Source organism: Methanohalophilus levihalophilus (assembly GCF_017874375.1).
Classification (GTDB): domain Archaea; phylum Halobacteriota; class Methanosarcinia; order Methanosarcinales; family Methanosarcinaceae; genus Methanohalophilus; species Methanohalophilus levihalophilus.
The window spans coordinates 515,287-572,957 of the sequence record NZ_JAGGLK010000001.1; the positions used below are offsets into that span (position 1 = coordinate 515,287).

The 57,671-nt window shown below is 40.6% G+C and carries 55 protein-coding genes and 1 tRNA gene (2 of these 56 only partly in view); 27 read left to right on the forward strand and 29 right to left on the reverse strand.

The window, feature by feature from the left end; all coding sequences use genetic code 11:
• A protein-coding gene (locus tag J2755_RS02680) for a formylmethanofuran dehydrogenase subunit B (protein ID WP_209679297.1) crosses the window boundary here: on the forward strand, positions 1-319 show its end. 926 nt of this gene lie to the left of the window's left edge; the window shows 319 of its 1,245 coding nt (coding positions 927-1,245); its start codon lies off the left edge, out of view; it ends in the stop codon at positions 317-319.
• Positions 319-723 carry a molybdopterin dinucleotide binding domain-containing protein gene (locus J2755_RS02685; protein WP_209679299.1) on the forward strand — a complete coding sequence of 135 codons (405 nt, stop codon included), beginning with the start codon at positions 319-321 and terminating at the stop codon, positions 721-723. The genes J2755_RS02680 and J2755_RS02685 overlap by 1 nt, the downstream gene beginning before the upstream one ends.
• Positions 724-804: 81 nt before the next feature.
• Here J2755_RS02685 and J2755_RS02690 read toward each other — a convergent pair whose 3' ends face one another.
• From J2755_RS02690 to J2755_RS02700, 3 genes are all read right to left on the reverse strand, one after another.
• Positions 805-1,008 carry a hypothetical protein gene (locus tag J2755_RS02690; RefSeq protein WP_245312619.1) on the reverse strand — a complete coding sequence of 68 codons (204 nt, stop codon included), beginning with the start codon at positions 1,006-1,008 and terminating at the stop codon, positions 805-807.
• Between the two features lie 308 nt (positions 1,009-1,316).
• Complete coding sequence (locus J2755_RS02695; protein ID WP_209679302.1) at positions 1,317-2,165, reverse strand: methanogenesis marker 8 protein; 849 nt, start codon at positions 2,163-2,165, stop codon at positions 1,317-1,319.
• 11 nt (positions 2,166-2,176) lie between these two features.
• On the reverse strand, positions 2,177-3,478 hold the full coding sequence (locus J2755_RS02700) for a phenylacetate--CoA ligase family protein (protein WP_209679305.1): 1,302 nt from the start codon (positions 3,476-3,478) through the stop codon (positions 2,177-2,179).
• 181 nt (positions 3,479-3,659) lie between these two features.
• On the opposite strand from J2755_RS02700, the gene J2755_RS02705 reads away from it, so the two are divergent.
• The 3 genes from J2755_RS02705 to J2755_RS02715 are packed head-to-tail and all read left to right on the forward strand — an operon-like array spanning position 3,660 to position 6,226.
• On the forward strand, positions 3,660-4,595 hold the full coding sequence (locus J2755_RS02705; protein ID WP_209679307.1) for a UbiA family prenyltransferase: 936 nt from the start codon (positions 3,660-3,662) through the stop codon (positions 4,593-4,595).
• 55 nt (positions 4,596-4,650) lie between these two features.
• Positions 4,651-5,844, forward strand: a complete 1,194-nt coding sequence (locus J2755_RS02710; RefSeq protein ID WP_209679310.1) for an MFS transporter — start codon at positions 4,651-4,653, stop codon at positions 5,842-5,844.
• A 43-nt stretch (positions 5,845-5,887) separates the two neighbouring features.
• Complete coding sequence (locus J2755_RS02715) at positions 5,888-6,226, forward strand: hypothetical protein (protein WP_209679313.1); 339 nt, start codon at positions 5,888-5,890, stop codon at positions 6,224-6,226.
• Here the strand turns inward: J2755_RS02715 and J2755_RS02720 are convergent.
• The 4 genes from J2755_RS02720 to J2755_RS02735 form a co-directional block, all read right to left on the reverse strand.
• Positions 6,213-7,196: a hypothetical protein gene (locus J2755_RS02720; RefSeq protein ID WP_209679316.1), complete on the reverse strand. Its 984-nt coding sequence runs from the start codon at positions 7,194-7,196 to the stop codon at positions 6,213-6,215. The two genes, J2755_RS02715 and J2755_RS02720, sit on opposite strands and share 14 nt — an antisense overlap.
• 87 nt (positions 7,197-7,283) lie before the next feature.
• A complete protein-coding gene (locus tag J2755_RS02725; RefSeq protein ID WP_209679319.1) occupies positions 7,284-8,708 on the reverse strand; it encodes a ribulose-bisphosphate carboxylase in 1,425 nt (474 codons plus the stop codon).
• 27 nt (positions 8,709-8,735) lie between these two features.
• Positions 8,736-10,247, reverse strand: a complete 1,512-nt coding sequence (locus J2755_RS02730; RefSeq protein ID WP_209679322.1) for a hypothetical protein — start codon at positions 10,245-10,247, stop codon at positions 8,736-8,738.
• Between the two features lie 838 nt (positions 10,248-11,085).
• Complete coding sequence (locus J2755_RS02735; protein ID WP_209679325.1) at positions 11,086-11,835, reverse strand: SIMPL domain-containing protein; 750 nt, start codon at positions 11,833-11,835, stop codon at positions 11,086-11,088.
• A gap of 241 nt (positions 11,836-12,076) precedes the next feature.
• Between J2755_RS02735 and J2755_RS02740 the strand changes: the two genes are divergently transcribed.
• Complete coding sequence (locus tag J2755_RS02740) at positions 12,077-12,574, forward strand: flavodoxin family protein (protein WP_209679328.1); 498 nt, start codon at positions 12,077-12,079, stop codon at positions 12,572-12,574.
• A 61-nt stretch (positions 12,575-12,635) separates the two neighbouring features.
• Complete coding sequence (locus J2755_RS02745; RefSeq protein WP_209679331.1) at positions 12,636-12,827, forward strand: hypothetical protein; 192 nt, start codon at positions 12,636-12,638, stop codon at positions 12,825-12,827.
• A 57-nt stretch (positions 12,828-12,884) separates the two neighbouring features.
• Here J2755_RS02745 and J2755_RS02750 read toward each other — a convergent pair whose 3' ends face one another.
• The 5 genes from J2755_RS02750 to J2755_RS02770 all read right to left on the reverse strand — a co-directional run bounded on the left by J2755_RS02750 (position 12,885) and on the right by J2755_RS02770 (position 17,309).
• Complete coding sequence (locus tag J2755_RS02750; RefSeq protein ID WP_209679334.1) at positions 12,885-13,466, reverse strand: DNA-3-methyladenine glycosylase I; 582 nt, start codon at positions 13,464-13,466, stop codon at positions 12,885-12,887.
• 77 nt (positions 13,467-13,543) lie between these two features.
• Positions 13,544-13,795: a hypothetical protein gene (locus J2755_RS02755; RefSeq protein ID WP_209679337.1), complete on the reverse strand. Its 252-nt coding sequence runs from the start codon at positions 13,793-13,795 to the stop codon at positions 13,544-13,546.
• Positions 13,796-13,871: 76 nt separating this feature from the next.
• Positions 13,872-15,758 carry an MASE3 domain-containing protein gene (locus tag J2755_RS11415; RefSeq protein WP_209679340.1) on the reverse strand — a complete coding sequence of 629 codons (1,887 nt, stop codon included), beginning with the start codon at positions 15,756-15,758 and terminating at the stop codon, positions 13,872-13,874.
• Positions 15,759-16,063: 305 nt separating this feature from the next.
• Positions 16,064-16,216, reverse strand: coding sequence for a hypothetical protein (locus tag J2755_RS02765; RefSeq protein ID WP_209679343.1), 153 nt, complete (start codon positions 16,214-16,216; stop codon positions 16,064-16,066).
• 109 nt (positions 16,217-16,325) lie between these two features.
• Positions 16,326-17,309 (reverse strand): DUF7507 domain-containing protein, encoded by a 984-nt coding sequence (locus J2755_RS02770; protein ID WP_209679346.1) that lies wholly within the window; start codon positions 17,307-17,309, stop codon positions 16,326-16,328.
• A gap of 236 nt (positions 17,310-17,545) precedes the next feature.
• Between J2755_RS02770 and J2755_RS02775 the strand changes: the two genes are divergently transcribed.
• Positions 17,546-18,265: an aspartate/glutamate racemase family protein gene (locus J2755_RS02775; RefSeq protein ID WP_209679349.1), complete on the forward strand. Its 720-nt coding sequence runs from the start codon at positions 17,546-17,548 to the stop codon at positions 18,263-18,265.
• A gap of 40 nt (positions 18,266-18,305) precedes the next feature.
• On the opposite strand, the gene J2755_RS02780 is transcribed toward J2755_RS02775, so the two are convergent.
• Positions 18,306-18,959, reverse strand: coding sequence for a flavodoxin family protein (locus J2755_RS02780; RefSeq protein WP_209679352.1), 654 nt, complete (start codon positions 18,957-18,959; stop codon positions 18,306-18,308).
• A gap of 31 nt (positions 18,960-18,990) precedes the next feature.
• Positions 18,991-19,230 (reverse strand): MTH865 family protein, encoded by a 240-nt coding sequence (locus J2755_RS02785; RefSeq protein WP_209679355.1) that lies wholly within the window; start codon positions 19,228-19,230, stop codon positions 18,991-18,993.
• 188 nt (positions 19,231-19,418) lie between these two features.
• Between J2755_RS02785 and J2755_RS02790 the strand changes: the two genes are divergently transcribed.
• The gene (locus J2755_RS02790) at positions 19,419-20,168 is read left to right on the forward strand and encodes a winged helix-turn-helix domain-containing protein (protein ID WP_209679357.1); all 750 of its coding nucleotides are present in this window, start codon (positions 19,419-19,421) and stop codon (positions 20,166-20,168) included.
• 41 nt (positions 20,169-20,209) lie between these two features.
• Here the strand turns inward: J2755_RS02790 and J2755_RS02795 are convergent, their stop codons facing one another.
• Positions 20,210-21,520: a sensor histidine kinase gene (locus J2755_RS02795; RefSeq protein WP_209679359.1), complete on the reverse strand. Its 1,311-nt coding sequence runs from the start codon at positions 21,518-21,520 to the stop codon at positions 20,210-20,212.
• Positions 21,521-21,734: 214 nt separating this feature from the next.
• Entirely contained in the window at positions 21,735-23,171 is a 1,437-nt protein-coding gene (locus J2755_RS02800) for a TrkH family potassium uptake protein (RefSeq protein ID WP_209679361.1), read from the reverse strand.
• A gap of 311 nt (positions 23,172-23,482) precedes the next feature.
• Here J2755_RS02800 and rsgA point away from each other — a divergent pair, with 311 nt between their 5' ends.
• The 3 genes from rsgA (at position 23,483) to J2755_RS02815 (ending at position 26,211) form a co-directional block, all read left to right on the forward strand.
• The gene (gene rsgA / locus J2755_RS02805; protein WP_209679363.1) at positions 23,483-24,577 is read left to right on the forward strand and encodes a ribosome small subunit-dependent GTPase A; all 1,095 of its coding nucleotides are present in this window, start codon (positions 23,483-23,485) and stop codon (positions 24,575-24,577) included.
• A gap of 101 nt (positions 24,578-24,678) precedes the next feature.
• Entirely contained in the window at positions 24,679-24,897 is a 219-nt protein-coding gene (locus J2755_RS11515) for a PAS domain-containing protein (RefSeq protein ID WP_209679365.1), read from the forward strand.
• A 39-nt stretch (positions 24,898-24,936) separates the two neighbouring features.
• Positions 24,937-26,211, forward strand: coding sequence for a PAS domain-containing sensor histidine kinase (locus J2755_RS02815; RefSeq protein ID WP_209679367.1), 1,275 nt, complete (start codon positions 24,937-24,939; stop codon positions 26,209-26,211).
• A gap of 62 nt (positions 26,212-26,273) precedes the next feature.
• Here the strand turns inward: J2755_RS02815 and J2755_RS02820 are convergent, their stop codons facing one another.
• The gene (locus J2755_RS02820; protein WP_209679369.1) at positions 26,274-27,398 is read right to left on the reverse strand and encodes a cytochrome c biogenesis CcdA family protein; all 1,125 of its coding nucleotides are present in this window, start codon (positions 27,396-27,398) and stop codon (positions 26,274-26,276) included.
• Entirely contained in the window at positions 27,361-27,810 is a 450-nt protein-coding gene (locus tag J2755_RS02825) for a hypothetical protein (protein WP_209679371.1), read from the reverse strand. The genes J2755_RS02820 and J2755_RS02825 overlap by 38 nt, the downstream gene beginning before the upstream one ends.
• A 150-nt stretch (positions 27,811-27,960) precedes the next feature.
• Between J2755_RS02825 and larB the strand changes: the two genes are divergently transcribed.
• Together larB and larC are read left to right on the forward strand one after the other, a co-directional pair.
• Positions 27,961-28,749: a nickel pincer cofactor biosynthesis protein LarB gene (gene larB, locus J2755_RS02830; protein WP_209679388.1), complete on the forward strand. Its 789-nt coding sequence runs from the start codon at positions 27,961-27,963 to the stop codon at positions 28,747-28,749.
• Entirely contained in the window at positions 28,746-29,948 is a 1,203-nt protein-coding gene (larC, locus tag J2755_RS02835) for a nickel pincer cofactor biosynthesis protein LarC (protein WP_209679391.1), read from the forward strand. The genes larB and larC overlap by 4 nt, the downstream gene beginning before the upstream one ends.
• A 30-nt stretch (positions 29,949-29,978) precedes the next feature.
• Here larC and J2755_RS02840 read toward each other — a convergent pair whose 3' ends face one another.
• The 4 genes from J2755_RS02840 to J2755_RS02855 all read right to left on the reverse strand — a co-directional run bounded on the left by J2755_RS02840 (position 29,979) and on the right by J2755_RS02855 (position 38,402).
• Positions 29,979-31,634, reverse strand: a complete 1,656-nt coding sequence (locus J2755_RS02840; RefSeq protein WP_209679394.1) for a PAS domain S-box protein — start codon at positions 31,632-31,634, stop codon at positions 29,979-29,981.
• A 669-nt stretch (positions 31,635-32,303) separates the two neighbouring features.
• A complete protein-coding gene (locus J2755_RS02845) occupies positions 32,304-34,946 on the reverse strand; it encodes a PAS domain S-box protein (protein ID WP_209679397.1) in 2,643 nt (880 codons plus the stop codon).
• A 234-nt stretch (positions 34,947-35,180) separates the two neighbouring features.
• On the reverse strand, positions 35,181-38,021 hold the full coding sequence (locus J2755_RS02850) for a PAS domain-containing sensor histidine kinase (RefSeq protein WP_209679400.1): 2,841 nt from the start codon (positions 38,019-38,021) through the stop codon (positions 35,181-35,183).
• A 307-nt stretch (positions 38,022-38,328) separates the two neighbouring features.
• A tRNA-Val gene (locus J2755_RS02855) sits at positions 38,329-38,402 on the reverse strand.
• Positions 38,403-38,561: 159 nt separating this feature from the next.
• Between J2755_RS02855 and J2755_RS02860 the strand changes: the two genes are divergently transcribed.
• The 4 genes from J2755_RS02860 to J2755_RS02875 are packed head-to-tail and all read left to right on the forward strand — an operon-like array spanning position 38,562 to position 42,973.
• Positions 38,562-38,942: a hypothetical protein gene (locus J2755_RS02860; RefSeq protein ID WP_209679403.1), complete on the forward strand. Its 381-nt coding sequence runs from the start codon at positions 38,562-38,564 to the stop codon at positions 38,940-38,942.
• Positions 38,942-39,808, forward strand: coding sequence for a metallophosphoesterase (locus J2755_RS02865; RefSeq protein ID WP_209679406.1), 867 nt, complete (start codon positions 38,942-38,944; stop codon positions 39,806-39,808). The genes J2755_RS02860 and J2755_RS02865 overlap by 1 nt, the downstream gene beginning before the upstream one ends.
• Positions 39,801-42,629: a DEAD/DEAH box helicase gene (locus J2755_RS02870; protein WP_209679908.1), complete on the forward strand. Its 2,829-nt coding sequence runs from the start codon at positions 39,801-39,803 to the stop codon at positions 42,627-42,629. The genes J2755_RS02865 and J2755_RS02870 overlap by 8 nt, the downstream gene beginning before the upstream one ends.
• 53 nt (positions 42,630-42,682) lie before the next feature.
• Positions 42,683-42,973: a hypothetical protein gene (locus tag J2755_RS02875; protein ID WP_209679408.1), complete on the forward strand. Its 291-nt coding sequence runs from the start codon at positions 42,683-42,685 to the stop codon at positions 42,971-42,973.
• 106 nt (positions 42,974-43,079) lie between these two features.
• Here J2755_RS02875 and J2755_RS02880 read toward each other — a convergent pair whose 3' ends face one another.
• The 4 genes from J2755_RS02880 to mpgP all read right to left on the reverse strand — a co-directional run bounded on the left by J2755_RS02880 (position 43,080) and on the right by mpgP (position 46,172).
• Complete coding sequence (locus tag J2755_RS02880; protein ID WP_209679409.1) at positions 43,080-43,502, reverse strand: hypothetical protein; 423 nt, start codon at positions 43,500-43,502, stop codon at positions 43,080-43,082.
• A gap of 70 nt (positions 43,503-43,572) precedes the next feature.
• A complete protein-coding gene (locus tag J2755_RS02885) occupies positions 43,573-44,796 on the reverse strand; it encodes a glucoamylase (protein ID WP_209679411.1) in 1,224 nt (407 codons plus the stop codon).
• A 6-nt stretch (positions 44,797-44,802) separates the two neighbouring features.
• Positions 44,803-45,336 carry a hypothetical protein gene (locus tag J2755_RS02890; protein ID WP_209679413.1) on the reverse strand — a complete coding sequence of 178 codons (534 nt, stop codon included), beginning with the start codon at positions 45,334-45,336 and terminating at the stop codon, positions 44,803-44,805.
• A gap of 29 nt (positions 45,337-45,365) precedes the next feature.
• Positions 45,366-46,172, reverse strand: coding sequence for a mannosyl-3-phosphoglycerate phosphatase (gene mpgP / locus J2755_RS02895; protein ID WP_209679414.1), 807 nt, complete (start codon positions 46,170-46,172; stop codon positions 45,366-45,368).
• Positions 46,173-46,324: 152 nt separating this feature from the next.
• On the opposite strand from mpgP, the gene gpgS reads away from it, so the two are divergent.
• Together gpgS and J2755_RS02905 are read left to right on the forward strand one after the other, a co-directional pair.
• Positions 46,325-47,545 carry a glucosyl-3-phosphoglycerate synthase gene (gene gpgS, locus J2755_RS02900; RefSeq protein ID WP_209679416.1) on the forward strand — a complete coding sequence of 407 codons (1,221 nt, stop codon included), beginning with the start codon at positions 46,325-46,327 and terminating at the stop codon, positions 47,543-47,545.
• Between the two features lie 51 nt (positions 47,546-47,596).
• Positions 47,597-48,739, forward strand: coding sequence for a pyridoxal phosphate-dependent aminotransferase (locus J2755_RS02905; RefSeq protein WP_209679418.1), 1,143 nt, complete (start codon positions 47,597-47,599; stop codon positions 48,737-48,739).
• Here J2755_RS02905 and J2755_RS02910 read toward each other — a convergent pair.
• Positions 48,729-51,401: a cation-translocating P-type ATPase gene (locus J2755_RS02910; protein WP_209679421.1), complete on the reverse strand. Its 2,673-nt coding sequence runs from the start codon at positions 51,399-51,401 to the stop codon at positions 48,729-48,731. The two genes, J2755_RS02905 and J2755_RS02910, sit on opposite strands and share 11 nt — an antisense overlap.
• Before the next feature lie 85 nt (positions 51,402-51,486).
• Here J2755_RS02910 and J2755_RS02915 point away from each other — a divergent pair, with 85 nt between their 5' ends.
• The 5 genes from J2755_RS02915 (at position 51,487) to J2755_RS02935 (ending at position 54,404) form a co-directional block, all read left to right on the forward strand.
• Positions 51,487-51,876, forward strand: coding sequence for a thioredoxin family protein (locus J2755_RS02915; protein ID WP_209679424.1), 390 nt, complete (start codon positions 51,487-51,489; stop codon positions 51,874-51,876).
• 103 nt (positions 51,877-51,979) lie between these two features.
• Entirely contained in the window at positions 51,980-52,420 is a 441-nt protein-coding gene (locus tag J2755_RS02920; protein ID WP_209679427.1) for a hypothetical protein, read from the forward strand.
• 23 nt (positions 52,421-52,443) lie between these two features.
• Positions 52,444-53,601, forward strand: coding sequence for a tRNA (guanine(10)-N(2))-dimethyltransferase (locus J2755_RS02925; RefSeq protein ID WP_209679430.1), 1,158 nt, complete (start codon positions 52,444-52,446; stop codon positions 53,599-53,601).
• Positions 53,602-53,751: 150 nt separating this feature from the next.
• Positions 53,752-54,021, forward strand: a complete 270-nt coding sequence (locus J2755_RS02930; protein ID WP_209679432.1) for a DUF1699 family protein — start codon at positions 53,752-53,754, stop codon at positions 54,019-54,021.
• 203 nt (positions 54,022-54,224) lie between these two features.
• Positions 54,225-54,404 carry a CxxC-x17-CxxC domain-containing protein gene (locus tag J2755_RS02935; RefSeq protein ID WP_209679434.1) on the forward strand — a complete coding sequence of 60 codons (180 nt, stop codon included), beginning with the start codon at positions 54,225-54,227 and terminating at the stop codon, positions 54,402-54,404.
• Between the two features lie 112 nt (positions 54,405-54,516).
• Here the strand turns inward: J2755_RS02935 and J2755_RS02940 are convergent, their stop codons facing one another.
• Positions 54,517-55,812 (reverse strand): DEAD/DEAH box helicase, encoded by a 1,296-nt coding sequence (locus J2755_RS02940; protein WP_209679437.1) that lies wholly within the window; start codon positions 55,810-55,812, stop codon positions 54,517-54,519.
• Between the two features lie 337 nt (positions 55,813-56,149).
• Here J2755_RS02940 and J2755_RS02945 point away from each other — a divergent pair, with 337 nt between their 5' ends.
• Entirely contained in the window at positions 56,150-56,731 is a 582-nt protein-coding gene (locus J2755_RS02945; RefSeq protein WP_209679440.1) for a MarR family transcriptional regulator, read from the forward strand.
• Between the two features lie 13 nt (positions 56,732-56,744).
• Positions 56,745-57,428: a DUF2110 family protein gene (locus tag J2755_RS02950; protein WP_209679443.1), complete on the forward strand. Its 684-nt coding sequence runs from the start codon at positions 56,745-56,747 to the stop codon at positions 57,426-57,428.
• A gap of 1 nt (position 57,429) precedes the next feature.
• Here J2755_RS02950 and J2755_RS02955 read toward each other — a convergent pair whose 3' ends face one another.
• A protein-coding gene (locus J2755_RS02955) for a V4R domain-containing protein (protein ID WP_209679445.1) crosses the window boundary here: on the reverse strand, positions 57,430-57,671 show its 3' portion. The gene runs 493 nt beyond the window's last position; only the last 242 of its 735 coding nucleotides appear in the window; its start codon lies beyond the right edge, outside the window; its stop codon occupies positions 57,430-57,432.

The window sequence follows — 57,671 nt, forward strand, 5'->3', positions numbered from 1 at the left end:
TGGACCACATTGCTCTGTCATGGAAGTCCTGAATTCCGATAAAGCAGATGCAGCCTTAGTAATTGGATCAGACCCATTGGGATCTTTCCCGAAAAGCATCGCTGAAAAACTGGAGACTATCCCGACAATATTGATTGATCCTGCCAGAAACTTTACTTCAACAGTTGCAGATGTGACCATTCCTTCAGCCTACAGTGGAACGGAAACAGGTGGAACAGCTATCCGAATGGATGGGGAAAGAATTGAACTAACACCTTTCTTTGATTCCGAATACCTGTCAGATGAGGAAATCCTTACGCGTATTCTGGAGGCTTTATAATGGGATTTGGACAGTTTATTTCAAAACCGGAAGTTGATATCCTGATTGTTACCCACAGGAATATATTCCAGAATTCGGCTCTTGAATCCTCAAGATTTTCCGTGGAATATGCAGAACAATCAGCAGTAATTATGCTAACGGCTTCTGATATGAAAAAATTGCAGGTTGAGAACAATGGCTCTGTACTCCTGCAAAATAAATGGGGTAAAGTTGTTGTCAGAGCCAGACAGTCCGAAGAAGAGAAAGAACACAATGGAGTTGGCTATATGGTCAACAGCCCGTGGTCCAATATGCTTGTCTCACCCGAAACAAACGGTACAGGTGTTCCTGACTTCAAAAAAATAAAGGTGACTGCTTCTTCAACTGAAGATGAGGATGTGACAGTGATTCCTGCTGCTAAGTGATGAAATCAAACTGATTTTTAGAAATGAATTGTGAAAAAAAGAAAGGCATGGAGCTGCATAATTTTACAGCTCATGTTTCGTTTACATCTTAAGGGCAATCAGTGAAACGCCGAGTTCATCTTCAAGAGCTTTCACTTCTTTCATAGCGGCATCATCAAGATCTGCAAAAGTTGTGTCATCGTTGGAGAATGCAACTAAAGCAATACCCAGTTTCTTTTCCAGATCAGTTACAGCTTTGACATTATCTGTGCTTAATTTTGAGAAAATCCACATTTCACTCACCATTTATAATTTAGACTCTCAAAAGCAATAAATCAACCCTAAAACCTGAGACTAATATATGTTAGTTATTTGGGTAATACGACAAAATGAAAAAAAAATCAAACAGATAATTTCAACCAGATAAAAAAAATGGAAACAAATGGAATGATGGTAAGCCCCGGAATTAGCTGTTAAATGAGAACGAAAGGAGATTGCAGGGCTTACCAGTAAAACACTCCCCAATTCAAAACAAATATTGTTGTATAAAAACAAATCTATTTGTTTTCTTTGTATTAGCTTTGAAGCTAACAATGAAATACCAACACCCAAAATTAAACCAGATCCTTTGGCTGCTTGTGCTCGGGTAATGCAGGCAGAGGCATGGTATTGATGAGTATTGGAGAAGTAACTTCCTTGGCTCTCTCAAGCAGAAGTTCTTTTCCTTTTTGAGTTAAAGCAAACAGTGGAACTGCTGTCCCTACCTGTGCAAGGGGTTGTGCTAACTCCCTGACCCATTTTGAGCCACAACAGGTAATGATATCCAGATAACCTAGTAACTCCTGTGTTTCTTCTTTGCTAAGACCGGTGACATGCGCACCTACAACAACGAGATCAAGACTGTGTTCTTTTTCAATCTCACGTAATTTGGATGCAACAACAGGGTCGATAGTAGTTGCTAAAATGCTCCTGAAACCCAGTTCCTTAGCCTTCAGCACTCCGGCAATAATATCTAATTTTGCGTTTTCCGGATCAAGTACAACGCCACCACGCTCGGTAATTCCCTTAATGACCTCAGGAATCGGCTCGGTTTCTACAAGACCTGAAATCCTTGCACCCATTCCCTGAACAAGGGTAGGATTGGAAGTAATGACTGTTCCGGCGCCGTCACAGACGGTTACCGTAGCATCCAGCATTCCCCGGTTAAATGCGGTCATTGTGACTTCAGAAACACCAAAACCTACAAAGACATCCATTTCAAGCTGTCTTTCAGGGGTAAAAAGACCGAAATTCCTGATACGGTATTCCATGTTCCATTTGACAGATTCGGGAGTTATCTCCTGGATATCATGGACTTTGGCAAAAATTGGACACCACTTAACCTGCGGTTCCCCTACTTCGATTACTTTTCCGTCTTTTACAACTACACGGGTTTTCCCGAGCATTTCCATTATATGAGGCATCCAAAATCTCCTCAAATAGCTTCACGACGATCAATAACTCTCTGGGCTTTTCCGGTTGTCCTCGGGATTGTGCCTTTTTCCACAAGCTCTACATTGGTACGGATGTTAAGAACACTCTTGAGCTCGTTTTCAACCTTCTTCTTGGTTGTAGCAAGATCCTTCAATTCACCGGTAAATGCAATGTCTGCGAGCTCTACACGAACGGTAATTTCATCCATCCTGCGCTGGTTGCGGTCAAGTACAATCTGGAACTGGTCTGTGATTCCGTTAATTCCCACAAGCACGTCTTCAATCTGCGAAGGGAAAACATTGATTCCACGGACAATTAGCATGTCATCTGCCCTTCCAAGAATACGTGAAATACGGGTAGTAGTCCTGCCACAGCCACATTCCGGTTCAAGAAGACGGGTTATGTCGCCTGTACGATAGCGGATTACAGGGAATGCTTCCTTTGTAAGGGAAGTCAGGACAAGTTCACCCTTTTCTCCTTCAGCAACCGGTTCCCCTTCCGGATCAAGTACTTCGATGAGGAAATGATCATCCCATATGTGGAGTCCGTCCTGCTCCTCACATTCGAAAGCAACACCCGGACCAATCAATTCGGAAAGACCATAGGAATCATAGGCTTTTATTCCTAAAGCGTTCTCAAGCTCTTTCCTTGTACTGGAAGACCAGGGTTCTCCTCCAAATGTACCGATGCGAAGGGAAAGCTTATCTGTGACATCAAGTTCTTCTGCAGTTTCTGCCAGGTACAATGCATAGGAAGGAGTACAATTAAGCACAGTCACGCCGAAATCCTGCATCATTTCAAGCTGACGAGCTGTGTTTCCGGTAGCCGCGGGAATAGCCATTGCGCCAAGTCTTTCAATACCATTGTGGAAACCCATTCCGCCTGTGAATAAACCGTAATTAAGAGAATTCTGAAACACATCCTCGGAACCCACGCCAACCATTGCAAGGTCACGGGCCATCATGTCCGCCCACATATCAATGTCATTTGCTGTGTATCCTACAACTGTAGGTTTGCCACTTGTACCGGATGAGGCGTGAATCCTGACTACATCTTTATTTGGGACAGCAAATAGTCCGAAAGGATAATTTGCACGAAGATCAGGTTTTCGGGTAAAAGGTAGTTTGGAAGCATCTTCCAGAGACTTTAAATCATCTGGTTTGACTCCAGCTTCAGAAAATTTCTGCTGGTAGAAAGCAACATTATTATAGACAGCGGCAGCCGTTTTTTTGAGACGTTTTAATTGCAATTCCTTTAAACTGTCACGATCCATTGTTTCATATTCAGGCTGCCAGTAACTCATAAAAAAATCACCTTTTGCTCTTGATATAGACCTTATAGTTATAACTCTTTACCTTAACAACCCCACTGTAAACAAAAAAAGGTATGTACACATAAATTCGGCAGTTATCGCCATTTTATGTACATATTATCTTTTTTTAACCTCATACCATTTACATGCATGTCCATAAAAAGTAGGGAATATGGGCCCTGGAAGCGATACACATCTTACTGCATGGAACAACACAGGTCTACCTGACCTCTTTATCTTCCAGCAGAAATTCCAAAAGGAATTCATGTATGGAGGACACCTGTTCGCACTGGGTGCAATCTGTGTAGTATACATGTGCGCTGTACTTTCCTCAATACCAATTACATGGGACTTCATGGCCCTTGTCTATTTGATTTTCTATTGCATATACCTGTATGATTATTCAAGCGGAGCAGAGGAAGATCTGATCAATAATATAGATAGGAGTGAATACCTTCAGGAAGAAAAAAACAGCAAAAAAATTGCTTTCACTTTGTATGCTTCCATATTGACAGTTGCAGCCATCTATGTTGTTAAAAGCGACATTGTAAACATGCTCGTAGGATTCTCTGTCCTGACGCTGGGTGTTCTTTATCACCCATATTTCAAACACCTGACAAAGGTAATCCCGGCATTTAAAAACATATTTGTTTCAGCAGTCTGGTCTTTGCTCGCTATTTTCCTGTTTATGTACTATTCCTACCCGATTACCCCCACTGCACTGGTACTTGCAGCATTCGTGTTTCTCAGGATGCTGACTATCCAGATTGTATTCGATATGCGTGATGTTGAAGGAGATAAGAAAAACGGCCTTCTTACAGTTCCTCTCCTGTTCAAGGAAAACGATAGCATAATCCTCAATCTCCTGAACATCATGACAATCGGAGTTCTCATTTATGGGATTTACATGGGAATTGTACCTGCAACTTCCATTATGATGCTGTTTGTCTTTTTCTATGCATACAGCTACATCAAAAATGTACACCTTGGACGCTCTGAAAAAACCAATTACTTTAACGCGGCAGCAGAACCCATCGTTTGGGCACTTCTCATACAGTCCGGACATCTGTGTATTGATGTACTCCAGACATCCGCACAATTCCTTTAATCGAAATCCTTTACGCAAGCTGTTTTAATATCTTGCATACAAATTATGCTAACAGATGCAAAATACTGAAACGGAAGTCCTGATTAACCGGCAGCTCTACATCCTGTCAATTTCAAAGATCTTCAAGGATGTAGCAACCGGAATGCTGGTTTTGATTATCCCTCTCTATGTTGCAAATGTGGATACACTACTGCTAAACGACATACCTGCAGTGCTCAAAGCCGGTCTTGCAGCCGCCCTTTTCGGGCTTGCAAATTCCATATCCCAGCCCTTTATGGGAAAATTGAGTGAAAGGCTGGATCGCAGGAAACTCTTCCTGACAATTGGATATTCAATTTTTGCAATTCTTTGTATATTGTATGCAAGATCAGAATATTTGGAATCAATTCTTTTCTTAAGGATTATTCAGGGAATTGCAATCGGTGCAACAATTCCTGCCATTATTGCGATGGTGACTCACCTTTCCGAATCCACTGTAAGGGGACAAGCAATCGGTATTTACTCCAGCCTGCGAGGGTTTGCATTTGGCATAGGATCTGTCCTCGGGGGAGCAGTCGTAACCTATTACGGCTATGTTTCCGGGTTCTACATCAGTGCTGCACTTGTTCTGTTGAGTCTGGTTCTCATATCTTTTTTTGTAAAAGAAACACACATTCCGCAGACAAAACCCATACAGGATACTGCCGATGAGAAATCATCCATCATCAATGTTCTTGCGGTGGCTATGTTTATGATGATGGTAGGAATAATGCTTATCCTTTCCCTGCTACCGGCTTACCAGAGCAGGCTTATTGCCACTGAGTTTGCCCTTTCAATCGCATTTTCGGCTTATGTAATTACAAGAATCGTTTTCCAGGTTCCAATGGGAATAATTTCAGACAGGTTTGGCCGGAAATTTCTGATTATTGCGGGTATTTTCCTTAACGCTGCAATAGTCTACGGATTGGGCCATGTGGGAGATATTAATTCATTAATTTTCCTTCGTGTGCTGCAGGGAATCGCCATGGCAGCTGTTGAAACTCCGTTATTGGCACTGGCGGTTGAAATTTCCGGAGAGGAGAAAGTTACCAGCAGGGTAAGCACCATCACCGGCATGCAGGCAGCAGGGATGGCAATGGGCCCGCTTGTGGGAGGAATTTTCGGAGGATATGTCAGCTTTGAGACCCCATTCCATCTTAGCAGTGTATTGATTTTGCTTTCAGGTTTGCTGGTTTGGTGGACTTTAAGAACACAAAAAGAGATTACCTGAGAAATTCAAACATTACTTATATCAGGAAACCTGCTATGAAATCATGGAAGATTCCGTAAAAAAGGCAATTATTCGCGATGTCCTGATTTTTGCAATTGCCCTTACAGTAGCCGTTATTTTCTGGAAGAATAACCTGTTGCTGACATTTCTGATTATCTCCATCTACGTAATAAGACAATATTTCTGGTCAATAAAAGGAGATAATGTAGTTTTCGTAACCGGTACAGCACTTGGATGCGCTGCGGAATTTATCGGCACCTTTCTTGGGGTCTGGACTTATGCAGAACCTGTTTTCCTGAACATTCCCCTCTGGCTTCCGTTTGCCTGGGGACTTGTTTCAGTGATTATTATCAGGGTTTCCCATCCTTTCATCGAACACTGATAATCTTCTTTGAAGTGGTGTAAACAATCCATAGAAAAAGCAGTGTTCCTACCAGCAATAACAGGAAATAGGTGACTGCCAGTATTCCAGGGCTTATGTCCGGCATTAAGCAGGCAAAGCTTACCGCCAGAACAGATATCGGGAGGAATGTAGCAAGATCCTTTTTTGAATAGGAATAAGGCTCCGGAGTTTCAACATAAACACCTGTCCATTCCGATTTGTAGATCAAAGCAATTGGAATCGCATAGAACACAGCTATCGTAAGATATGGAGTTATTGTGGTTGGTATCCTATCGGGCAAGAGGTAAATGAATGTAATAATGTAAAGTAGAAGCAGGTAAAGGCTAAGCAATCCGAAACCTCGCTTTCCAAACTCCAGATCCGTTATGGATGCGCCTTTTGACAGGTGCAGGAATAAAATTACTATTGCAATTGTTCCGAGGAAGGAAGCATTTGCAAACACGATATTGAACCCATTTCCATTTGCTATGAATGTAGCAACCAGAATCAGGAAAATTACTATTAGGGATGTTTTCCTGCGGGTTTTTTTCAGAATCCACTCATGTCCCGATAGTACTTTGCCTGTCAGGATTTCAAAAACCAGAATTGGAACAATAAAGGACATTATCGGATGCCAGAAAAAAGTAAGAACGGGGAATTCAGTCAGGCCAACTCCAAGAAAAGTTCCTGCATTAGGGCCTTCTGAATCCATATAACCAGCCCAGAGAACTTTGGTTATCCATGCCTCATAGAGTGCGAAGATAACGCCGAAAAGGTATAATTGCGACAGGGAAGTTTTCCCGGTTTTCAGGGCAATCCCGAGGAAGAACAGTACGTGAGCCAGATAAAGTGGGAAGGTTACCAGTATGCCCCATCCATTGATGAACCACATCTGGGAAGCTCCTGAGAAGACTTCGGCAAAGAGCATTGAGAGGGTTCCAATAAGCAGGATCGGGAATAATTTTCTCATAGCATCACTGCATTCCCTTTTTAGAATGATTAGAAAAAGAAGAAAATGAGAAAAAGTGCCAGAACTTCATTCTGGCCTGTTTTTTAATCAGTCTTCAGGGAAATGCTCGATGGCTTCTGCAAGTTCCTTGTGGTTTTTGGAATACTCATGGATATCAATTCCCTTGAGATATGCTTCACATGACTGGACAAGCGCCCTTGCTCCATCCTGAGTTCCACCGGGGTGTGCATGAACACCTGAACCCATTGTTGTGATGAAATCCACGTTGCCCATTACATCGATAAAGGGTTTGAGCCTGACAGGGTTAAGTCCACCGGATACGATTGGACAGCACTTTTTCATTGCTCTCCAGCTGTCTTCCTCGAGGATTACATGATGAGCCATGTCTTCGTGGACAAGACTGATTGCATCCTTGTCGGAATCCATTATTTTGGCCCATGACTGGTTGAAGAAATGGCCGTCGGATTTGAGATACTGGATACCGTGTGCTGCAACAACGTCGTCCTCGGGTGTGCCTTTCATTTTGCCGACACCGGCTGTTCCGGTGTGGATACCTGAAGCACCTGCAAGCCTTGCGAATTTGGACAGGACGAGTACTGAGAACCCCAGTGGGTTTTCAGGCCTTGTGAAAGCTCCGTGGCCTGCCCTGTGGAAGTGCAGGAACACATTTGGATACCTGCGCCTGATGGTCTGTACAGCCATCCAGCCGGCGGTGATACCGTCAATGAGGAAAGCATAGCTTCCAGGTTCAAAGCCAGCGTTGACTATCATTTCACACCTTTCGATCATTGTGTCGAAGTCAGGTGCTGATACATTGAATGAGTGGACTTTCTTCTTTCCGGTTTCCTTGACTGCCTTGTCCATGGCTTCCTTGACGTGGGCTACCATTTTCTCATACGGACAGAAGTCCTGGTTTGCCTGAGGTTCGTCGTTCTTGACGAAATCCCCGCCGCCAACCCAGAAATCATAGCAAACTTCGGCGTACTCGGCGGATGTAAGTCCCATCTTTGGCTTGACGATGGTTCCGAGAATCGGCCTGTCATAGACGTCAAGGTATTTGCGCATGTCGTCCACGGTGAATCCGGGACCGTCATACTGCTCAAGCATGGATGGCGGGAACCAGACATCCAGCAGTTTGAGTGCTGCTACTTCTTTCATGCCGAGAATGTTTCCGACGATGTATGTGAGGATGTTCTGGACATTTCCTCCCCTGTCGAAAAGCCTCCATGGATAAGCTACCCAGACCAGATCCCTCTCAAGATCGAGCTGGTAGACCAGTGCATTCATGGTCCTGGAAAAAGGAGTTTCAGTGTTCACCTTGAAGTTAGTACCTGTGGATGATTCGGCTGCAATCTCTGCTGCTGCCTGAAGTACATTCAACTTCCCCCCCGGGATCATGTGGAATACCGCTAGAAGATACTCCCCATTGGTGGGTTCGGGAAGATCAAGGTTTACGTATGCTGCCTGTTTGGAATCGAGCGAGTTAACAAGCTCTTCAATAATCGAACTCATACTAATAGAAAAGACTTGGAATGTATTTTAGGTTTTGGAATGTTCAACACTCTTTTTTAGAGTTTCAATTTGTTCTAAAATCTCACGTTTCAACTTTTTATTTTTATTATAATCAAGCTCTCCATAATCTTCTGAGTTGAACTTAGTTGAAGCATTCACCAAAAAACTATAAATTTCATCTAAGCAACGCTCTGCTTCATGTGTAACTCCAAAATTTCTGCTGGTGCTTGCTTTTACCCCAATTTCATATATTCTAAAAGCTATATCTCTTGTAATTTTGTAATTTTCATTGTTTATTGAAATTTCAGAAATTGAGCACATCGAATTCAATATTTGATTTATCTTAGAGCGAGCAAACCAAGTTAAATCAAAATCTAGTATATTTATTCCTATGTTACTTAAAGCAGAAATCGAGTAAAAAGCTTCTTTGTTTAGACCATTGAGTATAGATTTACTGCCAATTTTTTCAAGTGTCTTGATTGAGAAATTGGAATCGAGTAATGTATCCATTTGTTCTTGATTTCTAATGTTTATTTCAGATATTTGTATTGATTTGATAATAGTTGGTAATAGGAAATAATAATCTTCTATATAGTGATCAATCATCAATATTCCTATTTCTTCAAGAACTTTGGAAGAGCTGATTGTTGAATAAAACATGTTGGAGTCAACAGAACATTTTCTTGCAAGCTCGTTAATCGTGCCAATTGTTTCCGAAACAACATCTGTATTTCCATCCATTAGTGCAATTATTGTGATTGAACCTAAATTTTTTATAAATGCAGAAGCTGCAGAATCTAACTTATTATTAACTAGTGAATCGCCATATCTGTAGAAAGGATCAATCCGATGGGTTGAAGCTTTTGCATTGTCTTTTTTTAGTAGCAATTTTTCAATATCTAAAAATGCAAATGAAATTTTTAGGCAAACATCCTCCATACGTCGGTCGGCAGACTCATTTCCTATGTGAACATAAGAAAAAGATAAAGCTTCGAGATCAAGTATTCCATTGTTAGGTTCCAATTCGTATTCATCATACATTTGCACATAATAATTGAAGAAATCTAAAACTGTCTCTACGGCTTCCTCTAGATTATTCTTTGCTGCCAGAACTCCTATTTTTTCCAATAGCGATAGTGTTAGAATATTTGTGTGAGAATTAATGCTATATACTCCGTTTTCTCCAAGCAGATTGCAAATAAGCTTTGTAACTTCTTCTGAACCCCCTTTTGCTGCTGTTATACCAATATATCCAATATCTTCAAAAAGATCGCTTAAATAAATTCTTTTTTTAAAGTCATCCAGTTGTTTATTGTCAATTATGCTCTCGGTTTTTTTCTGAAGCAAATACAAACCATATTTAGTAGTTTCAAAATCAGAATTTCTAGCAGAACTTTTTAAAATGTCTAATACAGCATGAACTGGTTTTTTTGAGGACGACAATGTGTGCTCATTTTCAGCTTTGTTTAAGATATCCTCATATGCAGATTCAATTATGTCAGGATGGTCTATTTTTTCAGAAAGTAGTCCAAGTGTCAAATAGGGATTAAATAAATCAAGTGTTCGTTTAATGTAAATATACAACGAAAAGAGACAAAAAATTCCGAGAGCATATGTGATTTGTATCTGGATTTCTATATTTTCAGCAACAACCCTATCCTATAGACTTGACGCTTCGATTTGCTTAATCACAAATAAACCAAATATTATTGATAGCATATATGTAAATAATAATATATATAAATCAGGATTTGTCTTCCAATCTTTAAAAAATTCGATGACTCGAGTTGAATAAGTCGTTGATAAATGTTGTATAGCTACTAAACTAAGAGTAACCACTATTGCCATTATAGCTGCTTCACTTTGTACTAAAGCACTTAGCATGTACAGTGCACTATCTGTACTCGTTAGTTCATCGGATTTTCTTGCTATTATTAAAAAAAATGTGGAAATAACCACAATTGTAACTAAATAAATTTGACATTTTTGAAGGAATGAATTGTTGTTCTTAGTTATTTTAACTTTTTTAAACAAGTCTACTGCAAATGGAAACATCAAGATTAAGATAGTAAAAAATACAGCTATACTAGTAAAAATCGAATCTGTGGACAAATTTAGACCATATGCAATAAATAAGAAAGATAAACTCATCAAAAACAAATAGATTTTCAGTACAACTAAAAAGAGATGTAATGTCGGCGATTTGACATGTGAAATTTGAAAGAAATATGAATAAATAGATAATATTTGATCTAGAATCATTTTAACTGTGATTTCTTTAATTAAATATAAATTTATGTAAAATAGCAGTCTACTAAAAAAAGAATAAACAGGAAGCACACAAGCTTCCCATTTATCCTAAAGAGACCAAATTAAATTACCTAATTAAATAAACCACATACACGGACATTGAAACAGTTGACTCCCCGGGCATGATTGGGGTAGAACTGCCGACGCCTTCGTCAAATGCGGCTTCTTCTGCGACGTCGAAGTACATCCTTGGGCTGAAGCCATCACTGATTGATGAGGACTGCACACCAACTATCCTGACGCCCAGGCTGTCGGCGAGCATCTCGGCTTTTGCGGATGCATCTGCTACTGCTTCGTCAATCAGCTCCTCACGAAGCTCTTCCTGCATCTCATCGGAAACTAAGAAGGAAACACCGCCTATCTGGTTGGCTCCGGCTGCTGCAGACCTGTCGATGATATCGCTCAGGAGTTCAAGATCAGTGGTTGTAACCTCTACACTGTTGGAAGCGGAGTAACCCTCTACTGTGCGTACCCCATCGTAGTTGTAGATTGGATAAACAGAAACATAGGACGTCCTGATATCCTTATCCTCCAGACCAAGAGCCTCAAGCTCCTCCAGAACGGCTGTCATAATAGCTGCGTTTTCAGCGGATGCTTCTGCGGAAGTATCAGCTTCGATTACTACACCGATGTTAATTGATGCAGTATCAGGAACCACCTTTATCTCGGAGCTTCCACTCATCTCAATTGTGTTTTCTGAAACTCCCTGCACAGAAGTACCTGAACCTGCAAACAAAGCTGCAGCCATCAGTACAAGAGCTATGGACAGGGCCAATACAACGTAAAATAATTTACTATTCGAGTTTTCTTGTGTCATACATCACACCTCATCATAGTTTACTAAGAAATAATAGGCACTATAAGCTTATATTCTTGTCTTAAACTACAGGTTAAATTGAACTTATCATCCCGATAAAATAAGGTCTATTGCTGCTGATTTAATTGTTTATTTCAAAATAGAATTTAGTATCATATTTTGGAAGTGATACAACTTACTAACCCCTTTGTTTATAAACCTGTAAAACCAATTATTTTTATCAGTTATAGGGTGGGATTTCATGAAGACATTAGTAACCTACATGACACAAACAGGAAACACACAGAAAATAGCAGAAGCAATTTTTGATGGAATTACCGATGAAAAGGATATCAAGGACATTAACGACATAAGCAGCTTTGAAGGCTATGACCTTGTATTTGTAGGCTTTCCGGTACTGCAGTTCAATATTCCAGAGAATGTCTCAAAATTTGTTTCTGAAAATGTAGCTGGCAAGAATATTGCATTCTTCATGACACATGGTGTTCCTGAAGGCTTTGAAGCCATTAAGTCATGGACAGGATCAACAAAGGACATCGCAGCCTCTGGAAACTTACTTGGTACATTTGACTGCCAGGGTAAAGTTGCACAGCCAATCATAGAAAGGCTCGAAAAGTCCGATGACCCCGAGATGCAGGCATTTGCAAAAATGGCGGCAGCAGCACCAAACAAACCTGATGAAACCAGTTTCCAAAAAGCAAAGGAATTTGCAAAGGAAATTCAGGCAAAGGTCCAGTGACCTAAACCCTGTCCTTTTTTTACTTTTTGGATTTGGCAACTACAAAAAGGAGATATATCAGATGGCAGACCGAAAAGCTCCGGTTTTCTGTGAGAAATATTGCATTATCTGTAAAGGTGCACGCAGTGGAAACAGTATTTGCAAGTCACTCCAAAACATCGAGTTGAAGATTACTGGCCCAAATGGTTGTCCATGGGGCAAAGCACGAACCAGCTACTATGGCGTCACTCCTGATCAGCCAGTTCCAAAATAATTTTTAAAAAAGAGCATGTGTATAAGGAACAAAGAGGAAGGAAGATGGGGGTAAATCTTATTTTTTCCCGGCCAGCTTCCTGCATTCCTCATGCCTGAAGCAGCCAACTTCATGATCATTAACCATCCCCACAGCCTGCATGAAGGCATAGATTATAGTAGGCCCGACAAAAGAAAATCCTCTTTTCTTCAGATCTTTGGTTATCTTCTCAGATAACTCAGTGGATGCGGGAATCTCACTCATGGACTTGAAAGAGTTCTGTACGGGTTGATAGTCAACAAAACCCCAGATATACCTGTCAAAAGACCTGAATTCATCCACAATATCAATGAATGCCCTTGCATTAGTTATTGCAGACAGGATTTTCCGTCTGTTGCGTATGATGCCACTGTCCTGCATCAACTCCTCGACTTTCTTATCATCATAGGCCGCCACCCGATGAAAATCAAAACCATCAAATGCGTTCCTGTAATTTTCCCTTCTTTTCAGGATGATATCCCAGCTCAAACCTGCCTGTGCACCTTCCAGTAGCAGGAATTCAAAAAGAATCCTGTCATCATGCACAGGTACACCCCAATGTTTGTCGTGATATTCTTTTTCAAGGTCATTCCAGCCTGCCCACTCGCACCGATGTTTCATAATAAAGAGAGGGGTTTTCGGGGTATTATAATTAATCCGGGGCAAACTTCCAACACAGGATAGGGGTCTGTAAAAGTTTATTTGTATTTCAGTAAGCGAAAAAGGCCTCTGGATGGTTTATATATCCTGTCGGGAAAGTGTTCAACAAGTTTCCAGATACATCCGTTGACAGTTTTCGGATGAAAAGCGGGATCTGAATCCTGAATCGCTGAAAGCAGATCCGACCAGTGCATACCTTCCGGATGCCTCTCAAGCAACTCAAATGCCTTTGCGTTTATCCGCTCAGTGACTTTGGATGATTGGAAACCTGGTTCAGACGATTGGAACATGCACAGGATATTTCTTTTATATCAATAACTGTTTTTCCGCAAAGCCGGTTTTGAAAGGAATAAGGGGCATTTCTACTCAGGGATTTTCATTTAAAGGAATAGTAAATGAAAAAGTACTGCCCTCTCCACACTTGCTTTCGACCCAGATATCCCCACCATGCATTTCCACGTATTTCTTTACCAATGTTAACCCCAGTCCTGTTCCACCATATTGACGACTGGTAGAAGAATCAACCTGCCTGAAAGGTTCAAAAATATACCTTAATTTTTCTTCAGGAATACCGATACCAGTGTCTGAAACGGAAATCTGGACTTTATCCTCAGCTATTTTTGCATTAACACACACCCTTCCATTTTCAGGTGTGAACTTAATTGCATTGCTTAACAGATTGTAAAGAATTCCCTTGAACTTGATTTTTTCAGCAAAAATTCTGATATCAATAAACTCAATACTAAATCGGAGATGAATAGACTTCTTATATGCAAGAGGAGTCATTAAAAGCTGAACTTCATCAAGCACTTCCGGAAGGGAAATGTTTTCCGGCTCAAAAGACATTTTTCCAGCTTCAATTTTTGACAGATCCAGCACATCGTTGATAAGTTCCAGCAAATGTTTTCCGCTTTTCACAACGTTGTTTGCATAGTGCGTCTGCTTCTCGTTGAGTTCACCGGTCTTCTTCATGAGAAGCACTTCTGAAAATCCGATTATTGAGTTAAGTGGTGTCCGCAGCTCATGACTCATATTGGCAAGGAATTCGGATTTTGTCCTGTTTGCAGCCTCCGCTTCCAATTTAGAAGCAATCAACATATTTCTTGCTTTGTTTTGAATTGTAACATCTTCACCGGAACTTAATGTTCCTATGATTTTTCCATTTTGATCCTTTAAAACCGAATTTTGCCATCTAATAGTCCTCTCTTCACCTTCTTTTGTGACAATACTGGTTTCTATGGTTCTATTAGTTTCAGTGTTGCCATCCATTAGTTCATTGAAAATCCTCAAAATATCGGATTTAGTTCTTTCAGGAATAAAATTATCAAACCAATTCAAACCGATTAGTTCATCCTGAGAATAGCCAAGCACCTCTTCTGCTTTTTTATTTGCCAGGGTTATACGTCTAGTTTCATCTATTGCAATAAACATTGAACCGGCAATGTTCAGGTAATTTTGAGCCTGCTCCTTTGATCGTTTTAGATTATTAAATAGAGCTTCTTGAGGAATCTGTATACTGGACACGACTATTGCCTTGTACATAAAGTAAAAGGCTCCCACTTTCAAAACGTGGCCAGTAAAAATTTGAGAACCAGATAGGTCAGCATATATTGTAAAGGACAATTCCGCAAGAATAGAGAAGATGATTGAAACAATCAGATAATTTAATATTCGTGAGTTAATCAGCTCACGCTTTTTGTAGAACATGAAAATCGATAAAAGAAAAATAATGGAGATTATGTGTTCACTGTAAATTTTATAATCTGTTACCCCTGCTCCTTCAACGTAACATATTGGAAAATTAGAAGAAAAAATCAAGTATGCAAAGAAAATTGTCAGCAATAAGTATGCAATTACTGTTCTTTTTCCATGAACGAACTTACTGACAAAGAAAGTGGCAGTCAGCAAGGAAAAGCTCTCTAAGTATCGTGCGTTTATCCAAAACTGTAGAAAAAGATTGGTGTTTGCTTCAGGAAGCAAATTCATTCCTTCATAGGAAATGAGATGCAACAAATCAAAAACACCAACAAAAACATATGCGATTCCTAAAAAAAACAAATAGCTCCTTTCGATTCGATCATGAGAATTCCATACAATAGTAAAAAGACAAAGAATTATCAAAATTCCAAAAAGATCAGCCAGGGAATGAAACAAACGAAGATCGTACAAACTTATCTCATAGAATATGAGAAAAATGAAGAAAAGTGCAAGACTCTCAAATAGTAAAGCCTTTTTTTCTTTGAGATTTATCATATGCACTCCTCTAGAATTGCACAATTGCAACACACGTTTTTAAGCAAAATGATAGTTCTACTAAGCATACATCAGAACCATATATAAGTATATACTTATTAATAAAAAAAATTCAAAAGCTATTTTTTACTATGGTATTTAGTAGATATTGAAGAGATAAACATTATTTTTTCTCTCTGTCTCCTTTATAGCTTCAAAATACAGTATACCAAAATAAAGATTAATTGCAGTATTTCACATATGTAGAAAAGAGAAAGAAAGTAAGCAAGTAATACATGTGTAAAGATATTACTGAAAAACTTGCCTCATAAATATCCAGGCATGCAAAGATACTTCATATCATTTGATACCCGTCCACAATTCTTACAATAGTATTTTGCATCCACGACACGTTTTTTAAACTCATCCCCTTCATTTATTATGTCCTCTTTTTTCCACACACACATATTTTTTGACATCTGCGACACCTCATAATGATATATCCAAAAAAATGAATTATAGAGGGTTTTAATTGCAATACAATTAAACCCTCTTATTGAGCGCTACTTCAAAAGCGGCCTTTTTTTATTACATTTCCCGTCTCAGAAACAAAGCAACTGCCAGCCCGATTCCACCTATTACCAACAGTGGATTAGCGGTTGGAATATCAGAACTGCCACTGCTTGTACTGTATCCGAAATAATGACTCAGATCGTAATCCATAACGTAGTGGTTATTAAGATTACCATTCTCGAAATTGCGGTTAACAGCTGGAGTACCAACTGCTGTCGCATTGTTCTCATACTGCCCAAATTGGGCAATTCCAATTTCGGTGAGCTCCATTGATTCACCCGGCATGAGTAACGGAATCACACCAATAAGTCCAATCATGTCATCGGTGACTGTAACGTTGGTCAAATTGATATTACCGGTGTTGGTTACATTGTAAGTCCATGTTACATCATCCAGACGTGGAATCGTGGGCCCTGGTGCTTCATCAGCATCGTCTCCGTTGGTTGATTTCTCAAGATCAAGGGATGCATCGATTGGAATCATAGTACACGTCATATTTTCATCAGGACTGCTCCACCTGCCCCAGTCAGCAGGGAACTGTTGCTGAACACTGCTTGTATGACCCGGCCAGGTTGCTTCCACATTGATGGCCCAGCAGAAATACTCTCCCCCGTTACCCAACAGGGATTGTGAAACCACAATTATATATTGCTCCGAATTTGGTGCCCCAATTACAGCCATCCCTTCAGGCAATGGAGATGCAGATGACCATCCGCCGTTGTACTCCTTGTAAACAATACCTTCCGCAGGAGAGCGGCCAAGCATGAAAGTTTGTGAACTATTGTTTATCAAAAGCTGGGTGCCTGTGGACCAATGGCCGTCAATCCCACTAAGGTTCACATACCACGTCATATTGTCTCCAGCACTGTCCAGCGTAAGATTGATGCCAAATTCCTGCTGAGAAAAATCACTTTCATTCCAGCTTTCTGCAGCCGCCATACCACTCATAGCTAATAGCAAAGCTATGCAACTGATTAACAGGATTTTATACCCCACCATAATCACTCCTCATACTAATTTAGTACCACTAATTATGTACAATTTATTATTAGGTGAGGCAGCACTTAAAACTCTGAGAAAACTTGTTACTGACCTGTCGTTATAAAGATAGTTAATCTTTAACGTATTTCTTTCTCCTGATAGTAATCGGGATAAGCTTAACAAAGTTCACACCGTATACCTAAAATGGGGATGAACTGCAGGAGACCTGAAAGGAAAACTTTCCGGGGCATTTCATGGAAAAAACAGAGAGGGACAAAACAGTTGGTATTTTCGGCGGCATGGGTTCGGAATCAACAGCACACTTTTTCTTCAAGCTGATAAAGAGCACGCCGGTAAAAAAAGATCAGGATCACCTCCACATCATCATAGACAATAATTCCAGTGTACCTGACAGGACGCAGGCTATCCTCGGAAATGGAGAAAGTCCTGTTGAAGAAGGGAGAAAATCAATTCGTATGCTGGAAGAAGCAGGTGCGGAAATAATCGCTATTCCCTGCAATACCATGCACTACTACCATTCTGAACTTCAAAGCGTCACATCTGCTCCAGTAATAAACATGGTTTCGGAGACGGCTTCCCACATTTCCAACATCTATCCAGAAATAGAGAAAGTTGGGCTGCTGGCAACCACAGGAACCCTGAAAAGCAAACTCTATCATGAGGCAATCCAGGATACAGAGGTATTGACACCTGATGATGAAATGCAGGAAAAAGTAATGAATGCAATTTACGGGGAAAAAGGGATTAAAGCCGGATACACAAAAGGAAATCCTCATGATAAGGTGATGGAGGTGGTCAATGTGCTTCTCGAAGAAGATGAAGCAGAAGCAATCATCCTCGGATGTACTGAGCTTTCCCTGTTGCCTGTACAAAATGAAATAGATGTTCCGGTGATAGACCCTCTTCAGGTTCTGGCAGATGTGGTTGTAAAAGAAGCAAAAGCTGATCTTTAAACATACAGGTTACTATCGATAGCAACCTGCTTTCTAAAAATCACTTATTCTTAAGTTCCTTTGCAATTGCCTCACCCATTTCTTTTGCACTTTGGACAGCATCAGGTTGATCTTCAAACGTGTTAACACCTGCTGACTCAACCGTGGCATCTGGTCCATAAAGCATTTTTATGGCGCTCATATCACATTCATCACCGTGTCCACACCTGATGCATGGAACGTTGCCTAATACATTAACTGAACCTATAAGATTCATACCCTCTTCCATCATGTAATATGCAACTGCATTGATCCCGTTTTCACAAGCTGGTGGTAACATCTCAATCCCTTCCGGGACAGCGCACGTCATTATTATTCCACCCGGTTTTCCCCGCATGAAACCATGATTATGACGAAGCGGGTAAAGACGTTCAATGAATGCCTTTGTACGCCCGTCAAGGGAAGAGTAGGGCGTGAAGCCTGCAACTATTAATGCATCAGCTTGTTTAGCTTTCTCTGCCAGGACATTGCCACCGTCATTAACCACACAAGTATTTGTTTCAACGCATCCCAAACAGGCGCGACATGGCTCAATGTCGTAGTCTTTTAGCTTAACAAACTCAGTTTCCAAACCGGTAGCATCCAACGCAACTTTTAGTGCCCTGTCAGTATTGCTATCAGATCTTGGAGAACCGGATACTCCTAATACTTTCATATGACCCCACCAAAAATTAAAAAATCAGGGATTAGAGCCCTGCTCTTTTAACAATGACGTCTGCAACCTGTTTTGCACTTTCAAACGGAAAATCTTCGGCTGTAAGAAGTTTTCCTGCTTCTCCGGCGGTTACTTCAACATCCCCTGCCTTGCATGTAGTATCTGCTCCTGCAGGAAATGCTGCAAGAAGGGCATCGGGAGTTTCAATCGGGAAAGTTGCGTTTGCAAGCCCACCGACAATCTGGGAATGGATTTCATCTCTTACACTCATGTTTTTATCTCCTTAGATTCCAATCTGTGATTTTGATTTCCCCGGAGAATTAAACCACGATACAAGATTTACTGCTAACGATATATACTTGAGCGGCACTGGAATACACTAACTACATTTGAGTAACTGTAATGACCTTTAAAGTCTTGTCAGAAACTCTTATAAATTAGATAAATGCATTTCATATTATGGACGATAGCAAGGATTCAGAAATAAATGATATTCAGGAAAAACTCAATGAGATTCACCGGGATATTCGTACATTTATTGAGGATTCCAACAGACAACATCTGGAATCTATTCTGGCCTTTGTAAGAAGTGATTATTCCAATGTTCTTGAAAATCATTTGAAAAAGGACATTGAAACAGGGCTCGCAAAAAATATGGTGAAAAAGTGTGACAGGCTTGAAGAATGCAGGGCAAACTTTACGGCTACTTTGAATCAAAGCGCATCTCTCATAAAAAAGTCCAGTGTTGATGAAAAATTAATTGATACAAAACGCTCCGATTTCAAAGATTTGCGGGCTACAATGCCTTACAAGAAGTGTGACATCTGTTTTGCAGAAGCCTCAGATCTATTTGAAAAACAGGTCATTCTTATGAAATCGTTGAAAATATACGAAACAAAAACGGATCAAAAGCAAGCCATCTCTCTTATTCCCTCACAATCGGCCATTGAAGATGTGCTTGAGCCCTGCTGTCACACGAAACGATTTGAAATCCTAAAGGCAGTTTCCTGTCAATCGATGAGTTTTTCCTCGCTTTCACAGCTTACGGGACTTCGTGGAGGAAACCTTTTATTTCATCTCCAAAAGCTCACCGATAGCGGGATGATTATTCAAAAACATGAGCGTGGAGATTACATTATTACAGGAAAGGGCTTCAGGGTAATGGAAGGAATCAACGATATATATTGCTCTCTTTTCAATGAACATTGAATCCTTAAGCTGAAAATAAGAATGGATGAATATAAGCACTATCAGACCATTTCTCCGTTAACCGGAATAGTAAAAGAAAAAGTACTTCCTTTGCCTACTTCACTTTCTACCTGAACGGTGCCGCCATGCATATCAACATACTCTTTTACAAGGGCAAGTCCCAGGCCGGTTCCGCAAACTTCAGGATTTCTGGATGATCTTACCTGCCTGAATGGATCAAAGATAGTCCGTTGCTCGTCAACAGGAATACCAACGCCGTTATCAGAAATTGAAAAGTTCATTACTCCGTCATTCTGATCAACCTTGATATTGACATCCCCGCCTTCGGAGGTAAACTTGATTGCATTACTGAGCAGATTGTAGAGAATCTCTTTTAGTTTCGTGGGATCAGCATACAATTCATCATTTTCTGATGAAATTTCCTCAGTAACATTAATAGATTTTTTGTCTGCCAGTGGCTGCACCAGCATTTTCGAGCTTGCAATTGTGGGTTTCAGGTTTATCATTTTAGGCTCAAAGGACATCTTTCCGGATTCTACTTTTGAAAGATCAAGAATGCCGTTAATGAGATCCAGAAGATGTTCACCACTTTTCAGGATATTGAACGTGTACTTGTCCTGTTTCTCATTTAACTCACCAAATTTTCCGTCACCCAAAATCTGTGCAAATCCGATTATTGAATTTAGAGGTGTACGGAGTTCATGGCTCATGTTTGCCAGAAAACACGATTTTATCCTGTTTAATTCTTCAGCCTCAGCTTTTTCAGAAATAGCTCTTTGAATCTCCTTGCGTTCGCTGATATCCCTGACAATTGAAATCGTATGGGAAACGCCATCATAAGTAAAGCTTCTGTTACTTATTTCCACAGGAATCGTTGTACCGTCTTCCCTCGTTCCATGAGTCTCAAAAATTGCACTGGATTCGGTTTTTAAGGAACCAAAAGGCTCAGAGTCATACAAATCAAATATAGACCTATTCAATAGTTTATTCTTTGTATAACCCATTTCGTTTATGGCTGTCTTGTTGGCATCCATAATAGTACCATCATTTCTAAGAACAAACAGGGAATCGTTTGAGTTATCAAAAATATCCTGGAATTTAGTGTTGGCTTCTTCCAGATGAGTAGATTCGGTTCTGATTCCCTCATAAAGCCGCATAGAAAACACTGAAAGACTTCCCACAAGGAAAAGAGAAGTTATCAAAAGATGGGATAATTCATAGTTCCCGTAGAGAGTTAAATCCATTATGTGCTCATGGAATAAATCGAAAGTTACCGTGGAAATACTTACAGCAACAGTTAAAATCGCAATAATGACCAGATCACGATATGCATTTTTTGAATAAGTATCCACAGGCGTTCACTTCCACGATAATATAAGATCATGTGATCTGCTCAATAAAATAAAATTAGTATACTTATATATAAGTGTGTGGTCTAAAAATCTCATATTCTTTTTTTTGTTGTAGATCAAAAATCTGATTAAATTCATTGATACATTTAGTTTTGCAACTGTTTATCCAATTCAATGATTAATAACCACAAAAAATGATCGAAAATGAAAGGTATCAGTGTCTCCAAAAAGCAGGAGTAAGGAGAACAATGACAGTAAATACCTCAAGTCTTCCTATCCACATATTCGCTATCAGGATTAATTTTCCAAGATCAGGAATTGCATCGAAGTTAGCCATAGGACCCACAAGACCAAGACCCGGACCAACGTTTCCAAGGGTTGCGATAGACGCGCTCAAAGTTGTAACAAAATCCATTCCCATCAGGGAAAGAAGGGATGAGCTGACAACGAAAATCATGAAGTAAATAACCATAAAAGACACGATTGACTGAATTACTTCGTCGGGAACAACTTTTTCGTTAAAGCGGATGGGTTTGATGGCCTTTGGATGAATTACCTTGAAAAGCACATTTCCTGCATATTTCACCAGAAGCAGGAAACGAACCACTTTTATGCCGCCGGAAGTAGAACCTGCACATCCTCCTATAAACATCAGCAAAAAGAGAATGAAACGGGAAGAATCTGGCCACAGGTTGAAATCCGCTGTTGCATAGCCCGTAGTTGTCAGGATAGAAATAACCTGAAAACTACTGTACCTGAAAGCATCAGTTATGGAATAGACTTCAGTCCTGAAAAGCATGAAAGCAAGGACAAGAGTTGCAACAGCAATTATTAAAAAGTAAAACTGGAATTCCTGATCTTTTACCAGACTTGTTTTATCAGCAAATATTGTTTTGTAATGGAGGGCAAAGTTAGCTCCGCCAAGAAACATGAAAACAAGGAAAATAGCTTCAACTGTCGGATTCCCAAAAGCTGCGATGCTATCAGAATAGGTGGAAAATCCTGAGCATGAAATAGAAGTGAATGTGTGGGTAACTGCATCATAAAAAGTCAGACCGGCGATACTCAATGCAGCAATTTCAATTAATGATAGAACTATATAAACAAGCCAGAGGATTTTTGCAGTTTCCCTGATTCTGGGACGCAATTGCTCTTCTTGAAGGCCGGGAACCTCAGCACGGAACATTTGACGTCCTGCAATACCAAGTTTTGGCAGGATAGCAATGAACAACATAATTATTCCCATACCACCGAGCCATTGGGTCATAGCTCTCCAGAATAGCAGGCTTCGACTATGGCTTTCAATATCCGCAAGCGCAGTAGCCCCTGTGGCAGTTACACCGGACATGGCTTCAAAAAGAGCATTTATTGGCGGAACGCCTTCAATGATGTAAGGCAAAGAACAAAATATTGCAGCTACAAGCCAACCTGAAGCTACTATAAAAAAACCTTCTCTCATATTCCATTCTTCATCTTCCCTTGTGAGGAAAAGAGTAAAAATCGCTGCAACAAAGACCGTAACAGTTAGAGGTATACCAAAAGTAAAAAGAGATTCACCGTAGTAAACAGATACAAGCAACGGGATGAACATAAAACCGGAAATTAACCAGAGAATTGATCCCACTACGCCTACAACTACACCAAATCTCAAACTGATCACATCACATGTTGCATTTGAAGTTCTTCTATAACAGGTATACTCAGCACTTATATTTTCCTGCTAATTACAATTAAGTTATCGGCAGAAAATGAATCAAAATCCACTTCTTCATCGTAAACCCAATTGCAAACCGAGCACCTGTATTTCCCTATGTAAAACACCTTTCTGATTACCAAAATAAATTTGAAATAACCTCTACAACAGAATAAATTTTGTTGGTAATACTTGATAAAGTGTTCTTAAAGGAAGAATACAGAAGCAAGCAAAAGACATATTCATGTTGTTAGCGCTACATTATTCCAATGAATGAGAAGAGAGATTGCGGAACTTTTAAAGAAACAGAAATAACTTCGATTCCGGGGTGGAATACAGAGCTTGAAGAAGCTTTTGCAGTTTATAAGGGACCCTATGTTGCAGGAAGAGTGGCAGCCCAACACAAGACCGTATTTGACATAATCATTCAAAATGCAATGATACAGGCAGCAGTTTCAGGAGCAATGCGACGTATTGGAAAACAGCCTGTTGTAGGGGATTATATCGTATTATTGGATCAAGCTGAAATAAACACCTATACAATTGTGGATATCCTGCCACGAAAAACATGTCTTGCCCGTGGATCAACCGGGGAAAGCAGCGAAGAGCAGGTAATAGCTGCCAATATTGATACAATCTTTATTGTCACAGCTGCAGGAAAAGATCTCAATTTAAGGCGGCTTGAAAGATATCTTACCATTGTTTATGCATCGGGAGCAAGACCTGTTATTCTTCTGAATAAAATAGATCTTACTGAAGATGAGAATAATTTAGCAAGAGAAATAAAGGAAATTGCAGACGAAGTACCTGTTATTCCAATTAGCGCCCTCACAAAAAGAGGCCTTGAAGGTCTGGAACCTTATATCAGCAATGATAAAACAGTAGCCCTTATAGGTTCATCTGGAGTTGGAAAATCAACTCTAATTAACGCTTTTTGTGGTGAAACCATTCAGAAAACCCTTGAAGTGAGGAAAGATGATGACAAGGGGAAACATACCACTACGGTAAGACAATTATTCATCCTTCCAAATGGAGGGATTTTCATTGATAACCCCGGAATCCGGGAAATCCAGCTGGGTGATAGTTCCGAAGGCCTTGACAAAACTTTCTCGGATATTGCCGAAATTGCAAAAAATTGCAGGTTTAAAGACTGTACTCATAATGATGAACCAAAATGTGCTGTCAGGAAAGCAGTAGAGAAAGGAGTAATTTCGCAGGATAGATTGGATAGTTATCATAAGCTAGTCAGTGAACTTGCTTTTCAGTCAGAAAAAGCTGAACTTGGACTGAAAAGGCTGGAAAAGAAAAAGTATAAAGGTATAGCTCAAACCGCAAGAAAATACCGGGAATATACGGGGAAATAAGTTGCAATACTTGCAAAACCCGTATCTGAGCATCAAATAGAATTAATAAAAAAATGAGAAAGTATATTAATCACCTATTTTATTGAGTTATAGGGATCTTTGTGGACAATATTGGTCATGATAAAGATGGGAACTCGGCCCAAAGAGCAACAGTAAACAATGAGTTACTTTTAAGAAAAACTGCTCTTGAAAATTCTATAAGTCCAATTGTATTCCTTGATCCTGACTGGAATTTAACTTATGCAAATAATGCTTTTCTCGAATTATGGGAATTTAATACAGAAAACGAAGTTTTGGGCAAACCCGTAACTGAATTCTAGCATGATGCGAATGAGCTATTACATATTCAGGAAACGCTCTTGTCAATTGGTCTTTGGGCAGGAGATATTGCCTGCAGAAAAAAAAGTGGCAAAGCATTCATGATAACCCTGTCCGCAAATCTTGTTCGGGAAGACAATGGTGATCCTCTTGCAATTGTAGTTTCTTATACAGAACCACACGGCAATGATACCAAAAAGGTGGATCGGAAACTGGAAAAACTACATCAGGATTTGCTGGATTCCCTCCCACATACTGTTTTTGAAGCAAATCTGCTTGGTAAAATAACCTTTGCCAATTCTGCTGCCTACAAAATGTTTGGCTATACACCGGAAGATGTCAAAAAGGGGCTAACTATTTTTGACACTCTGGTCCCGGAAGACCATCACAGAACAAGAGAAAATATTCTTAAATTTGTCAAAGGCGAAAAAGTCCTGAACATGGAATATACAGCAAAGACAAAGACGGGTGAGACATTTCCAATGCTAATAAATATTACCTTGCTTTACCGACGAAGAATTCCAGTCGGGATGCGAGGTACGATTGCTGATATCTCTGCCTTCAAAGAGGCCGAAAAAGAAATTATTCAGGCCAAGCTCGAAGCCGAAGCCGCTAATCGCTCAAAAAGTGAATTTCTGGCTAATATGAGCCATGAACTCCGCACACCTCTAAATTCAATAATCGGTTTTTCTGAGATTCTTCTTTTGAACAAGTTTAACTCCCTTACTGATAAGGAATTAAAATTTACGCACAACATTGCAACCAGCGGAAAACACCTTCTTGAAATAATAAATGACATTCTTGATCTTTCAAAAGTAGAAGCCGGAAAGATGGAGTTTCTGCCAGAAGATATGGACATTCTGGATACGTTTGAAGAAATCGAAAGACTTATGCTCCCACTTTGCATAAAAAAGAATCTGGATTTGGCTTTCAATGTCGAATTTGAAGATCCAATAATAAATGCTGACAGGCTCAAATTAAAGCAGATTCTCTACAATCTGATTAGCAATTCTATTAAGTTCACACCTGAATACGGGCGTATTACCACAACTGCAAAAAAAATAGGAGATAGTTTAGAAATCGCGGTTAATGACACCGGAATCGGAATTTCTCCTGAAGCACAGGAAAAGCTCTTTTTGCCATTTGTACAAATCGATTCATCTATTAACCGTAACTATGAAGGTACGGGTCTTGGGCTAACGCTTGTTAAGCATTTTGTGGAAATGCATGGCGGAAGACTTAATGTTGAAAGCAGTGAAGGTGTTGGAACCATTTTTACTATAACATTTCCGGATCAGATGATAGACAGCCAGTAAGCATTCGTTTTTTCGACAGAACAAAGACTCTCCATCTAGCTGCCTATATCCAGCCGGATGTTTTAGATCACGTTAAAATACAACAGTACAGCAAGTAGTATCAGCACTACACCTGTAACAAAACGTATTGCTGAACGTCTTTTCTCCCTGAATTCCATCACTGTTTCAGGGCTCAATCCAAATGCCAGGAAAATACCGAGTCCAAGCACCGGAAATACAACACCGAAATTGTAAATGACGAGATAGAAAGCACCTTCCAGAAGATCGGTTCTTGAGATTAACATATCCAGTATGGAAAGGTAAACCGCTCCGACACAGGGAGCTTTGACCAGCGAGAACAAGCCGCCTGCAAGGAATGACAAAGCAAGCGCATTCTTCCCATGTATGTTATTCATAAATGAGATTACCGAACCTGGTGTTTTGAACGTTGATTCAGAATGCTTTCTAAGGTAATACGCATCATAGACATGCCAGATGCCCAGGATACCTATGATTACCGTCATGAATAATGTAATAGCGCCTCTGGATTCCGGAAGTATGCTTACCGCCTTAAGAAAACTTAATCCGGCTATCATGTAGGTTGTAAAAATACCCGCGCAGAAGCTCCCGACTACTATGAGCATTTCTTTCTTGCCACCGTTTGATGAAATTGTTACCGATGCAAGAAATGCCATTACTGCTAGAAGGCAAGGATTAAACCCCGCAAGGAAACCCGCTATCAATACAACAGCCGGAGATAGCTCAAAGGGAGTACCTTCTTCCTCATTCTCTTCTGCTAAGTGCTCAATTGTCTCATCATCAGGAATTGCAGGAGCATTCTCAATCGCATCAATCAACAGGTTCTCAAGTACTGCAGGATCGCCTTCATAATCTGAATAAGAGATAACGGTCGTCTTATTCACCACAATAGCAGGAACAGTGTAGATTCCATAGCTCTTCAGAAGGCTGTAGGAAGTTGCTATATTGTGTGTTGTGTAATTACTGTTGTCATATTTGTTGATTACAGAATCTATGACAGGTGATGTTTGCTCGCATTTCAGGCAACCATCTTCATAAAAGTACTCAACCAGTATTTCATCCGAAGGTGCTGCCATAGCAGGAGAAATACCTGAAATAGCAAGGAGAAACACCAGAAAAAAGATTATTGAATCAGTGGCATACTGTCGTAGCACATGTCTCTTTGTCATAGTTACGCTCTGAAACCTTCATTTTTTCGACATGCAACAATTCACCTGTCTCTGCTGAAATATAGCTTTCAACAACATATATATCGCTGATTTTCTGGCAGGCGCAGCTTCGCTCCATAATTTCCACTTTCCAGATATTGTCTTCAGACATATCGGTTCCATTTAGGGCTTCAGGCACTTCCTGAATCAGAGTTGTCCGCGTGACTCTCCAATCCGGTTCATCGTAGTACCTTGACATAAAATCAGCAACATCAGAGTCATTCATCGTTATTGATATTGCCTGAGAATCATTAAAATTCAATACAATTCCTTCATCGGTTGTCGGCGGTTCCGCTATTGAAACACAGCCTGCGCTTACAATACTAACTAAAACCACCACAGCAACTGCTGCAAGCATATTTGTTTTTTGCATTTGTGTACCCCACTATTATATACAGATTAAAATTTATATAATATAAATCTAATTAGCCGATTTCGCGTATTTCAGGAATTTTTAAGGCTGAAAAACGTCAAAGTGTAGCTACTAATCAGCAAAACTATTCACGAAAAGGCAGGAGTGCAAATGAAACTAGAAAAAATTCTGGAACAGATCAAAAATGGTGAAATTGATCTGGAAACAGCCAAAGCAAGCATCAGTTCAATGGGTTACACTCCTGTTTCGGAAATTGCCAAAATAGATACCTGCAGAAGACATCGAACAGGTATCATGGAAGCGATTCTTGCAGAGGGAAAAAAGCCGCATGACGTTGTGGATATAGCAAACGTCCAGATAACTGCAACAGGCAGGGTCCTGATAACCCGAATTGGAAAAGAGCACAAAGACGCACTGGAAGTTTCATTTGCTCCCGAGCAAATAGACTGGAGCCTTAATGGAACTACAGCAGTTGTTCATAACAACACCCCTGTAACCAGGACCGGAGGAGTTGTAGCCATTATCACTGCTGGAACTGCGGATATTCCTGTGGCGGAAGAAGCCAGAATGGTAGCTTCGGAAATGGGATGTGATACTCTTGCCATTTATGATGTTGGAGTCGCCGGCCTTCACAGGCTGGTTGGTGAAATGCATAAGCTACAGGAAAGGAGACCAGATTCAATTATAGTCGCTGCAGGTCGGGAAGGAACACTTCCAACAATTGTGTCCGGACTTGTGGATGTTCCGGTAATCGGCCTTCCCGTATCCACAGGTTATGGAGCAGGAGGAAAAGGAAAAGCAGCCATGTTTTCAATGCTGCAATCGTGTTCTGTTATATCCGTTGTAAACATCGATGCCGGGTTTGTTGCCGGGGCTTTTGCCGCAAGAATTGCAAATACTGTTGCAGAAGCAAGAAAACAAAGTGGTGATTGTGAATGAAAGCCCTTGTTTTTGATGCATTTTCTGGTGCTTCCGGAGACATGATACTTGCCAGCCTGCTTGCGCTGGGTGCAGACAGGAATAAAATTACCACTACACTTGAAAATGCACTGGGAATTTCTGTTTCCGTAGGAAAAACAAGCAAAAAGGAAATCGAAGCCACGGATGTCCACATCCATGTAAAAGAGAAAGAAAAAACCAGATGTTATGCTGAAATTGTGGAAACTGTTAAATCTATGGGGCTTTCGGATGAAGTTGAAGAAAACACATTATCCGTTTTTGCAATAATAGCTGAAGCCGAAGCAAAGGTTCATGGAGTTTCCCTTGAAGAACTTCATTTCCATGAAGTAGGACAAAATGATGCCTTTGCCGATGTAATCGGCTCCTGCATGGCACTTCAGGATCTGGGTTTTAGTTGTGGGGACTCAATTTTCTGTACAGCGTTAAATGTCGGCGGAGGTATGGCTAAAACAGCACATGGAACACTGCCGGTGCCGGCTCCTGCAACCCTTGAAATACTGAAAAACAGAAAATTACCGTTTTACGGCGAAGGAAACAGGGAACTGCTAACCCCTACTGGAGCAGCACTTCTTGCTCATTTTGCAAAACCCATAAAGACACTGCCCTGCGGAAATCTGCTTGAAATCGGATACGGTGCAGGGGATGCAGATATGGAAACTCCCAATGTCCTTCGCATAATGCTGATGGATTTGGATGAAGAAGCGGCGTGTCTTTCAAAAGATACAATTGAAGTGCTGGAAACAAATGTTGACGATGTCACCGGGGAAATACTTGGAAATCTCTTTGACAGGCTCCTTTCAATGGGTGCCAGGGATGTTGTCATAATTCCTGCAACCATGAAGAAAAACCGGCCGGGATACGTTATAAAAGTGATTACATCTCCAGAAAGCAGTGCACTTCTGGCCCGGGAGATAATAAAAGAAACCGGTACACTTGGTGTACGTGTGATGCCATCCAGACACAGATTCAAAACCGAAAGGAAATTTGAGACTATAAACGTCCAATTCAACGATCTTAGTTCTGACGTAATCGTAAAAATAGCTCAGGATTTAAGTGGTGAAATACTTCACATCTCGGCTGAATACGAAGATTGTAAGATTGTTGCCAGAAAAACCGGTTTGCCACTAAAAGATGTTATACGAAAGGTAGAGGATGAAGCCTGGCGGAAATATATGTGAAATAAATACTATCCTGTTTTCCTGAAATGCTTATGCTTTGGCATTTAGTGGTAGCGTAAAAGTAAATTCACTGCCCTTGTCAACTTCGCTTTTTAGATTGATGGTTCCGCCATGCATTTCAACATATTTCTTGACTAAAGCAAGTCCAAGACCAGTTCCCTCATACTGACGATTAGTAGCGGAATCAACCTGTCTGAAAGGATCAAAAATATCTTTCTGGTATTCCCGTGGAATGCCAATTCCTGTATCTGCAACTGATATCCGGATCTTGTCGCCGGTCAATTCCAAATTTATATCAATTTTTCCCATTTCCGGAGTAAACTTGAGTGCATTGCTGAGAAGATTGTACATTACTTCTTTAATTTTGATACCGTCAGCAATAACTTCTAGATTTTGAGGATGCAAATTGATTGTCAGATTAATAAATTTTCTCTTTGCCATGGGTTCCATCAACGTACCTATCTCACCAATTAATTCAGAAATGTCAATTAAAGAAGGTTCAAATTCCATTTTGCCGGATTCTACTTTTGAAAGATCAAGAATGTCATTTATTATTTCAAGAAGGTGTTTTCCACTGTCCGAAATGTTTCTTGCATACTTTGATTGCTTTTCGCTAAGATCTCCAAACTTGTTTAACTGAAGAAGTTCGGAAAAACCGATTATTGAATTTAGAGGTGTGCGGAGTTCATGGCTCATGTTGGCCAAGAATTCACTCTTTGATCGATTAGAAGCTTCAGCTGCAATTTTAGCATGGAGTAGGGAATCCTCTACTTTCTTCCGATTAGTAATGTCCCTCCCAATACCTAATACCCCAATTAGCTTTCCTTCAACATCATACATGGGTGTTTTGATTGTCTCAAGCAATTCTCTGTGCCCATCATCAGCATAAGTGATTTCTTCTTCGTTTATGGATGATTTACCGGCATACATCGCATCCAGATCTTTTTTCCTGAAAAAAGATGCAAGTCCCTGATCTAAAAAATCATAGTCTGATTTTCCAACAATTTCCAGTTCTTTTGCACCAAAAAAACGTTCAAATTTTGAATTGCATGCAAGATAGACACCATCAGGATCTTTAAGCCAGACTAAATCAGGGATAGTGTTAACTAGTGTCCTGAGTCTTCCCCTGCTTTCTATCAATTCCCTTTCTATCTTTTTACGCTTAGTAATATCAATTGCAGTAGCTGCCAGATATTTAGGTTTGCCGTTCTCATCTTCTACAATTGCAACACTCATCAAAGTAGGGAATTCAGTACCATCCTTGCGGACATGCCAACTTTCAAAATAACTGAAACCTCCGTTTTCCAGCAGTGACCCATTGATTCTATTAACGTCTTCCATTTGTTTTTCATTATGACATATGGAAATGTCATTTCCAATCATTTCATCAGGACTATACCCATGAATTTTCGCAAAATAGGAATTCATGTACAAAATGTTGCCCTGAAGATCAGCAATAGCATTACCGAAATTTGCAGTGTCAAATATCGTCTTGAACTTGCCGGCTTCTTCTTCAGCTTCTTTTCTTACAGTTATATCAATTAGATTCAAAAGAACAAAAGTTGGGTTTGTTTTGGAAAGAGGAGAAACTTTCATCAAAAACCATTGCTTTTCGTCTGGAAAGTGACATGGATATTCAATTTCAAAATAGTCTATTTCCCTTTTTATAACACTCTTTATCCCCATAGCAGCATCGGAGAATACACCGGTGTTTTCTTTTTTGTTTTTAGAGCATATATTCAGGCAAAGAGACTCTTCCAGACTTATGACTGGATTTAACCGATTGCTTTCAACAAAAGACTTCCAGCTCTCATTTGTATAAACAATTGCTCCATCGGGGGAAAAGATCGCAATTTTGTCTTTCCACAGATCAAATTGTTCAGCAGATTTTAGGATATCTGATAGCCCTGCTGATACAGACTACTTTGATAAAGGATTTTGACAACGTTTTTTCAAGAAAACACCTCTAAGTAAATCGCAATCCTATACGATATATGAAAAGTAAATTATATAAATTGAACTAAATAATAATAGTTTTAATAATTTAAAATAAATGGACCTGCTGGATTAAATTGTATTGATTTGCTATCCACTAATTTTCCAGTTTTGACTCTAAAAGGAAAGGCATTTTCAGAAGCTGTTAATCATAATATGAAGGCATATTTGCAATTAATGCTATTGAATTTGCTACATATTGGAAAATGAGATTTATTTAATAGACAAATTCAATAAATAATCAATAAATAATTGTTATATTATATTTTCCACTGGAAAATAGGGGGTGAAATCAAAGATTAAAATTGAATTTAAACCATATTTAGCCTATGAGAAAATTACTAAACTAAAAAATATTGATCAATTTTTATTCTTTCCAAGTGGAATAGTAAACGTAAAAGTGCTCCCCTTTCCAACTTCACTTTCCAGCCAGATTGTTCCATGGTGCATCTCAACGTATTGCTTGACAAGAGCAAGCCCGAGCCCGGTACCCTCATATTCACGACTGAAGAATGAATCAACCTGCTTAAAGGGTTCAAAAATTCTTTTTTGTTCTTCTTCGGGGATTCCAATACCGTTATCTGAAACAGAAATCTGCACTTTATCCCTAACCTTACGTGCATTTACACGTACTTTTCCATTTTCAGGTGTAAATTTGATTGCATTGCTGAGAAGGTTGTACAGGATTTCTTTTACTTTGATTTTTTCAGCAAATATTTCCATATTGATAAATTCGATGCTGAAACGAAGATGGATAGATTTTTTATGGGCAATAGGTTCCATCAAAAGCTGAACTTCATCAAGCACTTCCGGAAGACTGATATTTTCAGGTCCAAATTCCATATTCCCGGCTTCAATCTTTGACAAATCCAGTATTTCATTGATAAGTTCCAGTAGATGCTGGCCACTTATTGAAATATTCTTGGCATACCGTACTTGCTTATCGCTGAGTTCCCCTGTCCTGTGCAGGAGAAGCGCTTCTGAGAAGCCTATTATTGAGTTAAGCGGGGTACGGAGCTCGTGACTCATATTTGCAAGGAATTCAGATTTTGTCCTGTTTGCTTCCTCTGCTGCTATTTTGCTCTGCAAGAGGGCATGCTCGGCATTTTTCCTTTCAGTGATATCATAAGAAATGAACATAATTCCTGACAATTGACCATCTTTAGAGAAAATGGGAGTGTCATCTACATTTGCAAAAAATTCATTCCCATCCCTTCTCTGTACTTTGATTTCATCTCCCCAGCTACCCTTTTCCTGCAAAGATTTTATGACTTCAGCGGTCTGATCAGGCTCAATATCAGCCCGCATCACCTGTGCAATATGCAAACCCTTGACATCATTAAACTGACATTCATAAAGTTTTTCCGCTGCTTTGTTCATATATTCAATTTTACCATAAGGATCGGTCGTAATCACAGCCTGGGTTATGGAATCCAGCATATGAGCCTGAGCCCTGATTGCTTTCTCTGATTCTTTACGTTTCAACAAGTGACTGATGTTCTCACCTACAAGCTGCAACAGTATCAGTTCGTTTTCTGTCCACCGGCGATGCTTACATACTGAATCAAAACCTAAGAAACCAGTCAGTTTTTTTTCCTGAAACATAGGAACAACAACAAGTGACTTGATACCCTGAATTTCAAAATGCTCGCGTTCAAGTTGTGCTTCAAATGAAAGGGAAGCTACATCCTCTACATAAAAAATCTCATGGCTACGCATCGTTTGCGTAAAAAAGGGCAATTCCTTGCTCAAATGAATGCCCTGAAGGTTCTTGATTTGTGGTGATATACCTTCATCACACCATTCATGAGTATTGTCGGCATAATTTTTGTCTTCCCTGAAAAGGAACACATATGCCCTGTCAGAATTGGTGAAGCTTCCTATTAAACCCATGGCGTTTTCGATTGTGGAATCGATTTCATCAATACTTATTTCCACAAAATCCGTCGAGATGTTGGTAATGAGTCGCTCAAAATCAATACGCTGCTTCAAGTCATATTCTGTTTTCCTGGCTTCAATGCCCTTGCCAATGATGTTTGCTATTGTATAAAGTATGGAAATATCGTCTCTGTCCCACCCACCAATATTATTTACATTATCCATTCCAATAAAACCAGATATTTCACCTTCAATCACTACCGGAAAAACAATGAGGGATTTTATATCCTGCATCTCCAAAAGTTCTTTTTCCACCTTTGCTTCAGAAGGTAAAGTTGATACGTTGGAAATAAGAATAGTTTCTCCAGAATTGATTTTCTGAGTCCACCAGGGAATCATACCAGATGGCATATTCTGCAGGTTTTCTTTTTGACGACTCACCCCGCATGCACACCATTCATGTGTATTGTCCATCAATGTTCTATTTTCACGGTACTGAAACAGGTATGATCTGCTTGCACAGCACAATGAACCCATCCGTGCAAGGGCGTCATCTATAGCTTCATCAATATTAAAAGGTGAAACAAACATCGAAGATACCGATGCGATTGTTTCTTCTATTGCAAGCTTTCTCTGGATTAAGGCCTCTGAATTCTTGCGCCGGGTGATCTCACGAATAATTGCAATAGCATGCCAAAAACCATTCTGAGATTTTACTGAGGAAAGAGACAATTCAATCGGTATTATTCTCCCTGATTTCGTTATTCCTTCCAGTTCCAGAATATTCCCAATAGCAGAGCCTGTGCCTGTTTTCGTAAAGTGATCAAAAAATGATTCGTATTGCAGCCTATCCTTTTCAGAACAAAGATAATTGTGAACATTTTTGCCTAGCATTTCTTCTAAAGAATATCCAAAAATAGACTCTGCTGCTTTGTTCCAAAAGATTACTTTCCCTGAGTTATCAATCATGATTATAGCATCACGGGCATTTTCAGCCAGCAATTGAAATATCCCTCTTGAATCGATAGATGGAAGAGACGTATTGACGTCCTCCAAAATGTTTGTATATTCCGAGAAAGAAATTTTTTCACACTTTTTGTCAATCAGACCAGATTTTGTGGTCATTTTGCCTCCAGAAAAACAGGGAGGTTTCGGACATTTAATAAATTGTTTTTCAGTATTAGGGTGTTAAAGTTTGAAATTTGTGGTATAAAAAAGTTGTGACAAATGATCTTTACTTGGTTGAAGATAGAATTTATATAAAGCTTAAAGAACAGATGTCTAAGTAGTAGTGAAAAATCTTGTTAGAAAATTGATAGTTATTAATTTCCTTTTTTCCACTTTCATAAACCGAGGACATTAATTTAAGGGAAAGAAAGCTTCAGAAGAACCCTGGTTTAATGGAACAGTAAATGTAAACGTACTTCCCTTTCCAACTTCACTTTCAACCCAAATTTCTCCACCGTGCATTTCTACATATTTTCTGACTAAAGCAAGTCCTAAACCAGTTCCACCATAATTGCGGCTGGTAGAAGATTCAACTTGCCTGAAGGGATCAAAAATGGTATTAAGATTCTCAGGAGAAATTCCAATACCACTATCCGAAATCAGTACTTTCAATTCATCATTGTCAATCCTTGAATTAACACAGATTTTTCCATAATCAGGTGTGAACTTAATTGCATTACTAAGGAGATTATACAAAACTTCTTTGAGTTTGAGCCTGTCAGCGCAGATTTCCAATTCATCATAGTCAAGAGTGAAATCAAGAGAAATAGACTTACTTTTTGCAAGAGGCTCCATTTGTGAAATCGTTTCAATGATTAGCTCGGAAATATTCATTAACTGAGGGGTGTAATCCATTTTACCGGATTCTATTTTTGAAAGATCCAGCACGTTATTGATTAACTCCAATAAATGTTTGCCACTTCCCAGGACATTTGATATATATTTTGCCTGCTTCTCATTCAATTCCCCATAATTTTCATTTTTCAGAAGTTGAGAAAAACCAATTATTGAATTAAGCGGGGTACGGAGTTCATGACTCATATTTGCAAGGAATTCGGATTTTGTCCTGTTTGCTTCCTCAGCCGCAATTTTACTCTGTATCAATGAAAATTCAGCGTCTTCACGAATGGCTTCCAGTTCCAGATTGGAAAGCGCAAACGATATATCTCCAACCACTTCTTCAAAAAGTTCTATTACTTCTTCATCCTCTGAAAACTCCACAGGAACAGCAGTCGAAATTACCCCGTATATCCTGTTTTTGTATTCAAGTTTTGAAACAAAAACAACTGAGTCTTCACAAGCCTGTGATATAAGACACGCATTACAATCCTCAGAGGATCTTATGCAGCGCATAATAGTATTTTTAGTTAGGGCCTCAAGGGTACAATGGGGTAATCCCTCATTATCTAATTGCTCAAGTAAAAGTTTATAGGAGTCACCAAGCCCGGCTTCCTTCACAACGACTGGAATCTTATTTTGATCAAGGAGACAAATCCATGTATTGGAATAACCATGTCCTTCAGTAAGAGTGGTGCAGATCTCCTGTATTAACCTGAAAGGATCTTTTTCTTTTACAATTATCTGGTTTACATTTCGAATTGATCGAAGGATGGAATCAAGATACCTGATGCGCTCCTCATTCCTTTTCCTCTCGGTGACATCGTTAACGATAAAAATTGCCCTCTCGAACCTTCCATGCCTATTAGTGAGTCCCGAAGAGTTTACGACTACGTCAATGAGAGCCCCGTCTTTTCTCACCATTTTGTATTCCTGGTTGTATGAAAAACCTGTAGCAAGTACTTCTGAAAGGGAAGCCATGGCTTCATCCATGCATTCAGGATGGACGATTTTTGACAGGTGCTGGCCAACTACTTCATCCCTCTCATAACCAAGAAAGGTTTGTATCCGATGATTGCAATCTACAATTATACCTTCTTCATTTACTGAAGTTATCAAATTGGCAGCGGTTTCAAAAATTAAGCGATAATTTTCTTCACTTTCTTTCAGTGAAATTTCAGCCTTTTTTTGCTCAGTGATATCGCCGAATACAGTCGCAAACTGGTTGCCTTTCAGGGAGAATACTGAAATTACAAAATACTTATCCGTTGGGGGGAAGAAGGTCTCAAATTGGTAAACCTCGCCTGTTTGAGCCACCTTTGTGTAAATATCCAGATACGGTGCATCAGTTGAACCATAGATTGCCGATGCCTGCTTACCTATGACTTCTGTCTTTTTAAGGCCGAGGATGTTTTCATATTGATGGTTCACATCAATTATCCTGTAGTCAATTGCATTACCGAAATCATCATAAACCAGCTCATGGAAGCAAACTCCTTCCAGCATTGAACTGTAGAGGGATTTGAATCTTTCCTCAATCTCAAAACGTGATTTTTCCGCACGTTTTCTCGCAGTAACGTCATGAACCGTAACAAAAACCATTGAGGGCTGTTCTTCTAATTCCCGGGCCTTTGGGATTGCATTGAAATTTACCCAGACATTCTCTTTTTTGTTTGGGTTATAAACACCTAAAACGACGTCCTTAACAGGCTTGCCGGTTGATAAAGCACGTATAGGAGGATAATCCGCAGAAGCAAGTGGAGAGCCATCCTCCTGAATTATATCCTGTTTCATAGCGGAAGGGTCCATGTCCAGAAACTGGTCACGGGTCAATCCGAATATTTCAAGCGCTGCAGGATTTACATCTTCGATAGTGCCGTCAGATTTCTGAAAAAAGGCTCCCTGAGCCATATTGTTAAACAGCAAATGGTATTTTTCTTCTTCCTGCTCAAATTTGAGAAAATTACTTTCCAGCTCTTTATATCTGGTGATATCAACAAAGCGCAGTATTGCACTGGTGGGACATTGAGTCGAAAGTGGCTCTACCTGCATCAAAAACCAGCGTATTTTCCCTGAATTGCTACAAAAATGCTCCATCTCAAAGGGTTTCGCAGTTTCATGCAAAGTATTGCTTATTGCCAATGCTTCACTTGAATCCCTGTCAAATAAATCCAGAAAAGATGCTCCTTCACTATATTTATCAAGATCCAGATTGTGACATTTTAAGAATGAATCCCAATTTTTATTTGCATAGAGAATGATACCTTTGGGGGAAATAATTGAAAAAATATCTTTTTTGAGATCAATTATTGGATGAGGCACAAGCGAATCATATGAATTTGTCCTGATAGTCATTGAACTGATCTCCAAGCAATTTCCAGTGAAGGAAGACGTCCTCCGGCCCATACCATATAAAGTAGGTCTTCGTACAATTATTTAGATTTAAAAGTATTAAGTAAGTAGTATCAAATAATATAGTTAGTTCTTTTTTAATACTCATTTTAACTAAAGGATGATGAAATGTGAAGCTCAAACGAAAGGTTAGGAAGAACAACTTCAAAAGAACAATATATTTTGGCAAAATGTGTTTGACAAAATCCCGCTTACAAACCCTCGAAAAACAGATGTATTTGCTCCTAAAAACGCTATCAGAAGAAAAAGGTGGGCTCGGGGAGGTTCGAACTCCCGACCTCCGCCGTGTGAAGGCGACGTCATAACCAGCTAGACCACGGGCCCCCTGTCAGTAACAATTTTTAAGGTTGATTATCGGTAATAAGGCTTTTTATTAGCAGTAAATGTGGGGAGCTTAATATATTTTGATTCCAGTGTTTTACTTATCCTTGAGCATAAGGAGGGGTTCTTACGATTGACAATATAATTCCGAGACAAAGAACAATGTCCACAAAGCTGGGCGGCATTCTGATGCTGATCAGTGAAACCATGTTCCTGTTTTCAATCATGAATTTTATCATGATAACAAGGCTGCAGTATTACAATGCAACCGACTCGTTTATGAGATCGCTGTTTCCGCATTACCTCTACTTCTTTATAGCTCTCTCCCTTGTTGCTTTTGGAGGAATGTGGTTTGCCTATGTTTTTGTCATTCCCAGCAAGCAGAAGTTCTCACAGGAGCAGGCGGTGAAAGATGCTCGCAGTCCTACCTACAATCGCCTTGTGGAAATGCATGAAGACCTCACAAGAATCGAAAACTCAATCCTCAAACTCAACGAAAGGCTTGACAGAATGGAAAGCCATGCTGCTGGAAAAAAACAATAATGCCTGTAAAAACCTATCCGATTCCCGATGAGCCTGCCCTTATAGTGGAAGGGGAAAGCAAGGCTCTTGTTATAGCGGACATCCACATTGGCATCGAGTGGGACCTCTACAGCAGTGGATTTCTCGTACCCAGCCGCCTTGAAGAGCGGATGAAAAGGATAGAAGAATACATCCAGCAAACCCAACCCGACCGAATAATACTGCTGGGGGATATCAAGCACAATGTACCCCAGATCTCATGGCAGGAAAGGGATGAAATACCCTACTTCCTCGGAAAACTGGCAGGACATGCACCTGTAGATCTCTTTCCCGGAAACCATGACGGAAACATGGAATTACTCCTCCCTGACGAAGGCGATGTTACCCTGCACCCTTCCAGAGGTGACGTTATAGAAGATGTTGGTTACTTCCACGGTCATACCTGGCCTTCCCCGGTAGTTGCATCCGCACCCCTCATAATTACAGCTCACAATCATCCCACCGTTCGGCTCACCGATTCACTCGGCTATGCTGCCACAGAACAGGCATGGCTTCGCACACACCTACTCACCGACGTCATTGCTGAACATTACAGCAAAGTGGGAATCTCAATGGAAAACTCACCCACAAAACCGGAAGTAATCGTTGTCCCTGCTTTCAATGAAATCTGTGGAGGAGTTCCCTTCAACGAAGCAGGGATGGATGAATTGTTGGGTCCTGCTTTCTCCTCAGGGGCAATTGATGTGGATAATGCACAGGTCTACCTCCTTGACGGTATGCAACTGGGAAAAGTCAAGGATATCAGGAAACTTGACGTCACAAAAAAACGACCTCCAAGAAAACGAAGAAACAAGGGTAAGAAAAACGGAGGGAAAAAGTGTGACTGAGAATGTTTTCAAACTCCTTTCCCCTGCCATACAGGAGGAACTGGATGCAAAAGGCTTCATAGAACCCACCGAGCCCCAAAAACAAGCCATACCTCACATACTCAACGGAGAAAACCTGCTGCTCATAGCCCCAACAGGTTCCGGAAAAACGGAAACCGCTATTTTCCCCGTATTCAATCACATTCTTGCAAAGCCTCCTGAAGAGAGAACCGGGATTTCTGCCCTCTATATCACTCCGTTGCGTGCCCTGAATAGAGATATGCTCGGAAGGATACAGCTATGGGGAAAAGAACTCGGCGTCAAAGTCATGGTCAGGCACGGGGATACCAGCCAGTATGAGCGGCAAAAGCAGTCAAAAAATCCCCCTGATTTGCTGATTACAACCCCTGAAACACTGCAGGCAATGTTCACAGGAAAGCGGTTGAGACAGAACCTGAAATCCGTAAGTTTTGTTGTGGTGGATGAAATTCACGAGCTTGCAGCCTCCAAAAGGGGAGCACAGCTTGCAATCGGTCTGGAAAGACTTGTTGAGCTTTCAGGGGAGTTCCAGAGAGTTGGACTCTCGGCAACTGTGGGAAACCCCGAAATTGTAGCTAAGTTCCTCGCGGGTGCAGAACGGGACATTCGTATTGTAAAGGTTGAAATGCTGAGCCTGCTGGACTTCAATGTAATTACTCCTTCAGTAACCGAAGATGATCTTAAAGCAGCCCGGAATATCGGCTGCTCATCTGAACTCGCATCACACCTGCGAATAGTCGGAGATATAGTAGAAAAGAAAAAATCCACTCTCATTTTTGTCAACACACGACAGAGTGCAGAAATGCTGGCATCGGGATTCCGTATCCTGGAGGTGCCAATCGGTGTGCATCATGGTTCCCTGTCCTACGAAGCGAGACTGGAAGCCGAGGAATCATTCAAAGGTGGAGACCTCAGGGGTCTTATCTGCACTTCATCAATGGAACTGGGAATTGACATCGGCGACGTGGATCATGTAATCCAGTACGGATCTCCCAGACAGGTTTCACGACTCCTGCAAAGGGTGGGAAGAGCAGGCCACAAAATCCACAAGATTTCCGAAGGAACAATTATCGCAATGGATTTTGATGATATTGCGGAAAGCATGGCAATAACCCATGATGCGACCCTGGGACTTGTTGAGAACGTTTTTCCACAAAACAATTCCCTTGATGTAATCGCCAATCAACTCTCAGGGATAGTACTTGATTTCGGAGACGTGGAAATCGAAAAAGTCTTCAAAATACTGAAACGTACCTATCCTTTCAGAAATCTCACTCTTGAAAGCCTGAACAGGATTGTAGACCAGACAGTATCCAATCGCCTTGTATGGCAGGATGAGGGATCAAGCAAGATCTCAAGGAGGCGCAAGAGCTGGCAGTACTACTACGAGAACCTGTCAATGATTCCCGATGAACGAAAGTTTGAGATATTCGATATCGTTTCCGGTAAAATCGTGGGAAACCTTGACGAAGCTTTTGTAGTAAATTTTGCAACTCCTAGAGCCATATTCATAACAAAGGGTGAAGTCTGGAGGGTTATCGAAATGCTTCCTGACAGGGATCGAATCAAGGTTGAGCCGGTGAAAAGCCTTGGAGAAGTCCCTAGCTGGGTAGGGGAAGAAATTCCCGTACCTTTTGAAGTGGCACAACATGCAGGACGCCTCCGAAGGCAGGTAGCAAATCTTCTCATATCAGGAATGGATGAAAACGCTGTTTCTGAAACTATCCGGGAGGAGTATCCGGTTGATGAAGAAGCGCTTAGAGTTTTCATCGATATGATTCAGGAGCAACTGGATTCAGAGGCACCTGTGCCGGATGACAAACATATCGTAATTGAGGAACATGGCGATTCTCTGGTAATCAATTCATGTTTCGGCCACAACACCAATGATACACTGGGAAAAGTTCTCACGGCCCTGCTTGCAGCACGTAGTGGCAGCAGTGTGGGACAGGAAACCGATCCATACAGAATAAGACTTCGTTTTACAAAACGCATGAGAGCGGAAAGACTGCGTGCGGTTTTGGAAGAAATAGAACCGGAACATGTCGAACCTATCATTGAGATGACACTCAAGAATACATCCCTGATGAAATGGAAAATGGTTCAGGTAGCCCGGAAATTCGGAGCACTCAGCAAGCAGATAGATTATGACAAAATCAGCATGAAAAAGCTGCTTGAGATTTACCAGCACACCACTATGTATGATGAAGTGCTCAGGGAAATTTTCCAGAACCTCCTTGATGTAAGACAGGCTGGCAAAGTCCTGAAAGCTATACAGTCCGGGGAAATAGTATTACTTACGGGTAAGGCATCACCTATTGGTTCTGCCGGATTTGATGCCAAGAAAGATTTAATTGCACCTGACAGGCCGGAGGGTGCCATTCTTGAAACAATGAAAGAGAGGATACAAAATGACAGGGTAATCCTCTTTTGTGTTCATTGTACCAAATGGGTTTCCCGGAAGAAAGTAAAAAGTGTTCCTGATGACATCATTTGTCCAATATGCAATTCAAAAATGATTGCAGCCCTGAAGCCCTGGGAAGAAGAAGACGTCAAACTTGTTCGCAAGAAAGACAAAGTCACTGCAAAAGAAGACAAGAAACGCATCCAAAGAGTTTACAGGAATGCAAATATCGTTATGACTCATGGAAAAGATGCGGTCATAGCCCTTGCAAGCAGGGGCGTGGGACCTGAAACCGCCTCCAGGATCATACAGAAAATGAGGCTTGAGGAAGATGAATTCTACAGGGACATTATGGAAGCCGAACGAAACTATGCCAAGACAAAACAATTCTGGAGCTGAGAAATCGATTCTCAGCGGGTAATTTTTTATTGATTCAGGACAAAAATAAATTCATGGACTCACAGGAATCATTTATCAACTCGGGAAATTCAAAAATGAATGAAAGCGCTCCTACTGCACAGGATCTTTTTCCCGATGCTTTCATCCGCAATAATACTGATTTTGAAACTTCCGAGGCTTTCATTGCAGCTTGTGAAGAGCTAATGGGGACTAAATTCAGCGAAATTGATGGAGTTGACGAGAAGTTTGTCGCATTTATCAACGAACATACTGAATTCAAAGACTTCGCTGAGATGTTCACAAAAGCAGCCGGTGACTGGGTAGTTTCGTGTTTTACTCTGTGAGCATTTCGCTTACAAAAACCGGCAGTTAATTAGTCTAAAAATGTGAAATTGGAAGGATATAGTTACCATTCCTCAATTCTCGAAACCAGGAACTTAAATGCCCAAGTCAGGTAATCTCAATTGACTTCACCCGGGATTGGTCAAGGTCCCTGACAGCTTGAACCCCTATAGTGAATAATCTGACTTCTCCCGGAGCCAGTTCGGTATTCACGTCTACTTCAAAAGGCTTGGAGACTGAGAGGTTATCATCAACATATATTTCCACAGCTATTTTGTTCACTAAAATCTCTGATTCTCCTGTATTCTCAAGGTTTATCTGCACCTTGTCAACAATTATTTTCCATTCATTGATCTGGAGACCTTCAGAAACTGTAATCTGCTCTCCAGTGTCACCTTCATTGCTATCCAGTCCCGGTTCATCTTCCTGACATCCGGAAACCATAACCATGGCAGTTACCAGAAATAAAATTAGGAGGGGGAACAGCCAATTTGTCTTACCTGAAAAATTAAACTTGTTTTTATCATCCATACTTTGTACCATCCTTACATCAAATATACTTAAAATTAAACCTGAACTAAAACCCGACCCGAAAAATGCCTCATCCATATTTTGACATGTAGCTTCGATATGCAGATATGAATTCTGCATGTGGCCATATAAGCGGCATTGTCACGTAAGCAAGACCATCTTCCCATTTAGGATGACTGCGGGTATGCTCAATCATTTTGAGCTTACTATCCCTGAGAATTTTTGCGCTTGTATAGTCTTCAAACCACATTTCAAATCGCTCGATGGTTGAAATATGTTCAGGTAACTGGTTTTCATGAGCCATATCAATTACCCACTCAAGGTACATATCCGCCATATCCTGATTATCAACACGGATATAATGATGCGCTAATTCACAGGTAAAATGCGGCCATGGACCGTATCCGCCATTATTGCGATCCCACATTTCCGGATAGCGATTAAGACCACCGATTTCCTTATCCCAGAGTCTCTCATGGATACGTTTGACAGTCGATTTTACCTTGATATCCGTATCATCTACCAACCCGAAAAATGCAGGAGCATATTCCACAGCATCCACATCGATGACACTGGAAGCAAATGCGTCATAGCCAATTGGATTACTGGTCCTGTCCTTGACACGTATACATTTGATAAAAGAGCGCCTTCTGGCACTGTAAAGTTTTGTCATAATGGAATCACGAATTTTGTTGGCTTCCTCTTCCCAGAGCGAAACGTCTTTCCCAAGAGCCTTGCCCATCTTCACCGCAGCAAAAATTCCGGCGCAACATGCTGAGTTTGCATATATTTCAAAACCGTGTTCATAGGCAGGATATTCATGAATACTGTTTACCGTGTGAATAAGGTCGACTTCTTCATTCTTGTTCATAAGAATAAATCCAACCGCCTTCTCAACAGCTTCCCAGTGTTTCAGCACAAACTCCTTATCCGCCATCGCCTCAAAAAAAGAGCCTCCGCTGCCTTCAAAATATTTTCCGAGAGCATACAGTACAAGACCGTTACCGTCAATCTGCAGATCCTTGTAACTTGCATCATTTCCGTCAACATCATAGCGCTGGGAAAACTCACCAAGTGGTTTCTGGGAACTTAAAACAAAATCAAGCCCTCTGCGAGCCTGATCCATTAGATCAGCATCTACAGAACCAATAATGGCCATAGAGTGATCTCTTGGATAAATGAAAGGATATCTGGTTCCAGGAGGACTGGCATAAAAACCTCCATTTTCATGCTGGTTTTCCCTTAATACATTTACACAATTTTCATAAAGTTCATACGCTTTTTCGTAATTCAAAGAGCTTCACTCCTTATCGTGATAGTCAATTTTAAACACACAATAAGATTTATCCAGATACTTGTCGACCTCTTCCTTGGTCATGCCAGCCTTTTCAATGGCTTTATAGTTATACTCAAATTCATCTGTAAGGGGTGATTTGGTTCCAACGCTCAGCAATTCAGCTCCTGCCAGTTCAGCCCTTTTTTTGCTATAGCTGTAGTGCAGAATCCCCAGGACTCCTGAAAGTGCAGGATAATTCCATCCGTCCTCCGCGGTTTCTTTTTGCTTATTGACATAGTCGATAATTTCAAGAAACTGCGACGGCTGCTCCCCACCGTACATTTCCACAAATTCAACAAAATCGCTTCCGAAAGGACAAACCGGAAGGAAATTGACGTGATTTTCACGTGCTCCCTCAAAGCCCGGGCCTTCAATTTCAGCCAGTTTGGTTCCGATACTAACAATCCAGTTAAAAGTTTCTTCGGGACCAAACCTATCAACCATTTCCATAATGCCTACCAGAAAAGCTTTAGGCAACATGTTTTCAAGTCGTATCATACTCCAAACCCCCTAAGTGTCAGTATATATTATTTAGAAGACAACAACTTAAGTATTGCACGGTTCCATCCAACAGGACCAATGCCTTCTACACGATTAATCCGGGAATCTGAAATAGTGCTGTCATGGATTTCCCCGGGCTTCTGGACAAGATAGGGAATGTCTACTGCCTGCAGCATGGGAAGGTCATTCTGGCTGTCTCCCAGACCCACACTTTTGACATCCGGGTCACTCTTCCTGAAAAGCTCCGTCAGTTTTTGAACAGCTTTCCCTTTGTCATTATCACCCATCAAGTGCCAGTAACGCCCTCCACGGGTATAGTTTAAGCCTCTGGATACAATCAGTTCCCTGAGTTCATCTGCCCTATCTTCATCAAGCAACTTGAAAGCTTCATCATATTCCCTTTTTGTTGCAAGTCTGGCAGAATCAAGTGCAAGTCCCGTATCCTCACTTACTTCTTCGTCACTCATATCCCCAAATCCTACAACATCCAGAGAAGCGGATTCACGAATCTCAGTGAGCACATCACGAAGAAGCTGGTAACTGGTACCCAGTTCGATTACCTTGTAATTCTTTAGCTTCTTCGAGTATAAGTAATCAAAATCAAAATAATCCTCCGGTATGAAAATTGCACCACCGTTTTCAGATATGAAAGGATGATACAGTTCCATTTCCTTCACATACTCTTCCAGCTCTGCTCTTGTTTTACTAGTGCAGAAAATAAGAGGAATTGAATTTTCCTTAATGGCTGCTAACGCAGGTTTAGCCGCATTATAGGAATAAGTATCATGATCTATCAATGTCCCGTCAAGATCCGTAAATATAACGTATCCCATAAACTCACCCCAAAAACATTAAATTTTTACTGAAAGTAAAGAATCCTGTTTCAGCAATAAATATTATAATATATTAACTATTTAGGTATTTGTACACAGGAATCTTTGGGGAAAGATGTAGCCTGTAATAGAAGTCTTTCAGGGGGTATTTCATGGATTTTAATCAGGAGACTGTCACGACTATACACGATTTTTGTATTAATAAACAAAGGCTTGCAGAAAGGATACTAGAGCTCAGGGAAAGAAGGCCGGCATCCATTGTCCTTCCAATCCATTACAAGGATCTGGATAATCCTGCACTTCCAAATATTATTAAGCAATTGAATGACTGTCAGTGTGCCACTACAATTGTAATCCCGCTTGCGGCAGAAAATGTAGAGCAATACAGGACTGCCCTCAGGGAATTGGAGAAACTGGAAATCAATCATACTCTTCTTTGGTGTAACGGCCCAACTGTTGAGAAAATCATTAACCAGATGAAGGAAATTGACATCGATATTACCTCTTTCAGGGGCAAAGGAATGGATGTCTGGCTGGGACTTGGGATTGCAAGCCTCAATTCTTATGCAATCGCCGTTCATGATGCTGATATTCTGACATATTCCACCGACATCCCCGTAAAACTCCTGTATCCAATTGTTGATCCTGAACTCAACTTCTTCTTTAACAAAGGATATTATGCAAGGGTGAATGTCGAGGAACGGAAAATGCATGGAAGAGTCTACAGGCTCTTTGTGGAACCTTTGCTTGATACAATGAATGAAGAATTACGGTGCAACTCTGAGTTGCTCCAGTATTTCAAGGCTTTCCGATACACTCTTTCCGGAGAATTTGCGATGACCAGTGATTTCGCTCTCAACATACGCATTCCTGCAGATTGGGGACTGGAAGTCGGATTGCTGGCGGAAGTACATCGAAACGCCGCGATAAAGAGAATTTGTCAGACTGATCTCGGGTTTTATGATCACCAGCATAAGAAACTTGGAACCGATCTTTCTGCAGGTCTTTGCAAAATGGCCGGGGATATATTTACAACTGTCCTGAGAGTACTTACAGAAACCACTCAAACAACGGTATCCATACCATTTCTCCACAGTGCAAGGATAAAATATAAGCGTCTGGGACAGGATGCCATCAGAAAATATTATACCGATGCATACTGCAACGGTCTCGAATTCAACAGGCATCTCGAAGAAATGTATGTTGATATGTTTTCAAACGTCATTATGAAAGTTGGAGAAGACTACCTGATGAATCCAAACGATGTCCTCATGCCCGACTGGACAAGAGCCCTTTCAGCCATTCCTGATTTGCGTGAACAGCTGTATCAGGCAGCTATAAATGACGTAAAGAAATTTGGGAACAGTGAATAACCGTTTTCCCTGAAAGCCACTATTAAATAAGAGGCAAGCGCATATTCAACCATGATTCCGGAACGTGTAAGGAACATTCCCCCTTTTTATGTCATGGAAGTGCTTGAAGAAGCGCAACAACTTGAAAAACATGGAGCATCTGTAATCCATCTGGAAATCGGCGAACCTGATTTTCCAACTGCTCCCCATATTTGTGAAGCTGCACATCAAGCCCTTAGCGGATGTATCACCAGATATACACACAGTATGGGCATCCCGGAATTAAGGAAATCCATTGCTAATTATTACAACCGGCATTTTGATGTTGATGTTTCTCCCGAGCAGGTAATCGTAACTTCCGGAACAAGTCCTGCACTCATGCTTGCTTTTATGTTGCTTGTTGAGCAGGGGCACAATGTCCTCATGTCAAATCCTCATTATGCCTGTTATCCAAACTTTGTAACTGCAATCGGAGGAACTACTGAGTACGTTCCTGTAAATGCAGAAAACGGATTTTCACTTAATGCTGAAAATATCCAGATGAACCTGAATGACAAGACCGATGCCATCCTGCTTAATACACCATCGAATCCCGCAGGTTCGGTGATGGACAAAAAAGATCTAAAAAGCATTGCAGAAATTGAAGGGGATATCCCGATTGTCTGTGATGAAATCTATCAGGGACTTACCTATGGAAAAGAGGATCACACAATTCTCGAATACACAGACAATGCCATAGCCCTCAACGGTTTCTCAAAGAAATACTGCATGACCGGCTGGAGGCTGGGTTACATGATAGCGCCAAAAAGCTACCTTCGGGTATTGCAGAAAATGCAGCAGAATTTTTTTATCTGTGCCAATTCATTTGTTCAGGAAGCGGGAATTGCAGCTCTTGAAGGACCTCAGGATCATGTCGAAAAAATGGTCGAAACTTATGACATGCGCAGGAAATACATGCTAAAGAGATTAAAGGAAATTGGATTGGGCATTGAATACGAGCCTGATGGAGCTTTCTATATTCTTGCAAATGCCCGGGAATACGGGAGAAATTCCCTTGAATTAAGCCGTGATATTCTGGAAAAAACGCATGTTGCAGTTACACCGGGAATTGACTTTGGAAAGGGTGCCGAAGGTTACATAAGATTTTCCTATGCCAACAGCCTTGAAAACATAGAAGAAGGTATGAATCGGCTGGAAAAATATCTCAACGGCTGATCTTGCCTCTTATTCCCCGTCCTTTTTTCATCAGGTATTTTTCGGCTTCTATTATGAAAAACACCGAACTCGAAAGACAAAGTATTATAATCCAGTCAAAGACTTCAAGGGGAGCGGTTTTCAAGATGCCATTCAGGTAAGTGTTGTATGTAATCAGCAGCTGCAATGATATGACAATTGCAATTCCCAGAAGCATTGCCCGGTTGGAAACTAACCTGTCAAAAACATTGTTATGTATGGATTTTGAATTGAAGAGATAAAAAATCTCAAAGAATACAATTGTATTCAGGGCTATAGTTTGGGCAACCATAATATCCCGGCTGTTGTTCTCCATCTGGAAAAAGAACAGCAGGAATGTGGCAGTAACCATCAGCAATGCAACTGTGACAATACGCCTTTTTATTATTGGTAACAAGAGTGGTTCTTCCGGATCACGGGGACGTCTGAAAAGCAGGTTTTCTTCCCTGGGTTCAAAAACAATCGGTACACCCAGACATATTGCAGTAACCGTATTAATCCACAGGATATGTAAGGGAAGCAAAGGAGGATTTGTAATTCCGAGCAGGACAGCTGCCATTATGGCCAGACCTTCTGCAGCATTTGTCGGAAGCGTCCACATAATCACTTTCTGGATTTTGTTATAGACATCACGTCCCTCCTCAACTGCATTTACAATCGAAGCAAAGTTATCATCAGCAAGAACCATGTCCGATGCTTCCTTGGCAACTTCCGTTCCCGATCTACCCATTGCAATCCCGATGTCAGCACCCTTAAGCGCGGGAGCGTCATTTATGCCATCCCCTGTAACGGCAACAACTTCACCTTCCTCCTTGAGAAGGCGGACTATTCTGGACTTGTCCTCAGGTGATGTACGGGCAAATACGGAAACTGTCTCAAGCTGCTCTTTTAATTGTGTATCACCCATTCTGTCAAGATCGCTTCCTGAAAGTGCCCCATACGTCCTGATTCCGAGCTGTTTTGCAATACTGTGAGCAGTAAGGACATGATCACCTGTAATCATGATCACACGGATTCCGGCGGTTTTGCATTTTTCAATTGCAGTCTTAACTTCTTCCCGGGGAGGATCTATCATGCCCTGCAGGCCCAGGAAAACAAGATCGTTAAGATCGGAAACATGTAGTGTGGACTGAGTATATGAGACTCTTTTATAAGCCATTCCTATTACACGCAGGCCTCTTGAAGCCATTTCCGAGGCATTATCCAGGATAAACTCCGGCTGTATGGACGAGATCCGATTTCCATCATCCTGAGCGCTGCACAGTTCCACTATCTTTTCGGGAGAACCTTTGATATATATCAAACGGGTTCCGTTTTCCCTCTCATTCAGGGTGGCCATAAGACGAAGTTCGGATTCAAATGGGATGGTGTCAAGCCTTGGGAGATGAAACTTACCTGCCTTTAGTCCAGAAACCAAAAGAGCGCCTTCCGTGGGATCGCCATCTATGCCTCCTTCTTCTCTCATATAGGCATCATTGCACAAAACTCCTGCTTCGAGGGTACCTATCAAAGTGGGATATGCCTGCGGATCAATATCTCTGTCATGTGAGAAGAATTGCCCTTGCGGGATATACCCCGAACCCGAAACATCAAAACTGCCTTCAAGTGTAAATATTTCCGTCACGGTCATTTCGTTTTTGGTGAGCGTTCCGGTCTTATCCGAACAGATAACAGTTGCAGAACCCAGTGTTTCCACTGAGGGTAAATTCCGAACAATTGCATTTCTTGAAGCCATTGTCTTTACACCAATAGCAAGTGAAATTGTGATAAGGGCTGGCAATCCTTCCGGAATTGCAGCTACTGCAAGGCTTACGGTGGCAAGGAATATATCAAGCGTCGCAAAACCCTGCAATTTACCTATAATAAATGTAAAAGCTGAAACCACAACTATAACCATAAACAGAAGTTTGCCCAGATGATCAATGGTGCGTAGTAAAGGTGTGTTTATCGCCTTTGTCTGCTGGATCAATTCTGAGATTCTGCCGATTTCAGTAAACGCTCCGGTGGAGACAACGATACCCTTTCCGATTCCCTGAGTGATGAGAGTGCCTCCAAATGCCATGTTTTTCTGGTCACCCAGAGGGAGATCTTCTTTTTGGATTGGATCAATGACTTTTTCCACTGCCATGGATTCGCCTGTGAGGGCTGACTCATCGATTCGCATATTCCTGGTGAATATGATTCTCATATCCGCAGGGACACGGGAACCTGCTTCGAGTGTTACCACATCTCCGGCAACCAGTTCCCTGCTTGGAATTATTTTTCTCTGCCCTTCACGTAGAACTGTGGCTTCAGGTTTCATCATTTTTGCAAGGGATTCAAGTGCATGTTCTGCCTTGTTTTCCTGCACAAATCCAATCACTGCATTGGCAAGGACAACCCCCATAATTACAGCTGTGTCTGCATATTCATCAAGGAAAAAAGTAAGTGCAGCTGCAGCAAGAAGAACGTAGATCAGAGGACTCTTGAATTGTTTCGCAAACTTATAGAGAGGACCATGCTTCTTTTTTATTTCCACTTCATTGAAACCGTATTTTGAAAGACGCAGCTCAGCTTCATCTTCCGAAATTCCTTCTCCGGAACTTTCAAGAAGAGAAAAGGCCTCTTCCACAGTTGAGCGATACCATTTAATTTCCCCACCCATCGAGAGTTTATTGGAGTGGATGCTTTAAAGATTTTTCCGGAGAATAAGCAAAAAAGCTATCAGATCTCAGAACCAATTTCTAAATATGACTTCAGGGATTATTGAAGCAAATTCCGTAAACTGGGAAGGAATCATTAATGGTGAAAAGGGGCCTTCAGTAGTTATGTTTTACCTGACTACATGCCCGCATTGCCAGAATATCTATCCTTATTTCCAGAATTTTGCACAGGAATTCGGTGACAGGGTTACCTTTGCAAAAATGAATGCAGAGGAAAACCCGGATATTTCAGGACTTTATGGTATAATGGGAACTCCAACTTTCATTTACTTCTGTAAGGGCATTGCGATAAAAAGCGAGACTGGAGCTGTGCACCCTGCTAATTTAAAGCGAAACATAGAAGAGCTTATTACCGGCGGAGAGGAATGTGTATTAAAAACTACCGTACTAAGTCATGAAATTTCACCATATGAGTAAACAGGTTGGTGACGGTATTTGCCGAAAATATCGTTGACATCAGAAACTTTCATATTCGTTCAGGATATTTACTTTTTAAAAAATAACAACAGGGGATTGGAACATGAAAATGAAAATCTTATTGACAATATTGCTGGTAATTGCAATTGCTTTTGCCGGATGCACCGAAGAACCGACTAAAAACGAAACACCTACAGACGGGGATAATGCAACTCCTGAAGACAATGAATCAGGTACTGACAACGGAGATGAAGTGGAGACACCTGAGGAGGCTTATGAACCTCAGGATTACCCAATCAGACTCAAAAACTATAATGCGATATCAGCAAATCCTCTTGAGATCAACAGGACAGATACTGTCACATGGATTAACCAGCAGGAAGATCCAAAACGATTTTTCTCAATTGAAAATGAAGAAGGATTGTGGGATGATGTATCCATTAGTTTCATGCAGAAATTCACTTACCAGTTTAATGAAACCGGTGAATACCATACCTATGTGCCACCATGGCGTGGTATGAATGTGACGATCATTGTTAAATAAGAAGAAAATATCAAAACCCAGATATGGAGATGCAGCAAATCAGGGAAGGCGACGTTTCTTTATTAGTTCATGCCTTCTCTGAAAAAGGTTATACTCCATCTGTCACCCCTGTTTTTTATAATCCTCACATGGAATTAAACCGTGACGTTACAGTGGCAGCTATCGCAGCCTGGATCAAAAGGAAAAACAAGGATAATCCAGATGAGAATGCCGGCATCACATATCTTGATGCAATGGCAGCTTCCGGAATCCGTGGAATCAGGGTTGCCAAAGAAATAGGAGTAAACGTTACACTTAACGATTGGGGAGAGGAAGCATGCAAACTTATTCTGGAGAACGTTGAACTAAACCAACTATCAAGTAATTCTCAGGTTTCCCGGAAGAGTGCTAACGTCCTGATGCATGAGAAAAAGTTTGATATCATTGATCTTGACCCTTTCGGTAGTCCTGCGCCCTTTTTGGACGCTGCGGCCTCCAGTGCAAAGGGATTACTGGCAGTGACGGCAACCGATACGGCTCCTCTTTGTGGAGCGCATTTGAACTCAGGTATGAGAAAATATTCATCAGTGCCCTTGAACACTGAATACCATAGTGAAATGGGAGCAAGGGTCCTTCTGGGATACATGGCTCGTGTTATTGCAATGCATGAGAAATCAATGGTTCCGCTCTTGACACATGCCACACGCCATTATGTAAGAACATATGTGCAACTGAAAAACGGAGCAAAAGCAGCTGATAAGAGCCTCAGGGAAGTTGGATTTATAGCACACTGCCCATCCTGTGGGATGGTAGATTATAAGAAAGGACTCACAGTACAGATGGAAAAGAGCTGCCCGTTCTGCAAAAAAGAAGTACATGTAGGAGGTCCCCTGTGGCTGGGAAGTCTCCATGAACAGGGATTTTGCGAAGAAATTCTGCTTGAAATGGAAGAGAGGCCTTTAGGTACTAAGGATGCATCTTCAAAAATGCTGGAAGTTTGTAAAAATGAGCTTGATGTCCCAATGTTTTATGACCAGCACAAGATTTGCAAACAATTGGGAATATCCGCAAAGCCAATTGAGGAATTGCTTGAAAGAATTAGAGAAAGCGGCTTTGAAGCCAGTAGAACTCATTTTTCGGGAACTTCATTTAAATCAGATGCAAATTACAAACAGATTAAACAAATTGTCAGAAATTATTAATAATTTTATTTAGAAAACTATATATTAGAACGACATATAAAATAAGTCAGATAACCAGAACCAGCTTTCAATTATTTTAATAAATAGTCGGGACTGGAATCTAATAAAAAACAATCAAAACAAAATACCTGAAAAAAAGAGGATGATATCTTGAAAATCAGGTTACTAAACTCTAAAAACGAGATAGAAAAATTGAAACCGGAAGATGAAATTGTACATCTTTCTTTTAGACCAAGCAACACCGATTTGATGGAAATCATCAAACGTTGTCCAAGCATAAAAGCTGTTCAGATACCCGACTCCTACAAAGGGACCCTTTCAGGAACTGCTACAAAGTTCCTTGAATTACAGGGAGTCGCACTGCTTACAGGAAGTCTGAAAAGCGCATACGTCGAAAAATATATGGAAGTCAGTGACTGAAAAGTCAATTGTGGCTTTTCATTCATTTCTATTTTTTTACATAAATAACAAAATCTGATTAGCTTGAGCTATTGTAGGGTAATGCCTATATGGAAAAAGGTAGTTGAAACCATTAGTCAATAAGTTCATTGAGCCTCCCTATAACTCATTTTTGGCGCAGTCTTATATGAATCGTTTGAACTAACAAAAAGGGAGGACAATAAATGGACAGAAGAGGATTCAATGGCGGAAGCCGTAGCTTTAACAATGCACCTCGTGAGATGCATAAGGCCAAATGTAGTGACTGTGGCCAGGAGACAGAAGTTCCTTTTGTACCGGATCCTGACAGGCCGGTATACTGCAGGGATTGCTACCAGAAACACAAGCCACGCAGGAATTTCTAAATTTCCAATCCTGTGACTTTGATTTAAAATAGAATGCAGGTTGATTGGTTTCCCAGTCAACCTCTTTAAATTTAAAATAATGTTGTACTGCTTTGAAGTACAACAGAAATATTTATTTCTTTACATCAGACAGCACAATTTTCACAAGAGCTGCAGCAATATCAACTGATGTATAATCTTCCTCAAGGAGATTTTCAACCCAGTGAATGTACTCTCCCATGTGACCGGCATCAACAGCGTCTTTAACCTTCTGGGAAAGCAGCTCTGCACGGATATCTTCCACATCGCTCTGTGAAGGCACCTTCTTACGGATTATTTTGGCACCGGTGTGTTTTTGTATACTTTTTATCTTGCGAATGTCCTTGCCGGCAGCAAAAGTAAAGGCAGTTCCTTCCCTTCCTGCACGTCCCGTCCTTCCTATCCTGTGGACGTATGATTCTTCATCCTGTGGAATATCGTAATTAAAGACCACTTCGATATTTTCAACATCTATCCCGCGTGCCGCAACATCTGTTGCAATCAGGGTTTCGATGTCCCCTTTCCTGAAGCTGGCCATGACCTTATCTCTTTGTTTCTGTTTCAAATCTCCATGAAGCGCATCAACAAGGTAACCACGTGATCGCAGGGTTTCAGCAAGAGTATCAACCTGCTTCTTTGTGTTACAGAAAACAAGAGAGGATTTTACGTTGTAGATATCAATAAGCCTGCAAAGAACTTCCGGCTTTACATGGCGCTTGACCTCAAAGTAGTATTGTTCTACTAAAGGAACAGTAAGTTTCTTGTGAACGGTTTTTATCATCTGAGGATTATTCTGATACCGTTTTGTTAACCTCAATATTGGTTTTGGCATAGTTGCGGAAAAGAGAATGGTTTGCCTTTCTTCCGGAACTTCATTAAGAATATCTTCAATATCTTCCCTGAATCCCATGTCAAGCATTTCATCGGCTTCATCCAGCACAACCATTTCTACTGCATTGAGTCTCAGGGTTTTTCTCTCAATATGATCCATCACACGGCCAGGAGTTCCAATTACAATCTGTACACCCCTGCGAAGAGCTTTGATCTGCCTTTCAATGGGCTGGCCGCCATATATTGGTAAAATTTTAGTCTTCTGGTATTTTGCGAGTTTGTTTAACTCTTCAGCAACCTGATTTGCGAGTTCCCTTGTGGGACAAAGTACGATGACCTGTACTTTTTTGACATCAGGGTCTATCATCTCAAGCGCAGGAATTCCAAAGGCTGCAGTTTTTCCTGTACCAGTTTGTGCCTGCCCGATTACATCCCTTCCTTCCAGGATAAAAGGAATTGACTGTGCCTGGATGGGAGTAGGTTCTTCAAAACCCAAATCCTCAACAGCCCGTTCCACGTCTTTTGATAAGTGTAATTCTTTAAAAGTTAGTGATTTCATTCTATGATTCCTTCTAGTATTTGGATGTCAGAAATGTCACAATATCAGTTATCATGTCAGAATGCGGAATATATGACCGCAAAAGCATAATTTTGAGTAATAAGTGGCGAATTTGACTAATTTGATGATCCAGATTGTTTTGTTTCAACAAAACAAAAAAGATCACGCTGACTTAACTCCAATCTTGTACATTAAGTTTGCCAGTGAAATAATGACTTTTGCATCTTTGGATGGCAAGAGAGGCAATCTGGAATAAAGGGTTTCGACAATTATATATATTAAATCGTATCATGGAATAACTTCTAATAAAGACTTGTTACTTTCAGGTGAGTGGCTAATGAATAAACAAAGCATGGACAATCTATTTTTGCAGGAAAAGCCCACCCTTGCACTGATGGCAGTATGGGCCCATAAAAGGACTTATGCGTCAGTTGTTACCAAGGAGATTAACTCGACTTTTGCCCATACAACTAAAATATTATCCAAAATGGAAGAGATGGGACTTGTTAAATTTACAGTCGATGGGCGTATAAAATACGTTGAACTCACAGAATATGGCATTGAAGCTGTTGAAGCTCTGCAGCAGTTAATCCATGCTCTTAAGGATACTCTTCCTTCGGCATACCTGAAAGCTGTTGAAGCAGATGAAAACGTTGTAAAACATGCCCTCAATGAGGAATCTGAGAAGATTCTTGGTAAAATACGAGAACTTCGAACAAAAATTGATAAAAGTTATACCGAGCTTGTCAAAAGTAAGGCCAGCGACGAAGCTATAAAACGAAAACTCGGTCCTTTCAGCAGGGAAGTTGCTCTTGTCGGCACAATGATAGAGAACTCGGAAGAGCCCATTCATGATGACGTTTTGATTGCATACGACGAAACGGCAGACGCATTCAATTCCATTATTAAGAGAAACTGAGGGGGTTTCTATTATGGAAAAAGACTGTATAGCTCTTTTCATTTATGCTAATCCTCAACAGACATTAGTCGCAGCTAAGAATTTAATCTCAGACGAGCTTAAAGATCTGGAGGCTAATGCGGATACAGTTATTTCCAGCAGTGGGTGGCTGGAAGTTCATCTTGAGGGAGAAGATGCCGAATTTGCCCTTAATTTCCTGAAATCAAAATATGGTTCCCCTACAAAAAAACCGGAACCTGAAATTGTCTATAATGGTTACATCAAATCTGTTGAAGGGGAAGAATTACTCATTGATATAGGCAAAGTAATGAGAATGCCTGTACAAAATCTCAAGTCATTAGGTACAGGAAATGCAAAACAGATAGCTGCAAGATTCGGATTAATTCAGCATTTTCCTGTAAAAGTACGACTGTCAAAAGATGGTAAAACGCTTGAATTTGCAGATGAAACAATTGATCTGTTATGGAAATGGAAAAAATCACCAATGGACAGGGTCATAGCAAACTCATCCACGCGCTCAAAAATAAAATCCGCAATTAAGAAAACCGGGCATGGAAGAGATATTTTTGGAGTAGAAAAACTAGGTCTGCTTGAAAATGTCATTGTTTGTAAAGAAGGAACAGATGGTCCTGGAATAGTTGCTGAAATTGGACCACTCCTGAAATCAGAAATGGGAGTAATACGAGGGACACACTGAATTACTCGGTGATAAAGAGACAGTGATTATCGCCTGCAGCATAGCATTCTTTTTCAATGAAGGGTAGATTCAGACCTATTGAACTGGAAAAAATACCCTCGAGAACACCTTCGTCAAACGAACAAACTGGATGTCCGACAACTGGAATAGAATCGCATTCGAAACAATCCTTAACGCGAATTGTGAGTGGGTCCACATCATCAATATACATTTTACCCAGTTTGTGAAGACGCCAATAACCTC

Bases quoted from the DNA above. Each gene is read 5' to 3' on its own strand.
- J2755_RS02840 (WP_209679394.1), bottom strand. From the start codon at position 31,634: ATGGGGATAAAGAGTGTTATAAAAAGGGAAATAGACTATTTTGAAATT.
- J2755_RS02910 (WP_209679421.1), bottom strand. From the start codon at position 51,401: ATGGGTGGGGAAATTAAATGGTATCGCTCAACTGTGGAAGAGGCCTTT.
- rsgA (WP_209679363.1), top strand. From the start codon at position 23,483: ATGAATGAGAAGAGAGATTGCGGAACTTTTAAAGAAACAGAAATAACT.
- J2755_RS02875 (WP_209679408.1), top strand. From the start codon at position 42,683: ATGGACTCACAGGAATCATTTATCAACTCGGGAAATTCAAAAATGAAT.
- J2755_RS02715 (WP_209679313.1), top strand. From the start codon at position 5,888: ATGGAAGATTCCGTAAAAAAGGCAATTATTCGCGATGTCCTGATTTTT.
- J2755_RS02920 (WP_209679427.1), top strand. From the start codon at position 51,980: ATGAAAATGAAAATCTTATTGACAATATTGCTGGTAATTGCAATTGCT.
- J2755_RS02905 (WP_209679418.1), top strand. From the start codon at position 47,597: ATGATTCCGGAACGTGTAAGGAACATTCCCCCTTTTTATGTCATGGAA.
- J2755_RS02945 (WP_209679440.1), top strand. From the start codon at position 56,150: ATGAATAAACAAAGCATGGACAATCTATTTTTGCAGGAAAAGCCCACC.
- J2755_RS02750 (WP_209679334.1), bottom strand. From the start codon at position 13,466: ATGAAACATCGGTGCGAGTGGGCAGGCTGGAATGACCTTGAAAAAGAA.
- J2755_RS02735 (WP_209679325.1), bottom strand. From the start codon at position 11,835: ATGACACAAGAAAACTCGAATAGTAAATTATTTTACGTTGTATTGGCC.
- J2755_RS02725 (WP_209679319.1), bottom strand. From the start codon at position 8,708: ATGAGTTCGATTATTGAAGAGCTTGTTAACTCGCTCGATTCCAAACAG.
- J2755_RS11415 (WP_209679340.1), bottom strand. From the start codon at position 15,758: ATGATAAATCTCAAAGAAAAAAAGGCTTTACTATTTGAGAGTCTTGCA.
- J2755_RS02865 (WP_209679406.1), top strand. From the start codon at position 38,942: ATGCCTGTAAAAACCTATCCGATTCCCGATGAGCCTGCCCTTATAGTG.
- J2755_RS02765 (WP_209679343.1), bottom strand. From the start codon at position 16,216: ATGTCAAAAAATATGTGTGTGTGGAAAAAAGAGGACATAATAAATGAA.
- J2755_RS02785 (WP_209679355.1), bottom strand. From the start codon at position 19,230: ATGAGTGTAAGAGATGAAATCCATTCCCAGATTGTCGGTGGGCTTGCA.
- gpgS (WP_209679416.1), top strand. From the start codon at position 46,325: ATGGATTTTAATCAGGAGACTGTCACGACTATACACGATTTTTGTATT.
- J2755_RS02695 (WP_209679302.1), bottom strand. From the start codon at position 2,165: ATGCCTCATATAATGGAAATGCTCGGGAAAACCCGTGTAGTTGTAAAA.
- J2755_RS02755 (WP_209679337.1), bottom strand. From the start codon at position 13,795: ATGTTCCAATCGTCTGAACCAGGTTTCCAATCATCCAAAGTCACTGAG.
- J2755_RS02890 (WP_209679413.1), bottom strand. From the start codon at position 45,336: ATGATACGACTTGAAAACATGTTGCCTAAAGCTTTTCTGGTAGGCATT.
- J2755_RS02745 (WP_209679331.1), top strand. From the start codon at position 12,636: ATGGCAGACCGAAAAGCTCCGGTTTTCTGTGAGAAATATTGCATTATC.
- J2755_RS02685 (WP_209679299.1), top strand. From the start codon at position 319: ATGGGATTTGGACAGTTTATTTCAAAACCGGAAGTTGATATCCTGATT.
- J2755_RS02950 (WP_209679443.1), top strand. From the start codon at position 56,745: ATGGAAAAAGACTGTATAGCTCTTTTCATTTATGCTAATCCTCAACAG.
- mpgP (WP_209679414.1), bottom strand. From the start codon at position 46,172: ATGGGATACGTTATATTTACGGATCTTGACGGGACATTGATAGATCAT.
- J2755_RS02720 (WP_209679316.1), bottom strand. From the start codon at position 7,196: ATGAGAAAATTATTCCCGATCCTGCTTATTGGAACCCTCTCAATGCTC.
- J2755_RS02935 (WP_209679434.1), top strand. From the start codon at position 54,225: ATGGACAGAAGAGGATTCAATGGCGGAAGCCGTAGCTTTAACAATGCA.
- J2755_RS02690 (WP_245312619.1), bottom strand. From the start codon at position 1,008: ATGGTGAGTGAAATGTGGATTTTCTCAAAATTAAGCACAGATAATGTC.
- J2755_RS02940 (WP_209679437.1), bottom strand. From the start codon at position 55,812: ATGAAATCACTAACTTTTAAAGAATTACACTTATCAAAAGACGTGGAA.
- larC (WP_209679391.1), top strand. From the start codon at position 28,746: ATGAAAGCCCTTGTTTTTGATGCATTTTCTGGTGCTTCCGGAGACATG.
- J2755_RS02925 (WP_209679430.1), top strand. From the start codon at position 52,444: ATGGAGATGCAGCAAATCAGGGAAGGCGACGTTTCTTTATTAGTTCAT.
- J2755_RS02880 (WP_209679409.1), bottom strand. From the start codon at position 43,502: ATGGATGATAAAAACAAGTTTAATTTTTCAGGTAAGACAAATTGGCTG.
- larB (WP_209679388.1), top strand. From the start codon at position 27,961: ATGAAACTAGAAAAAATTCTGGAACAGATCAAAAATGGTGAAATTGAT.
- J2755_RS02770 (WP_209679346.1), bottom strand. From the start codon at position 17,309: ATGGTGGGGTATAAAATCCTGTTAATCAGTTGCATAGCTTTGCTATTA.
- J2755_RS02705 (WP_209679307.1), top strand. From the start codon at position 3,660: ATGGGCCCTGGAAGCGATACACATCTTACTGCATGGAACAACACAGGT.
- J2755_RS02740 (WP_209679328.1), top strand. From the start codon at position 12,077: ATGAAGACATTAGTAACCTACATGACACAAACAGGAAACACACAGAAA.
- J2755_RS02915 (WP_209679424.1), top strand. From the start codon at position 51,487: ATGACTTCAGGGATTATTGAAGCAAATTCCGTAAACTGGGAAGGAATC.
- J2755_RS02845 (WP_209679397.1), bottom strand. From the start codon at position 34,946: ATGACCACAAAATCTGGTCTGATTGACAAAAAGTGTGAAAAAATTTCT.
- J2755_RS02820 (WP_209679369.1), bottom strand. From the start codon at position 27,398: ATGACAAAGAGACATGTGCTACGACAGTATGCCACTGATTCAATAATC.
- J2755_RS02860 (WP_209679403.1), top strand. From the start codon at position 38,562: ATGTCCACAAAGCTGGGCGGCATTCTGATGCTGATCAGTGAAACCATG.
- J2755_RS02700 (WP_209679305.1), bottom strand. From the start codon at position 3,478: ATGAGTTACTGGCAGCCTGAATATGAAACAATGGATCGTGACAGTTTA.
- J2755_RS02790 (WP_209679357.1), top strand. From the start codon at position 19,419: ATGGACGATAGCAAGGATTCAGAAATAAATGATATTCAGGAAAAACTC.
- J2755_RS02780 (WP_209679352.1), bottom strand. From the start codon at position 18,959: ATGAAAGTATTAGGAGTATCCGGTTCTCCAAGATCTGATAGCAATACT.
- J2755_RS02775 (WP_209679349.1), top strand. From the start codon at position 17,546: ATGGAAAAAACAGAGAGGGACAAAACAGTTGGTATTTTCGGCGGCATG.
- J2755_RS02825 (WP_209679371.1), bottom strand. From the start codon at position 27,810: ATGCAAAAAACAAATATGCTTGCAGCAGTTGCTGTGGTGGTTTTAGTT.
- J2755_RS02850 (WP_209679400.1), bottom strand. From the start codon at position 38,021: ATGACTATCAGGACAAATTCATATGATTCGCTTGTGCCTCATCCAATA.
- J2755_RS02710 (WP_209679310.1), top strand. From the start codon at position 4,651: ATGCAAAATACTGAAACGGAAGTCCTGATTAACCGGCAGCTCTACATC.